The sequence below is a fragment of the Pseudarthrobacter oxydans genome (genome assembly GCF_013314975.1).
GTDB lineage: Bacteria > Actinomycetota > Actinomycetes > Actinomycetales > Micrococcaceae > Arthrobacter > Arthrobacter oxydans.
This window is the reverse complement of sequence record NZ_JABTYH010000038.1, coordinates 1-43299: the sequence shown is the minus strand read 5'-3', so window position 1 is coordinate 43299 and position 43299 is coordinate 1. Positions and strand designations below refer to the sequence as shown.

Sequence of the window (43299 nt, the reverse complement as noted above, 5' to 3'; positions counted from 1 at the left end):
ACCACCGGGATCAGCAACCTCGGACAGCCCTGCCCGAAACACCACAAACTCCGGCACACCAGCAGGTGGAAACCAACACCAGCCACCAAAAACCAACCACCCGGCTGGACCTCACCCACCGGACGCCACTACACAAGCGAACACCAGGACTGGGAACCACCCCACTGGCCCCATTCTGTCCTGTCGGCCTCCGTGGCAGAGCTCAGGATCCCTGATGATCTTTCCGAGGCCGTGCCTCCGCCTGATGAACTCCCGCAGCGGCGCCAGTTTCCGGGCTACCTCTCCGAAGTCAGGGCTTCTGCCGACGATCTTGCCTTCGAGAGCCTGTTTCCCCACGACGAGTTTCCCGAGGACACCTTTGCTGACTGGTTCCTGCCCGGATACCGGCAGCCGAAGGACCCGCTGTCCGAAGAGGCCTGGTGGGTGTTGGCTGGCGAAGGAGTTCCTGCCGCCCCCTGATGGAGGGCGCGGCGGGGTGATGACCATCTGCTGGCGGCCACGGAAGAGCATTACGGTTCTGTTCCGAAAGGGCAGTACGGTTCCCTTTCGGAACAGCAAGACGATTCCCGTTCTGGCGGCAATTGCGCAGGCCTTCACCCACAAGGGGACCATCCAACTTTCGCGGTATACGCCAGGAGGGCTAGATTCATCAGCAAGATGACTCATCAAACCAGTCCCACGCACGCAACCGCCTACTGGACAACGGCCAAGGAACACGGCGAGCTGCGGACTGAGGACCTTCCCGCGCCCGGCCCAGGCGAAGCCCTGGTGCGTACCCTCTACTCCGGGATCAGCAAAGGCACCGAGATGGTGGTCCACGCCGGCGCAGTCCCGCCCCGGGTGGCCCAGGAGATGCGGGCTCCCCACCAGGAGGGTGAGTTCCCGGGGCCGGTGAAGTTCGGATACCTGTCCGTGGGTGTCGTCGAGGAAGGGCCGGAAGGTTGGCCGGGGCAGCGCGTCTTCTGCCTAAACCCCCATCAGGACCGCTACGTGGCAGCCGTCAGTTCACTCACCAGGATCCCCGACGACGTCCCCTCCTCCCGCGCAGTGCTCACCGGAACGGTGGAAACTGCGGTCAACGCACTGTGGGAGGCCGGCCCGCGCCTGGGAGACCGGGTCGCGGTGGTGGGCGCAGGCCTTGTGGGCGGCATGGTGGCCACCCTTCTGAGGACCTTTCCCCTGGAACGCCTGCAACTCGTGGACCTCGACCCGGGACGGAAAAAACTGGCGGACATCCTTGGCGTCGACTTTGCCCATCCGGATGACGCCCTCGCCGACTGCGACATCGTATTTCACTGCTCGGCCTCGCAGGAGGGATTGGAGCGGAGCCTGCAGCTTGCCGGTGATGAAGCGGACGTCATCGAAATGTCCTGGTACGCCAACCGCGGGGTCACCCTGCCGCTGGGGGAGGACTTCCACGCCCGGCGCCTGTCCATCAGGGCAAGCCAGGTGGGAGTGGTGGCACGGGCGCGCAGGCACCGCAGGACCAACGCCGGCCGCCTGAACCTCGCCGTCTCCCTGCTGAAGGATCCAGTCTTCGACGTGTTCCTCACCGGCACGTCGCCGTTCGCCGAACTGCCGGGCGTGGTGCAGGACCTCGCTGACGGCAACCTCGACGCCTTGTGCCACGTCATTGAGTACCCCGGCGACGAAACCCCCGAAACCCCCGAAAATCCCAGGAACCCCGCCCGAGAAGACCAGAGGTAAACCATGTTCAGCCTGACTGTCCGACGCCACTTCATGATCGCCCACAGCCTTCCGCGCAAGGTTTTCGGGCCGGCCCAGGCCCTGCACGGGGCAACGTTCGTCGCGGAGGTGAGCTTCCGCCGTCGGACGCTCAACGACGACGCGATCGTGCTGGACATCGGCGCGGCCGGGACCATGATCGAGGAGGTTCTGGCAGGCCTGAACTACCGGAACCTGGACGAGCACCCCGATTTCGCGGGCAAGCTCAGCACCACGGAAGCGCTGGCGGAATACGTTGCCACGTCCGTGGCGGAAAAGCTGAAGGATGACGACGACGGCGGCCAGCTCGCCGGGATTGACGTCACCCTGCGCGAGAACCCGGACGCCTGGGCCACCTACTCGCTGGACCTTCCAGCCGCCTGATCCCATGGACCGCATCCGCCTGCTGGTTCCGGGCAACATCCACCATCATTCCGGGGGAAACATCTACAACGCCCGGCTGGTGCAGGGGCTGAAGGCGCTGGGAGTGGACGTCGAGGTGCTCCCCGTCGAAGGCTCCTGGCCTTACGCCGGCTCTCACGCCCGACGCCGCCTGGGCAGCCTCCTCGGGGCGTGGGAAACCGGGAGCGAAGCGGAACAACCGGATACCGTGACCCTTGTCGACGGGCTCATCGCCATGGGCACGCCGGATGAGCTCGAATTCGCGGCCAAGGCCGGACGACAAACATGGGTGCTGGTACATATGCCTGCCCCGGCACATCAGGAGCGTGAAGCACGGTCCCTCCGGGCTGCCACCGGTGTGGTGTGCACCAGCACCTGGGCCCGCAAAGTCCTGGAAGAACGCCACGGACTCCATGGGCTCAAGGTCGCACTCCCAGGCACCGACCCTGCGCCGCTGGCCGAGGGGTCCGCGCCGCCCCACATGGTCATAGTGGCCGCCCTCCTCCCCAACAAGGACCAGCTGCTCACGGTCTCCGCGCTGGCACTGCTCCAGGACCTTGAGTGGACAGCGTCGTTTGTCGGGTCAGACCAGGCAGACGGGGATTACGCACAAAAGGTTAAAGCCGCAGTAGAAATGCACGGAATGGACGGGCGGATCCAGTTCACCGGTGAGCTGGCCGGTGAAGCACTGGAAAACGAATGGCGTGGGGCGGACCTCAGCCTCCTGGTGTCCCGTGCCGAGGCGTTCGGCATGGTGGTCACCGAATCACTCGCCCGGGGGATCCCCGTGGTGGTGCGCGATGGCACGGGCGCCGTCGAGGCCTTGCGCCGGGGAATGGCGGGGAAGGACGACGACGGCGGCGCGGTTCCGGGAGCGAAGGTAGCCTTCCCGGCGGATGATGATCCTGCAAATCCCGCCCTGCTGGCCCAGGCACTTCGGCGCTGGCTGGAAGATGCCGGGACCCGGGATGCCTGGCGGGCACGGGCCCTGGAGGCACGAGGCGTCCTGCCGGGCTGGGAACAGCCAGCGGCCCACGTGCTGGCCGCAATCAGCGGGTGACGCTGACAGCCTGGGGCATGAATCAGAGCCGCGAGCGGTGCCCGGCGAAGAACTCACGCAGCAAGGCGGCGCACTCGGCCTCGCGCACGCCCGGATACACCTCAACCCAATGGTTCAGGCGCCGCTCACGGAGCACATCGAACACCGACCCCGCAGCTCCTGCCTTCTCGTCCCAGGCGCCGAAGACCACCCGGGGGATTCGTGCCAGGACAATCGCGCCGGCGCACATGGCACAGGGTTCAAGGGTCACCACCAGCGTGCAGTCGGCGAGCCGCCAGCCGTCTCCGCTGCCGCCGTCGAGCAGGGAAACCTGGCGCAGCCGTTCCGCCGCCTCGCGGATGGCAACCACCTCGGCGTGCGCGGTGGGGTCGCCCAGCTCCTCCCGCTGGTTCCGCCCGGAACCCAGCACGGAGCCGTCGGGCCCAATCACCACCGCTCCGATGGGCACGTCCTCGGTATCGAGGGCGCGCCGGGCCTCGGCGAGGGCAAGGCCCATCCACGCGTGGTGTTTCTTATCTGCGGAGACCATGGCTCAATGATAGTTTCGAAGGATACCCAGAGCCCGTGACGCACATCCGCCGGGAGGCACAGTGAGCACAGTCCGAGACCGCGTGGACAAGTGGATCAAGCCGTACGCCGCCTTGTGGCTGACCATGATCATCGGCGGGACGCTGGTGATCGCCATGGCACTCCTGGGTGCCGAGGTCTACTCGGATGTCGTGGACGAGGAAGGCCTGGCCAGCCTTGATATTCCTGCGCTGGAATACTCACAGTCCTTGCGGAACCCGGAGATGGACGCCTTCGCCACAGGATTCACCAACGTCGGCGGCGGGATCGGCATGCCCATCCTGGCGAGCATCCTCACAGCCTGGCTGACCTTCCTGAGCAGGACATGGCGGCCCATTGTCCTGGTGGGCGGGGCAGCCCTGGTCTCCACCCTGGCCACCACCCTGGGCAAGCGGCTTGTCGGCAGGACCCGTCCTGACCACTCCGAGGCCGTCCCGCCCTTCGAGACCTCGCCGTCGTTTCCCAGCGGCCACACCCTGAACACCACCGTGGTGATCGGGGTCCTGATCTACCTCATGTGCCTGCAGTTCCAGGTGCTCTGGGCCAGGATTGCGGCCATCACCGTGGGGACGATCTTCATTATCGCCATGGGCCTGAGCCGGGTCTTCCTGGGGCACCACTGGATGACGGACGTGATGGCGGGCTGGTTCCTGGGGCTGGCGTGGGTGGGCATCGTGATCCTGGCCCACAGGCTGTTCCATGTGATGCGGCGGCGCGAACACGCGGGCCCGGCACCCACCTTCGAACATCCGGTCCTGCGCGAGGACCACTCCGGAGACGCGGAAAGCACCACCGGTACCGCCCCGACGGCGAACGGCGGCGGTGCCCCGCCAAGGGTCGACGACGGCGCTTCCCAGTCGGGCACGGGCGGCGGACGGCAGGGGAGCGGCCCGGCGGCCGGGTGATAGTTTTGACCCATGCGCACTCTCGTTGTGGACCACCCGCTGGTCGCCCATAAGCTCACCGTCCTGCGGGACAAGAACACTCCGTCCCCGGTTTTCCGGCAGCTGACGGAGGAACTGGTGACCCTCCTTGCCTATGAGGCCACGCGAGAAGTCCGCACCGAGCCCGTCACCATCGAAACCCCCGTCAGCACGACCGTGGGCACCGCGTTCACCAAGCCCACCCCGCTGGTGGTTCCCATCCTTCGGGCAGGCCTGGGCATGCTGGAGGGCATGACCAAGTTGGTCCCAACCGCTGAAGTGGGCTTCCTGGGCATGGCCCGTGACGAGGAAACCCTGGACATCATCACCTACGCCGAGCGCCTCCCCGAGGATCTCACCGACCGGCAGATCTTCGTGCTGGATCCCATGCTTGCCACCGGCGGAACACTGCGCGAAGCCATCAAGTTCCTGTTCAAGCGCGGCGCCTCGGATGTCACGTGCATCTGCCTGCTCGCCGCGCCGGAGGGCCTGGCCAAGCTGGAGGAAGAACTCTCCGGTGCAAACGTCACCATTGTCCTGGCGTCCATCGACGAGAAGCTCAACGAAAAGTCCTACATCGTTCCGGGCCTGGGCGACGCAGGCGACCGCCTGTACGGCATCGCAGGCTAGGACTCAAGCCTTTCCCGCTTCCCAACACAAGGCTTAGCCTGTGCGCATGGACTGGAAACTGGAACTCGTTTTTGTGCCCGTGTCCGATGTGGACCGCGCCAAAGACTTCTACGTCAACAAAGTGGGCTTCAACGCCGATTTCGACGAGCGGCCCAGCGACTCCATCAGGTTCGTGCAGCTGACCCCGCCAGGGTCTGCCTGCTCCATCTGCATTGGGGAAGGGCTCACGGACGCGCCTCCAGGCACAGGGTCAAACCTGCAACTCGTGGTCAATGACATCCAGGCCGCCCACGCTCAGCTGAAGGCCAACGGGGTGGAGGTCAGCGATGTGGACGTGCAGGACTGGGGCCATTTTGTGTACTTCGCCGATCCTGACGGGAACCGGTGGGCAGTCCAGTACATCCCGGGCCGGGACGCACTGGACCGCGAGGGGCAAGCTGCTTCGGTTTAGTACCAGTTGTTGGCGTAGTGGAAGTTCAGTGCTCCACACGGGGACTGGTAGCGCTCCTGGATGTAGTTCAGGCCCCAGTTGATCTGCGTACGGTAATTGGTGAGGTAGTCGGCGCCCGCGCTGGCCATCTTCTCGGCAGGCAGGGACTGCACAATGCCGTAAGCGCCGCTGCTCGGGTTGGTGGCCGTGGTGGTCCAGTCTGATTCCTTGGTCCACAGGGTCTGCAGGCACTGCATCTGGTCGGCGGCCCAGCCGTAGGAGGCCAGCTGGCCGGCAGCGTAAGCCTGTGCCCCTGCGGGGTCGTTGACCGCGACGACGGGCGCAGGCTCCGGAGCGGGCGCCGGTGCCGGTGCGGGTTCAGGCGCCGGGGCCGGCGCGGGTGCGGGCTCGGGAGCGGGAGCGGGAGCAGGGGCCGGTTCGGCTGCCTGCGGTACCACGTTGATCGGCTCAGCTGCAGGAGCGGGAGCCGGGTTCGCCTGGATTTCGCTCTTTTCGATGCTCAGTTTCGACTGTGCCTCAGCCGCCTGAGTCTGCGTGGCTGCCACCTGCACTGCGGTGTCGGTAGCCTGGCCCGCAGCTCCAACGCCTATAAGGAGGGCGCCGGACACTGCGAGGATGGCAGCGCGCTGGCCGAAGGACGGGCTTTTGCCTGACGTGCGCGGGGCGCGGGCTTCAGGGCCTGGTTTCGGGCGTGCTTTACTAAAGAACTTAGACATGATGGATCGCCTCTCACACCTGCGGAGTTAGCTGTCGGGTTCGGATGAGGGCATCCGGCCACACGGAAGAATCACGTGCTGGCTTAACCCCAAGGGCAGTTGAATGCCCGGGACTGTTGGGTCCCCCGCCTCTGCCTATGCTCAAGCGGAATCCGGGAAGCGGCAGAGCTTGGCGTCATCCGGATATGCGGCCCGAACGGGAACCGCACCCAATCGACGGTACAGGAGTGTAGCGCTTAAGTCACATTTTGGTAACAGGGATCACGCTAGCGGCGCGCCGTCTTGCGCCTGAACTTGCGGCAGTGGGAGCTGGAGCACGAACCGGGTGCGGCCGGGCTGTGATGTCACCGTGACCTTGCCCCCGTGGGCCTCAACAATGGACTCCACGATGGAAAGCCCCAGGCCGCTTGTTCCTTCCGTGCCGGATGCGCCAGGCCCTTCGCTCTTGCCTGTCCGGGCCGCGTCTGCGCGGGCGAACCGTGCGAAGACCTGGTCCACGAACTCCGGCGGAATGCCCCCGCCGTCGTCCGTCACCGTTACCACCGCGGCACCCTCCGGCGTCTTCCCCACCCCGGTGACCACGGTGGTCCCCGGCGGCGTGTGCTTGCGCGCGTTGGACAGCAGGTTCATCAGCACCTGCCGCAGCTGGGACGGATCCCCGTTCACCACAACGGGCTCGTCGGGGAGCTCCAGCCGCCAGGTGTGCCCGGGCGCCATGACCTTTTCGTCGCTGACGCCTTCCACCACCAGCTGGTTCAGGTCCACCTCGCTGAGCTTCAAAGGCTGACCCTCATCAAGCCGCGCCAGCAGCAGCAGGTCCTCCACCAGGGCAGTCATCCGCTGGGACTGGCTTTGCACCCTGGCCAGCGACTTTTCCCCGTCAGGAGTGAAGTGTTCCGTCATCCGCATCAGTTCCGTATAGCCGCGGATGGCCGTCAGCGGCGTGCGGAGCTCATGGGAAGCGTCCGCCACGAACTGCCGGACCTTGGTTTCGCTCTTCTGCCGCGCCTGCAGCGCGTTGGCCACGTTGTCCAGCATCAGGTTCAGCGCGTGGCCCACGCTGCCCACCTCCGTTGCGGGATTGGAGTTCGACGGCGGCACGCGCACCGCCAGCGCCACCTCGCCGGCATCCAGCGGCAGCTGTGAAACGCGGGTGGCAACTTCGGAAAGCTGCTCCAGGGGCTTCATGGTGCGGCGGATCAGGACCGTTCCCACCAGGCCGATCAGGAGAAGTCCGCCCAGGGAGACAAAAACGAACGTCCACACCAGGGACGCGAGCGTGCTTTCCTTGGCGGCCAGGGGAAGTCCTGTCACCAGGACGTCACCGAAGCTGGTCTGGATGGCCAGCAGCCGGTAATCGCCGGTGGACAGTGTCCTGTCCACCGGCTGCATGTTGGCGGGCAGGGCCAGCAGGACCTGTTTGTCCTCCGTGGACAAGGGGGAGCGCGTGGTATTCGAGGTGAGGAAACCGCCGCTGTTGACCTGGCCGTTGAGGATCCGGGCGTTGAGGGTTCCGACGCTTTGGCCGCGGGCGTCCAGGGGATCCCTGCCGTTGAAGCCGCCCGAGGGAGGGCGGCCGGGATCGTTGGAACGGTCTGCGGCCTGGCTTAGCTGGTCATCGAGTTGCCGGGTGAGGAACGCGTCCATCGAGGCATAGCTCGCCACGCCCACCGCCCCGCAAATGGCGATCAGCAGGGTCATGGCCAGGAGGACAAGGCGGGTCCGCAGGTGCCAGGTGCCGGGCTTCAGCCAGCTCGGGGGCTGCGGCTCCGTACTGTGCGCTGACGCCATCGCTTTCCTACTCCGCCGGCTTGATGACGTACCCGGCGCCCCGCACGGTGTGGATCATCGGCGGGTGGACGGCGTCCACCTTCTTGCGCAGGTAGGAAATGTAGAGCTCCACGATGTTGGCCTGGCCGCCGAAGTCGTAGTTCCAGACCCGGTCCAGGATCTGCGCTTTGCTGATGACGCGTTTGGGGTTTTCCATAAGGTAGCGGAGCAGCTCGAACTGGGTGGCCGTCAGCTGGAGCTCTTCCCCGGCGCGGGTCACCTCACGGGTGTCAACGTTGAGGACCAGGTCTCCCACCACCAGCTCGGCGGTGTCCATCGCGGCCACGCCCGACCGCTGGACCAGGCGGTGCAGGCGAAGCAGTACCTCCTCCATGCTGAACGGCTTGGTGACGTAGTCGTCCCCGCCGGCCGCGAGGCCAACGATCCGGTCCTGGACGGCGTCCTTTGCGGTGAGGAACAGGGCGGGAACCTCGGGCGCGAAGGCGCGGATCCTGCCCAGGACCTCGACGCCGTCGAAACCGGGGATCATGACGTCAAGGACCAGGACATCCGGCCGGAAGTCTTTGGCCATTTTCACTGCCCCGGGACCGTCGGCGGCAACTGCCACGGACCAGCCGGCCATGCGGAGGCCCATGCTCATGAGCTCGGAGAGGCTCGGCTCGTCATCCACCACCAGGGCCCTGATGGGGGAGCCGTCCGGATGAGTGAGCGTGGGGAGGTTGTTTGTCATGGAGTGGGAGGTGGCCATGGAACAACTCTCCGATCATTGGTTTAAGCCCGGCTATGGCTTTCCTGTGCGCAAGCTGTGAATCCCAGCCTAGCGAGCTGGATGCGTGGAGGGTCCCAAGCGTGTAATCCCCGCGTCCGCGGCCGCCCGGACGCGGACGTTCAAACGGCGGCATATCGGGCTTCGGTATGCCCAACCATCAGCTCCGAACACAATTTTTTCTGTCCAAAAGCGGGGGCGGCTGGACACGCCACCATGGTGAAGAGCGAGATTCCGCTATCAGACGCTCTGGTGAACGGATCAATCGCAGGACGCTCTTTGGTCGAACAAAATTCTGTAGACCACGTGGAGAAAGGCAGAACGCCGGATAACAAGCGTTATTTTTTACAGCGTCCAGAATTGTGATTTGGAACACTATCGCGGAATTTGTCTCATTATGCGGACGATCGCGTCCATTGTTACTTGCAAGTTGCCATTGTTACGCTGCACACTTCCAATGTGAACAAGAACTCAACAGCACCTGCAGCCGCAGAATATTGGCCCAGCACATCCGCTGCTGCCGACATGCGCTGTTGTCGAATGCACGCCTGACCTTCCCACCCTCCGAAGTTCTTAGGCATTCGCCCCCAGCCCAGCGTCGGGCGCCCCTCCCCAGTTCGCATTGCGGGGATTCCCAGCATTCGGGCCGCGATGACGGCCATTCACATTGAGGTAAGCATTCCATGTCAGTTGCATCCGGATACGTCCACATTTCTGTCCGTAACGCCGCCAAGGCCGGCCAGCCCTCGGGCCTCCGCCCCGGGTTTGGACCGCGCCCCGCCCTGGCGCCATCATCATCTGGAAGCAGCTTCCCCTCCCAGGGCTACGCGCCGCAGGGCTTCAACCCCAGCTCCTACGGGCAGCTCCGGGCGGTCCAGCCCGCAGAGGCGGCACCCATGACCGTCCCCACTCCCGTGGTGGCCGGTCCGAATACCGTCCGGCCCGTAGCCAACGACAACGTTGCCCGTGGTTTTGTCCTCTACATGGGCATTGACGAGGAGACGGCGGCAGCGGCCGGAACCTCCATCGCCAAGCTGGCCCAGGAGATCCGCGCCTACGCCCAGTCCCTCGTGTCCGGTGCCGAAAGCTACGCAGCAGTTGCCGTTGCCCCCGCCGGCACACCCGGTTCCGCGCTCGACGTCGTCCGTTCCACCTTCGGTGACCCCACCGTCAACGCCCGCCAGCGCACGGAGGCCCCGCGTCCGTCGCAGGCACAGGAGCCGCGTCCGTCCGGCGTCCTGATCGACCTGGCCCGCCGCGAAGTCCATCTGGACGGCGAGTCGCTCAACCTGACGTTCAAGGAGTTCGAGCTCCTGAACTACCTCGTGGAGAACGGCACCCGCACCGTGGGGCGCGACGAACTCCTTGAGGGGCTGTGGCGCAACGCCGAAGAGGTGCCCAACGAGCGCACCATCGACGTCCACATCCGCCGGCTCCGCTCCAAGCTGGGCCGCCTGGCCAACACCGTGCGCACAGTCCGCGGCCAGGGGTACCGGTTCTACGAGCACCCCGAAGTTGTTGTCTGGGCCGCTCCCGAATACTCGATCTAGCACTACCTTTGCCGCCCTCCCGGGGGCATGTGCCCCCGCGGCTTGTGGCATGTTCGCTAGGCTTGGGCCATGAGTGAGCACCATCTTCGACGGCTTGTGATCATGCGGCATGCCAAGGCCGACTGGCCGGGCGGGGTGGCTGACCACGAGCGTCCGCTGGAGGAACGGGGCCACCGCGAGGCGCCGCTTGCCGGCCGGTGGCTGCTCAAGCACAACATTGTGCCGGACTTCATCCTCTGCTCCAGTGCCCTTCGCACCCGGCAGACCTGCACGTGGGTGTGCTCAGAGCTGGGGGACAAGGCCCCCACGCCCAAGCTTGAGGACGGGCTGTACGCTGCGTCAGCGCTCCGGATGCTGACGGTCATCAACCATGTCCCGGATACAGTCACCACGCTGATGCTGATCTCGCACCTGCCCGGAGTGCAGGACCTTGCCATGCACCTGGCCTCACGCGATTCCGACCACGACGCCTACATGGATGCCGCCACCAGGTACCCCACCAACGCCCTCACAGTCCTTGAGACTGAAAAGTCATGGGCGGAGCTGGACGGACAGGACGCGCGCATCACAAGGTTCAAGGTCCCCCGCGCGCACTGACTCGAGCACCAACCAAGGCTTTGGCGGCGATCCTGCCGCCCGGGGTCAGCGCCGGGGCGCGGACTTGGCTCTTGGGGTCAGCGCCGGGGCGCGGACTTCGCGCCCCCTGCCGACGACGGGTTCCTGGCCGGAGGGGCCGACGACGACGGCCGCCTGGCAGGGACGGAAGGCACCCGCGCGGGTGCGCGGAGGCCGCCTTCGCCCTTGATGCCTGTGCCTGCTCCGCTTGTGCGTGCTGCCGGCCTGCGCTGGGCCGTTCCCTTGGCAGCCGGGCGGGCCGCCGTCGTCGTGCGTCTGTTCCCCGCTGCGCCCCTGCCGGGCCTGCCCTGCGTTTGCCTGCCCTTGCTGGCCGCGGTGCGCAGCCGCCGCCCCCGCGGCCAGGCCGCGCCGAGGAACAGGACGCAGAGTGTCGCCAGAGCTGCAGCGGCAGCGCCGAAAAAGTAGTTGTCCGGGTCGCCGGTGGGGAGCGGCGTGCCGAAGACCGAGGGCTCTCCGGCAAAGGCCAGCTCCCACGTGCTGACAAACGCGAGGGAGAAGGCCACGGTAAAGCCGGTACCGGCACCGGCAGCCAGCAGGGCGATGCGGCGCCCCCGGTTCAGGATTTCGATAAGGCACGCCAGGCACGCCAGCGCCAGGGCACCGAGGAACGCCACGAACACCGGCTCGGCGAGCGTCATCCCGGTCAGCACCAGCAGGCCGGCCGCAACAATGCCGGCAATGACCGCGAACTTTCCGCTTTTCCCCATACGCTCCATCATCCCCGAGGACCGGGCTGCTGCAGCACGTAGCCGCGCATGAAGGCCATGATTGCCGCAACGCTTTGGTCACGGGTGCGTTCAGGGTGGTACGTCTGGCGGTCGAGCCCCACAACAAAGCAGGCACCGAAGATTGCTGTTTCAAGGCTGCCCCGCGGAACGGTGCTGTCCACGGGGTAGGCCTGAGCCACCCTTTCCACTGCCTCCCCAATCACGGCCAGCAGCTCGCCCCGCAGGACAGCGAACGTGCCCTGCCACTCGCTGGGCGTCCGCCAGTTCTCGCTGACCCAGAGCCGGGCAAAGGACGGGTACTCGGACATGAAGTCCAGGGCCTGCCCGATCATTGCCTCCATCGCGAGCAGGGGGTCCCCGGACACGGCGGTGGCTGCCCCCTGGGCCGCGGCCTCCTGGCCCGGCGCCTCCTGCAGGCGTGCCTTCAGGATGTCCACCCCGTGGCGGAGCAGCTGCGCAATGAGCTCCGATTTGCTGCCGAAGTTGTAGTAGACGGTCCCCTTGGAGACGCCCGCGGCAGCTGCGATCTCGTCAACGGTGACCCCCGCTGCGCCCCGCTCGCCGATGAGTTCCATGGAGGCGTCGAAGAGTTTCTGGCGGGTGGCGGTGGTCCTGGCGGGTCGAAGGGTCCTCACTGGCCCCGGCGGTCCGGCGTTCATACCGCGATCTCGGGCTTCAGCGTCTTCAGTGTCCAGTACTTGTTCCTTCGAACGGCCAGCGTGGACATGGCCACACCCAGAGCGGTGTAGCCCGCCAGGCCCAGGACGGTGGGAGCGATCATGGACAGGTCAGCGCCATAGATGAGGTGCCTCATGCCGGTCACTACGTAGCCCATGGGGAGGATTTCATGCGCCGCGTGGAGCGGCTGCGGCGTGGTCTGCCAAGGGAACGTGCCGCCCGAGGACACCAGTTGCAGGACCAGCAGAATGAGCACCACGAGTTTGCCCGGCGATCCAAGCAGCGCAACAACGCCCTGGATGATCGCGCTGAAGGCCATGGCGGCCGCAAGCATGAACAGCCACATCAGCACCGGATGCGCGGGGTTGAGGCCCAGGGCAAGGTTTACCACCAGGGTGAGGAGGCTCGCCTGCACCACAGAAACCGCCAGGAAGGGCAGCCAGCCGCCAACCGCGATCTTCCAGGACGGGGCATTGGAGGCCAGCGCCCGCTGGGTAATGGGACGCATGGCCTGGACCAGCATGAAGATGCCGATCCACAAGGCGAGGGTGAGGAAGAACGGCGCCAGCCCGGCACCGTAGGATTCCGCCTTGGCCTGCGAGACGTTGCTGACCGCAACGGGGTCGGCCATGACGCGGGACAGGTTGCTCTTCTGGGCATCATCCGGGTTGGGCACCTGCCCGGCGCCCTTGCCGATCTCATCCGCCAAGGTCCGCGAACCGTCCGCCGCCGTGACGGTGCCGTCCGCCAGCCGGGCCGCCCCGTCGTCTACCTGGCGGGCTCCGTCCGCCAGCCGGCCTGCGCCGTCGAGGGCCGCCTGCCCTCCGGTGGCCAGCGCGGCCGCGCCGGTGTGGAGCTGGTCGGCGCCGGAGGAAGCCTGGGAAACGGCGTCCCTCAGGGCGGGCGTGCCCGCAGCAAGCTGGGCAGCGCCGGTACTCACGGCTTCGGCTCCGGAGGCCAGCTGCTGGATCTGTGCCGCATCTGCCTGGATCTTCGTCCTGGCGGCTGCCACCGGGCTCGAACCGGCCGCGGCGTCAAGATCCGCCACGATCCTGTCCGCCTGCTCCTGGGTCAGGACGCCTTCGGCCATGAGCCTGCTGTTCGATTCCACCACCCGTGCCCGGAGGCCCTGGTCAGCGGCATCCAGCTGGGCTGCGACATCCTGCACTTTGGCGTTCAGCTGTGCGTTTCCGGCAGCCACCTGTGCCGCCCCCGCAGCCAGCGTCTGGGAGTCCGTGGGCAGGGTGGCGGTCTTTTCCTTGAGCGTGGACAGGCCGCTGCTGAGCTGGCCCGCGCCGTCGGTCAGCTGGCTGGCTCCATCCCGGAGTTTCACCTGGCCCGCGTACAGCTCGCCGGCTCCGCTGCTCAGGGCTGAGGTGCCGTCGTGGAGGGTGGCAGCCCCGTCCCGAAGGTCGGCCACACCGTCGGCCAGGTGGCCGGCGCCGTCCGCTGCCTTGACCATTTGGGAGTGGATGGTCCCGAAGCCCGTCAGCAGCTGGTTTGCCGTTTCCTCGCCCACCTCGGTGGCCACAGTGCTGTGCACAGCGGTGGTGAGTTTATCCACGATGGTGCTCAGCAGGTAGTTGTTGGCATCGTTGGTGGTGACGTTGAGCATGGCCTGGCTGGCGGAATCAAAGCTGCCGGGGGATACCAGGTTCGCCGAAAAGTCCTCCGGAATCTTCAGGGCGAAGGCGTAGTCCCCGCTGCTGACCCCCTGGTCCGCCTCCTGTGTTGTGGCCACCGGGATCCAGTGGAAAACATTGCCATCCACCAGGCTCTCTGCCACCTTTGCCCCGGCTTCAAGGCGTGTGCCCTCGCTGGTTGTGGCACCTGCATCCTCCACCACCAGGGCCGCATCGAGGTTGTCCAGGTTGCCATACGGGTCCCAGTTTGCGTACAGGTACACCGCCCCGTACAGCAGCGGGACCATGGTCAGCGCAAGGATGGTGAGTTTGGGCATCAGCCCGGCGGTCATGCGCTTAAGTTCGGAGCGGGCCAGCCGCAGTACCGTCACGTGGCAACCTCGGTTTCGAGTTCAGTGGTGTTTACGGCATCCGGTTCCCTGCCATCCCCATGCGCGGGCAATTCACCCGTGGGGCTTTCAAGGGGGACCGCATTGCCAATAGCGGCGGCGGGTCCGTCCCACGAGGGCGGGAGGGCGCCGACGGTGGCGACGACGGCGAGCGGCCGTCCGGCGTCGAACGCCAGACGCTGCAGCCTTGGCAGCCATTCAGCGGCGTCGGCGGTGTGCCGGTCAGGGGAGTCGACCACCAGCATGTCCGTGTGCGGGTTAGCCAAGGCAAGCGCAGTCAGGAGTTCGAGCCGCCGGGCAGGGTCCAGCTGTTCCGTCCAAGAGTCCGCGATGTCCTCGAAGCTGTTCACCTTCAGCCAGGGGCCGCTCACCAGGGCGCCCCGGTAGCGGCGCGGGATCAGGGCCAGGTCTTCGGTAACCAGGTCGCGCACGCTGAGGTGTTGTTCGGGCTCGTTGACGCCGGGGGAGTCCACCAGGGCGCTCGCCAGCCGGCGCGCCTTGAGCCGCTCGCTGCCGTCCCAGCTGACGAGCCCTTCGGACGGCTTCATTCTCCCGCTGAGGAGCAGGGCGAGCGCCGTCCGGTGGTCCTGCCGCCCGCCGGTCACCAGCAGGAGTTCGCCGCGCCGGACGTGGAGTGAGGTTGCCGGAAGGAGGGGATCCCTGCGGCCATGGGCAGAGAGCCGTTGTGCTGAGAGCAAGGGTGGCCTTTCGCGGAATGCATCTGCTCTCAGCCTAACCAAACTGACCAGTCAGTTCAAATAAGCCCTCTAGGCCGGTATTTAGAGGCCGTACTTCTCAAGAAGGCGAAGCCACACCTCGCTGATGGTCGGATAGGACGGCACCGCATGCCATAGGCGGTTCAACGGCACCTGGCCCACCACGGCAATGGTTGCGGCGTGCAGGAGTTCGGAGACATCCGGTCCGGCGAACGTGGCCCCCAGAAGCACCTGCCGGTCTTCGTCAATCACCAGTTGGGCCCAGCCCTCGTAGTTCTCCGAATGCAGCGAGGACCCTGCCACCTGGATGGGCAGCTCCACTGAAGAGGCGTTGAAGCCGTCCTGGCGGGCGGTTTCCAGCGTGCGGCCCACAGTAGCCAGTTCAGGATCGGTGAAAACTACATTCGGCACCGCGTGCTGGTTGGCTGTGTGGGAGTACCGGCTCCAGTCCTCCGGTGCTCCGTTCAGTTCACCCCTGGCGCGGGCTGCGATGGCGTCGCCCGTGGCCCGCGCCTCGTACTTTCCCTGGTGCGTCAGGAGGTTCCTGCCGGCCGCGTCACCCACCGCATACAGCCAGGGCCCTTCGCCGGGTACGCCCTGCACCAGGCCGGAGTTGTCCGTGCTGATGGCCAACTGGCCCCGGTCATCCGGTTCAACGCCGATACTCTCCAGGCCCAGGCCCTCCAGTGCGGGGTGCCGGCCGGTGGATACGAGTACTTTGTCCGCCGTGACGGTGGTGCCGTCGCCCAACCGCAGGCTTAACGTGCCGTCGTCGTTGGTGCTGATTCGCTGCGTCTCGGTGTGAAGGCGGAGTTCCACGCCGTCCGCGCGCAGCCCCGCGGCCACAAGGCTGGCGGCCTCCTCCGGGTACTTTCCCAGCAACCTGCCGCGGGTAACAAGGGTCACCGCCGAGCCGAGGCGGGCGAACGCCTGGGCAAGTTCGGTTCCGGCAACGCCGCCGCCAAGGACCGCCAGACGCTCGGGGACCTCGCTGGCGGACGTGGCCTCCCGCGTACCCCAGACCTGCACGTCTTCGAGCCCCTCAATGGGAGGAGTATTGGGCATGGAGCCGGTGGCCAGCACCACTGCGTGGCGGGCACGCAGCCGGTGAGAGGTACCGTCCAGGCCCGCGACCTGGACGCCCTGCGGGGCGGTGAGCCAGGCGTGGCCCCTGATGAGGTCGATCCCGGAATCCTTGACCCAGGCGACCTGGCTGTCATCCTGCCAGTTGGACGTGAAGTAGTCCCTGCGCTTGAGGACGGCTGCAGCGTCAAGGGTCCGCGTGACGGCTTCCTTGGCGCCCGGGGTTGTCTGGGCCGCATGCAGTGCAGTCCCGGGCCGAAGCAGCGCCTTGGACGGCATGCACGCCCAGTAGGAGCACTCTCCGCCCACCAGTTCCGCTTCCACCAACACCACCGAGAGGCCGCCCTGCGCCACGCGGTCCGCAACGTTTTCTCCGACGGCGCCGGCGCCGATAACAACAACGTCAAATTCCTGCTCAACAGGCTCGGGCATCATGGGGAAAGCCTACGCCCGGGTGCGGCGGGGTGGTCCGCGTGCGCCGGGGAAGTCGGGTCGGAAAGTCGCGCTCCCCAACGTAACTTGCGCGGATGACGTAACCCACCGCCCAGCGAAAGCCGCGCTCCCCAAACTAAGTTGCGCTGCTTAACGCAAAAGGTCCGCCCCGGCGAACCGGAGCGGACCTAATTGGTGCGCCCAAAGGGATTCGAACCCCTGACCTTCTGTTCCGTAGACAGACGCTCTATCCAGCTGAGCTATGGGCGCATCTCGTGTTCCTGGAGAAGAACCGCTCTCCCTGAACCTCGAATTACTTTACGCGAGGGGTGGCTGCCATGACAAATCGGGAGGCATGTAATCTCCGCAACTAGACCGGTATAGGTGACCTTCGTCACTTAAATCCCAATTTTGACATCGAAATTCCTTGATTTCCCGCGGAATTCCATTTTTGTGGCCTCAAAAGATCAGCCTACGTCCCAAAAACGGCAGTGGTCCGGACCATAGCATTTAGCTCACACCGATGTACCCCAAGAAAGGGAACCGAAATGGGCGATCTGGCGCAGAAGCCGTTGCTTGAGAAAGCACCCACCACACATGCCGGCCTGCTGGCGTGGGTCGAAGAGGTTGCAGAGCTAACGCAGCCGGACCGCATCTACTGGGTGGACGGGTCCGAAGAGGAAAACACCCGGCTGACTGACGAGCTCGTGGCAGCAGGGACACTGACCCGGCTGAACCCCGAACTGTTCCCCAACTCTTTTGCGGCCTTCTCCGATCCCGCCGATGTGGCCCGCGTTGAAGAGCAGACCTTCATCTGCTCGGAGAACAAGCGCGACGCCGGGTTCACCAACAACTGGATGGCGCCCGCCGAAATGAAGGAAAAGCTGCGCGGCCTGTTCTCCGGGTCCATGCGCGGCCGCACCATGTACGTCATCCCGTTCGTCATGGGCCACCTGGACGCCGAGGATCCCAAGTACGGCGTGGAGATCACGGACAGCGCCTACGTTGTGGCCTCCATGCGGATCATGGCCAACATCGGCACCGCCGTGCTGGACAAGATGACCGAGACCAACGCGTTCTTCGTCCCCGCGCTGCACTCCCTGGGTGCGCCGCTCGAAGCCGGCCAGGCGGATGTTCCGTGGCCGTGCAACCCGGACAAGTGGATTGTCCATTTCCCCGAGGAACGCTCCATCTGGTCCTTCGGCTCCGGTTACGGCGGCAACGCCCTGCTGGGCAAGAAGTGCTACGCCCTGCGCATCGCCTCGGTCATGGCCCGCGACGAAGGCTGGCTGGCCGAGCACATGCTCATCCTCAAGCTGACCTCGCCGGAGAAGAAGAAGTACTACATCTCCGCTGCCTTCCCGTCAGCCTGCGGCAAGACCAACCTGGCCCTGCTGGATCCCACCATTAAGGGCTGGGAGGTCGAGACCCTCGGTGACGACATCACCTGGATGCGGATCGGCAAGGAAGGCGAACTGCGTGCCACCAACCCGGAGGCCGGCCTGTTCGGCGTGGCCCCCGGCACCGGCTGGGGCACCAACCCGAACGCCATGCGTGCCATCGCCAAGGGCCACAGCATCTTCACCAACGTGGCACTGACCGACGACGGCGGCGTGTGGTGGGAGGGCATGACGGACGAGGTGCCCGCGCACCTGACCGACTGGCAGGGCAATTCCTGGACGCCCGACTCCGACAAGCCGGCAGCCCACCCGAACTCCCGGTTCTGCACGCCGATCTCGCAGATCGACATGCTGGCCGAGGAATACTACAGCCCAGAGGGTGTTGAGCTCTCCGCGATCCTCTTCGGCGGCCGCCGCAAGACCACGGTTCCCCTGGTCACCCAGGCCCGCAGCTGGACCAACGGCATCTTCATGGGTTCCACGCTCTCCTCGGAAACCACGGCCGCCGCTGCAGGCCAGGTTGGCGTGCTCCGGCGCGACCCCATGGCCATGCTGCCGTTCATCGGCTACGACGCGGGTGACTACCTCAAGCACTGGATCAGCGTCTCGGGCAAGGCCAACCCGGAGCGGCTGCCGCACATCTTCCTGGTGAACTGGTTCCGCCGCACTGCCGACGGCGGGTTCGCCTGGCCGGGCTTCGGCGACAACGCACGCGTCCTGAAGTGGGCCATCGAGCGCATCGAGGGCAAGGCTGACGCTATCGAGACCCCCATCGGCTTCGTACCGGCGGGCCACTCGCTGGACCTCACAGGCCTGGACCTCACCCACGCCCACGTGGAAGACGCCGTCCGCGTCGACCGCGAGGAATGGGATGCCGAGCTGGCCTCCATCGAGGAATGGTACGCAAAGTTCGGCGACTCGCTCCCGGAGGCCCTGCGCTCCGAACTTGACGCCCTCAAGGAGCGGATGGCTGACCACAGCTGACCCTCCGGGGACAAACATAACGACGGCGGCGCCGCACCTTTCAAGTAAAAGGTGCGGCGCCGCCGTCGTTTCCCCATCGACTGCAATGGATCAGCTGGCCAGCCAGATGTCCGGGCCGAAGACCTCATAGTGGATCCGCGTGGCTGGGATGCCCGCGTTGATGGCCTCGTTGCGGATGTTCTTCATGAACGGCAGCGGTCCGCACAGGTACAGCGACGCGTCGGCGGGAAGGTCCACCTCGCGCAGGGACATGAAGCCTTCCTTTGCGCCGGCCACCGGCTGCTCGAGCCACAGCTGCAGCTCGGCACCACCAAGCCGTTCGACGTCGTCCGTCATCTGGCTGCGCAGCGCCCAGCTGTCCAGGGTGCTTTCCGCGTGGAGCACCAGCACCTGCCGCTCGGACCCGGCCTCCGCCAGTGAACGAAGGATGGACGCGGTGGGGGTGCAGCCAATCCCTGCGGACGCCAGGACCACCGGGCCGTCGCCGTCCTTGAGGGTGATCTCACCGTAGGGGTTGGAGATCTCCAGGACGTCGCCCACCTGCACGCTGTTGTGGAGCACGGGGGAGACCTCGCCGCCGTCGTCGAGTTTGGTGGTGAAGCTGCGGCTGGTGCCGGCCTCGCCGGACAGTGAGTACTGGCGGACCTGGCGGAGGCCGTCCGGCAGGGTTACCTTGACGCTGATGTACTGGCCGGGCAGCGCGTCGGTGACGGGGGTGTCATCCGCCGGCTCAAGGGTGAAAGTCATGGAGCCCGCACCGGCGGGGGTCTTGGCTGCCACCCGCCACGGCATCCACATCCTGTCATTGGCCTGCGCGGCGTAGAGGCCCTTCTCGAGCTTGATCAGGGCGTCGGCCATCAGCCAATACACCTCTGTCCAGGCGTCGGCGATCTCCGGCGTGATGACCTCGGCCAGGTCCTCTGCTATGGCGGCGAACAGGTGCTCGTAGACCACCTGATACTGCGGCTCGGTGATTCCCAGGGACGCGTGCCGGTGGGCGATACGGGACAGGACGGTTTCGGGAAGGGTGCCCGGGTTGTTCACAAGGTGGGTGGCGAAGGCGGCAATGCTGCCCGCCAGCGCCTGCTGCTGGTTGCCGGAGCGCTGGTTGGAACGGCTGAAGAGGCCGTCCAGGAGTTCGGGGTGGGCAGCGAAGAGTCGGGCGTAGAACTTGGGCGTGATGGCACCAATCCGTGAACCCACAAGCGGCAGGGTTGCTTCAATGACGGGGCGGGATTTTTCCGAGAGCATGGGAACTCCTGAGGGTAGTGACCGGGGCCTTCGTCCGGCCTTAGCGAATACCCGCATTCAAAATGCAAGTTTTCATACCCAAGTTCTACAGCTTGTAGAAAATTGACGCAAATCGGGTAGTAACAGAGTCTTCTGAAGGGGCGCCGCAGGGGCAGTCCGCGCAGCTGCGGGCGGGTTCAGAGCCCCGGGCGCAGTCCGATCATGTTGAAGACCGGAGCCATCTGGCGGGAACCCGGGAGGTCCGCAATCACCACGGAATCGAGTTCCCGGTAAAAGGCTTCGCGGGCCCGGGCCAGCGCGGCGCGGAGCCTGCACTCAGTGATCAGCGGGCAGTTGCCTCCGGGGGCAACGCAGTCCGCTGCGTCGGTCCTGGTGTCGAGCTGGCGCAGGACCTGCCCCACAGTGGCGGTGCGGCCGGCATGGCTGAGCCGGGAGCCGCCTGTCCGGCCGCGGACCACCTCAATCAGCCCCAGGCCGCGGAGCTTCGTCATCGCTTTGCTGACGTGGTTGTAGGGGGTCCCCACCGAGTCGGCAACGTTCTGTGTTGTCAGCAACGCGCCGCCTGGAGCCGCCGCAAGCACCATCAAAGCCCGGAGGCTCACGTCCGCGAAGGCATTGATCTTCATGGTGGCCTGGCCGGTCTAGTCCACCCAGATGGCGGGCTCGCTGGCATCGGCGGCCAGTTCGCCGAATTCCCACGTCTGCGTTCCGGCATTGGCCGCGTAGGGCAGCACGGCTGCGAAGACAGATCCGTCGCGGTGCTCGGCTGCCACGTGGATGGCGTCGGAGTCCTCCTCAACCAGCAGGATGTCGCACACGATGGCGGCAGCCCGGAAGTCCTCCCGGTTCTGCTGCAGCAGGGCGGTGAGGTCGCTGATCATGGCCTCGGCGTCGAAGTCCCCGTCCGAACCTTCGCCGGCATCTGCCGGGGAGACCGCCACCAGCCGCACCTCGCCGTCGTTCTGTACGGTCAGCGCGAAGGGGAGGAAGCCGCCGTTGCGCTGGAGTTGTTCCTGGGCAGCGCTGACACCCGTCCCCAGAAGGTTCTCCAGGTCCGTTGCCGTGCCCTCGGGTACTGAGTCCCGCCAGGATTCCCGGTGGCCGGAACCCTGTTCTTCAGTGGCGGGCCCCGTGCTTTCCGTCATGCTGCCCTATGCCCGGACAAGCGCCAGGACACGGTCCCGGATGCGTTCCATGGTGGCCTGGTCCGTGGCTTCCGCGTTGAGCCGGAGGAAGGGTTCGGTGTTGGACGGCCGCAGGTTGAACCAGTAGCTGCCGTCGTTGGCCGTGAACGTGCTGCCGTCCAGGGTGTCGATGGTGACGTCCTCGCCGGCGAAATCCGCGCGGACGCGCTCCACGGCGGCAGGCTTGTCATCCACTTCGGAGTTGATTTCACCGGAGCTGACGTAGGGCTCGTATTCCCGGCCCAGCTCGGACAGGGGGCCGTCCTGTTCGCCCAGGGCTGCCAGGACGTGCATGGCGGCCAGCATGCCCGTGTCAGCGTTCCAGAAGTCGCGGAAGTAGAAGTGGGCCGAGTGTTCGCCGCCGAAGACCGCCCCTTCCTCCGCCATGACGGCCTTGATGAAGGAATGGCCCACGCGTGTACGGACGGCTCGGCCGCCGTCGTGCTCTACGAGCTCTGATACGGCGCGTGAGGTGAGCAGGTTGTGGATGATCGTGGGTGTCGCTTCACCCTGTGCCTTCGCACGGGCGATTTCGCGGCGCGCCACCATTCCGGTGATGGCCGACGGCGACACAGGGTTGCCCTTTTCGTCCACCACGAAGCAGCGGTCGGCGTCGCCGTCGAAAGCGAGTCCGATGTCGGCGCCGTGCTCAACCACTGCCGCCTGCAGGTCGCGGAGGTTTTCCGGCTCCAGCGGGTTTGCGGGGTGGTTGGGGAAGGATCCGTCCAGCTCGAAGTACAAGGGAACGATGTCAAGGGGAAGCTTGGGGAGCAGGGTGTCGCCCAGCACGGCGGGGGTGGTGAGGCCGGCCATGCCGTTGCCCGCGTCCACGACCACCTTCAGCGGCCGGGAACCGGAAAGGTCCACCAGCTTGCGGAGGTACTCGGAGTAGTCCTTGAGCACGTCCCTGACGCCGATCTGCCCGCGCTTTTCGGCAGCCGGCATGGACCCTGCGTTGAGGTACTGCTCGGCCAGCGCCTGGATGTCCTTGAGCCCGGACTCGGAGGAGATGGGCACTGCGCCGGCCTTGGACATCTTGATGCCGTTGTAGCCGGCGGGGTTGTGGCTGGCGGTGAAGGTGGCGCCGGCACGGTTCAGGTAACCGCAGGCAAAGTAGAGCTCATCAGTGGAGATCAGGTCCAGCAGCTCAACGTTGGCGCCACGGGTGGCCGCGCCGTTGGCGAAAGCCTTGCTGAAGTCCGGGGAGGACGGGCGCATGTCGCCGCCCACCAGGATGGTCTGGCCTTCGAGCTTGAGGACATCCACGAAAGCGGCCCCCACGGCTTCGACGATTTCGGCGGTGATGGACTCGCCTACGATGCCCCGGACGTCGTACGCCTTGAAGGATGCCGAAAGGTCAAAAGCCGTTGTCTGTTCGCTAGTCACGGGCTTTATCTTACGGTGCAGCCGGTGCTCGGCAATTGAGGGAGGGCTATGTTTGTGGATAAACACATCTGGAGTAATGGGCCTTCCGCCCCCTGTCGTCGCATATCCACATAGCAGCGGCCGTGCTCCTGGGTGTCGGACGTGGCTGGGATACTGAATCAATGGTCGATAACCAGCACGCCAGATTTCCTGAACCAGCTCTTAGCGAAACCGCACATTCCGAACCGGCATTTCCTGGGACCGGGCTTTCTGGACCTGCAACCACAGATGTCCCTTCTTCGACAGCTACGCACGCACAGGCCCTCGAGGTCCTCCGCGAGCTGGTCGGCAACCCGACGGCAGGCTTCCACGAGGGCCAGTTCGAAGCAATCGAGGCGTTGGTCGACGGCGGCCGGAGAGCCCTGGTGGTCCAGCGCACCGGCTGGGGAAAATCGGCAGTGTACTTCGTGGCTTCCCTGCTGTTGCGGCGCAGGGGCGCCGGGCCCACCCTGATCGTATCGCCCCTCCTGGCCTTGATGCGGGACCAGGTGGCTGCCGCGGCCCGCGCCGGGGTGCGCGCTGTGGCCATCAACTCCGCCAACCAGCTGGAATGGGACACCGTCCGCGAACAGCTCGCCGCTGACCAGGTGGACGTCCTGCTGGTGTCGCCGGAAAGGCTGACCAACCCCTCCTTCCGCGAAAACCAGCTACCGGAACTGATCCGCCGGACCGGCCTGCTGGTGATTGACGAGGCCCACTGCATTTCCGACTGGGGCCACGATTTCCGCCCCGACTACCGCCGGATCGCGGACCTGATCACCCAGTTGCCGGACACCGTCCCGGTGCTCGCTACCACCGCCACGGCCAACTCGCGGGTGGTGCATGACATCGAAGAGCAGCTCGGGGCCGGCGTCCTGACTATCCGCGGCGCCCTTGGCCGGGACTCCCTGCGGCTGGGTGTCCTGTCCCTTCCCGACGCCAAACAGCGCCTTGGCTGGCTGCTGACGCATCTGGCGGACCTGCCGGGCAGCGGAATCATCTATACCCTGACGGTGTCCGCAGCGGAGGACACGGCCCGGCTGCTGGCCGAGGCCGGCCATGAAGTGCTCGCCTATACGGGCCGCACCGACCCCGCCGACAGGGAGCGGGCGGAACGGCTCCTCAAGGACAACCAGGTCAAGGCCCTCGTGGCCACCTCAGCCCTGGGGATGGGCTTCGACAAACCAGACCTGGGCTTCGTGGTCCACCTCGGCGCGCCTTCTTCCCCCGTTGCGTACTACCAGCAGGTGGGGCGTGCCGGCCGTGGAGCGGCGAACGCCGACGTCCTGTTGCTTCCGGGCGCGGAGGACCGCGACATTTGGCAGTACTTTGCCACCGCCTCCATGCCCTCTGAAGAGAAGGCGGCGGCCGTCCTTACCGCCCTGGCAGAAGCGGGCACCGCACTTTCCACAGTTGCACTGGAAGCACGGGTAGACCTTCGCCGAACTCCGCTGGAACTGCTGCTCAAGGTGCTGTCAGTAGACGGGGCCGTGGAACGGGTGGGCGGCGGGTGGCGGTCCACCGGCCAGCCCTGGATATACGACGCCGAGCGGTACCAGCGCATTTCTGAAGCCCGCGTGGACGAGCAGGACTCCATGGTGATCTACCAGGACACGGCCGGATGCCGGATGGAGTACATCACCTCAGTCCTGGACGACGAGACCGCGCACGCCTGTGGCCGGTGCGACAACTGCGCCGGTCAGTGGTTCCGGGCAGACATCGCTGAACAGGCCACGGCGGCGGCCAGCCAGACCCTCAGCAGGGCGGGCGGCGTGCTGGAGGCGCGGCTGCAGTGGCCCAGCGGAATGGACCGCCTCGGAGTTCCGGTGAAGGGAAAGCTCAAGCCCGGTGAGGGGCTCGCCGAGGGGCGCGTCCTGGCAAGGCTTACCGATCTTGGCTGGGGCGGTGCACTGCGGGAGCTGTTCGCGGCCGGTGCCGCAGACCGGCAGGTCGATCAGGGCATGCTGCAAGCCTGCGTCCAGGTTCTGCGCGAGTGGGGCGCCGGAGACTCACGCAATCCCGGCTGGAGCGGGGCGGGACGGCCTGCAGCCATCGTCAGCGTCCCCTCGCGAGGAAAACCGGAACTGGTGGGCTCCCTTGCCAGGGGCATTTCCGAGATCGGGCGCATCCCGTACCTGGGAGAGCTGCAGCTGGCCCACGGTGGTCCCACCGGGAGCCGCGGCGGCAACAGTGCCTACCGCCTGGCAGGGGTATGGGACCGCCTGGTGGTGGGGCCCGAACTTGAGGCGGCGCTGGGCTCCGTGCAGGGCGGCAGCGTGATGCTGATAGACGACATCGTGGACAGCCGGTGGACGCTCACGGTTGCCGGCCGGGCGCTTCGCGAGGCAGGTGCGGGAGCTGTCCTTCCGCTGGTGCTGGCGCAGGCCGGCTGACGCGGGGGATGCCTGGTCCAGCGGGCTGACGCCGGACCGGACCACCCGTGGGCCGCTGTGACGCACACCGGCCAAGGCAGGGCTGGTTCAAACCTGTTGGGCTCTGCGCTGGCTGACTTCTGCGCCGGCGTGCCGCGGCAGGAACAGGCTGTCCGCGGTGCTCGCCAGCATCAGCACCGCCATCGCGAGGAATGCTCCGCGGAAGGGGCCGGCGGCGTCGGACGGGAAAGTGCCGAGTCCGTCGAACAGCCGGATGAGCAGGGCTCCAACGGCGATGCCGGCGGTAGCGGCGAGCTGCACCAGTGTTGCTGAGACGACGTTCGCCGAGGTGAGCTGCGCAGGGGCGATGTCCGCGTACTGGACCGAGGCGTAGGCGGAGAAACCGATGGAGCGGAAGGCCCCGCTGCAGACCAGCAGCGCAAAGGTCAACGGCTCAGGGGTGTCCGCCGTCAGCAGGGCGCAGAGGGCGAAGGTCGCTGCAGAAGCCAACGAGGCAAACACGAGCATGGCCTTGAAGCCAAAACGCCGGATCAGGGGAGTCGTGGCCGGCTTGATGCCGATGTTGCCGATAAAGACCGCAGCCACCATGGCACCGGCGTGCAGGGGGGACCAGCCGAACCCGGCCTGGAACATCAGCGGCAGCAGGAAGGGAACGGAACTGATGGTCAGCCGGTAGGCGAACCCACCGGTGGCCATCGCCCTGAATGTTCGGGTGCTGAAAACCCCCAGGTCAAAGAGCGGATTGCGGGCCCTGCGCATCCAGAGCACGGCGCACGCCAGGGCAGCCGCTCCTGATCCGGCACTCAAGGCAGCCCAGGGAGCGTCCGGATGCGTGCTCGCCAGTTCAAGGCCCACTACCAGTGCCCCCACGCCGAGCGTGGTGAGGGCCAGCCCCAGCCAGTCCAGCCGCCGCCCGCCATCGCCCGCTCCTGCGGGCACCAGCCGGAGAGCCGCCAGGAATGCGGCCGCACCCAGGGGAAGGTTGATCAGGAAAATCCAGTGCCAGGACAGGTATGTCGTCAGCGCCCCGCCAACCAGCGGAGCCAGGACGGGCGCCAGCAGTCCGGGCCACACCAGGAATGCGGTGGCGCGCAGCAGTTCGGCCTTGGGCGTCCCGCGAAGGACCACGAGGGTTCCGACGGGAACCATCATGGCGCCCCCGAAACCTTGGGCGATCCTGCTGAGGGTGAGGGCGGCGAGGTCCTGGCTCAGCGAACACGCCAGTGATGCGATGGTGAAGATGGCAATGGCAAGGCAAAAGATCCGGCGGGCACCGAACCGTTCCGCCAGCCAGCCGCTGAGCGGAATGCCCATGGCCACGGTCAGCAGGTACGCCGTCATGGTGATGTTGACGTCCGGAGCCGGCACCCGGAAGTCGGCAGCGATATTGGGGATGGCCGTTGTGAGGACGGTGCCGTCGAGGAATTCCATAAAGAAGGTGGCGGCCACCAGGAGGGCCAGGCGGGGACTCCATGCCTGGGCGGTCCCGGGTGTCCCATCCACCGCGTTGCTTGCTGCCATCCGTTCATCCTGCCACCGGCAGAACGTGCCGGGCCCCCGGTGTCCGCACCCCGGACGCAGGAACCGGACATTAAATCCCGGGTCCAAAGGCCCGGGTGCCCAAAGGCCCGGGATCCCAAAGAGCCCGGAAACGCAAAAAGGCCCCGGTCCAGGACCGGGGCCAAAACGCGGAGACGGGGGGATTTGAACCCCCGGTGGAGTTGTGCCCCACACTTCATTAGCAGTGAAGCCCATTCGGCCGCTCTGGCACGTCTCCAATTGCTATTCCTAGCCCACCAAGGATACGCAGAACGGGCCATGCAGTGCAAAACGGATCACCTGCCCGCCCGCAGCACTCCTCAAAGCACCCCGCAGCTGCCTGGGGCCCGCGTCACTGCCGGGGCTGCCCGGCCCGGACCATCCTGATTTCGCGGAGGTGTTCCCAGTCCGGAATCGTGTCCGCGGCCCCGTCCGGTTCGAAGCCGAAGTGCCGGTAGAAGCCGATGGCGCGCCCGTTGTCCGCGGCCACCCACAGGCTCGCCGCGCTGGTGCCCAGGGCGGCCTCGAGGAGGCGGCGTCCCAGGCCAAGCCCCTGGTGGGACGCCAACAGGTACAGTCCCCAAAGTTCCAGGTCCCCTGACGACGGCGGCGCGGCAGCATGCGTCGTATCCCCGGCAGGCACGTGGTGGACGCCCGCAAACCCAACCAAAGTTCCGCCGTCGGACGCCACCCACACGACTCCCGGTTCTGCTGACTCCAGCAGGTGCCGCCAGAGAGGCAGCCGGTCGGCCGGGACCCGGGAGTCGAGAAACCCGTCGGACAGCATCCCGCGGTAGGTCTCCTGCCAGCAGCGGACGTGGACCGCCGCCAGCCGTTCAACGTTGGCAGGCTCCGCCCGCCGCAGGTCCAGGCCCACCGCTACGCCAGTCCGCCTGCCAGGGCCTTCCACAGGAAGTGCTGGCTCCGTGCCTGCAGTGCCGCCGCCTGCCGGTTGTCTGATGCTCCGGCATGCCCGCCCTCCAGCGCCTCATGGAACCAGACATTCGGAATGCCCATGGCCAGCATCCGGGCGGCCATCTTGCGCGCCTGGACCGGACCAACCCGGTCATCGGAGGTTGCGGTCCAGATGAACGTTTCCGGGTATTCCACCCCGTCCTTGAGCAGGTGGTAGGGGGAGAAAGTCCTGATGTATTCCCACTGTTCGGGGACGTCCGGGTCGCCGTACTCGGCAATCCATGAGTGGCCGGCGGAAAGCCTGGTGTAGCGGCGCATGTCCAGCAGCGGCACCCCGCAGGACACGGCGCCGAACAGTTCCGGGTAAAGGGTGAGCATGTTGCCCACCAGCAGCCCGCCGTTGGAGCCGCCCACGCAGCCCAGCCGTTCGCGGGAGGTGACCCCGCGGGAGATGAGGTCCCGGGCGACGGCGGCGAAGTCCTGGTAGGCCTTGTGCCGGTTCTCCTGGAGGGCTGCGCGGTGCCACGCCGGCCCGTACTCGCCGCCGCCGCGGATGTTCGCCACCACGTAGACGCCGCCGCGGGAGTGGGGAGCATCCCCGTCAGCACCGGCAGACAGCGAGGTGCGGCGCTCCAGCCACGCCCTGCCCACCGTGCCGCTGTAAGCCGGCGTGCGGGACACCTCAAACCCGCCGTAGCCGGAAAGCTGCGTGGGATTCTGCCCGTCCAGCGCCAGGTTCCGCGGGGCCACCTGGAAATAGGGAACGCGGGTGCCGTCCTCGGACACGGCAAAATGCTGCTGCACTTCGTAATCGGCGTCTGCAAAGAACGACGGCGACGCCTTCACCACGGCGTGCCGGCTCACCACGCCGGGCGTTCCGTCTGAGGTCCGCTCCAGGGTGCCGCGCATCAGCGTGGTGGGAGTGGTGAACCCGGTGGCGACGAGCCAGAAGTCGTCACCCGCACCGCCGTCGGACGCTTCCGCGTCTTCATCGTCGACAGCGTAGGCGTTGACATCGTGCAGGGGCGGGCAGGCGTCGAGGAGCGTGGCGGCCCAGGCGCCACCCGGACCGTCAGACGGGCGGGAAGGATCAAGGACCCGGATTTCGGACGAAACATCCTTGAGGAGGTTGAGCAGCAGGAAGTTCCGGGTCCAGCTCCAGGACTGCAGCGACGTGCGGGCGTCGGGCGCGAACAGCACCGCCAGCTCCCGTGCGCCGGCGAGGTAGTCCTCGAACCCGCAGGCAAGCAGTGAACCGGCCGGGTAGGTGGTTCCGTCGATTGCCCAGTCCTGCTGGGGCCGGAACAGGAGCCATTCCCGGTGCGCGCTGACGTTTACGTCGGTGGGCACGTCGATCTGCATCCATTCACCGTCCCGCAGCACCAGGTTCCTGCGGTTGAAGAAGTCGATGTAGTCAACGGCGAAGGTCCGCTCGAATCCGGGCGTGGAGTCGTGCGCCACCACTGCCATCATGTGGTGCTCGGGGACCTCGAACAGCAGGGGCGCGCCGGCCAGCTCAGCGCCGCGCTTCAGGGTGACCGCCGTGCGGGCGTAGGACGAAGCAGTCTTCGGCAGCCCGTCCGCGGTGGAGGCGACCAGCAGCGTGTCCGCGTCCAGCCACGAAACGTTGCCCTTCGCCGTCGGCAGGTCAAAACCGCCCCGGGCCGGATCCACGAAGGACCGGCTCTCCACGTCGAACTCCCGGTACCTGTTCGCGTCGCCGCCATCCGGTGAGAGCGCCAGCAGCGCCAGCCGGTAGGGCTCCCCGGCACCGGGGCGCAGGAATGTAGCGCCGTGGAAAACCCACTCCTGGCCCTCCGCCGCAGCCAGCTCATCGACGTCGAGCAGCACGTCCCATTCCGGGGAATCCGTGCAGTAGCTCTCCCACGTTGTGCGCCGCCACAGGCCCTTGGGGTTGTGGCGGTCCTTCCAGAAGTTGTAGTACCAGTCCCCGCGCTTGCCCACCATGGCGATCCGGTCCGTGGAGTCCAGCACCTCCAGGATGCTTCCTTCCAGGCCGGCGTAGTCCGCGTCCTCCAGGAGGTCTTCGGTGCGCGAGTTCTGTTCCTTGACCCAGGCAAGCTGCTCTTCGCCGTAGATCTCCTCCAGCCAGACGTTCTCGTCGACGGGCTCGGGCGCTGAGTCAGCTGCAGTGGTGGTCATTGGGCCATCCAAACAACTTAGCTGCCGGCGGGCAAGTCACGCGTTCAGCCCGTACGCTGGATGCCGTGGAAAAAACGCAGAGCATCCGGACCTCCATCATCGGTGCAGGTCCCCGGGGCACCAGCGTTCTGGAACGCCTGCTCGCGCACGCGGCTGCCCTTGCCACGGACGGTACCGGCGCCGTGCAGCTCCACATCGACGTCATCGACCCCTACCCGGCAGGGCCCGGGCACGTGTGGCAGCCGCAGCAGTCACGGCTGTACCTGATGAACACGCAGTCCTTCTATCCCACGCTGGTTCCGCAGGACCCTGCCCTGGCAGCGCCCGTCGCCGGGACCACCTTTGACCAGTGGCGGGCGGAGCAGCAGGCACATTCGTCGCCGTCCCTCACCCCGGATGAGCGGGCGGAGCTGGCGGTGCTTGGATCCAGTGACTTTCCCAGCCGGGCCCTGTACGGCCGGTACCTCCGCTGCACACTGGACGAGCTGACGGAAAAGGCTCCCGACGGCGTCACCATCCAGTTCCATGAAACGTCCGCTGAGTCGGTGCGTCCGGCCGCGGACGGAACGTTCGACGTCGGCCTGGCAGGGGGATCGACGCTTCGCACCGGCGCCGTGGTGCTGGCCCTGGGGCACGTCCCTTCCCGGCTGAACCCGGAACAACGGGAACTGCAGGGCGCGGCGGAGCAGCTGGGCCTGCGGTACCTGCCGCCCGCGGTGCCTGCAGACGTCGACTGGGCGGCCATTCCCGCCGGCCAGCCCGTCCTGGTCCGCGGCATGGGCCTGAACTTCTTTGACGCCATGGGCCAGCTCACCGAGGGCCGCGGCGGGAAGTTCGTCAGCAACGGCGGGAAGCTGGACTACGAACCGTCCGGCCAGGAGCCGCTGATCATCGCCGCCTCACGCCGGGGGACGCCCTACCGGGCCAAAGCGGCGCTCGCCGGCTACTACCCTGCTTCGGTCACCCTGCGGTACCTCACTGACGCCGCCCTGGAACGCTTCCGCACCGCCGGGATCCGGCCGGGTTTCGACCACGACCTTTGGCCGCTGCTGCACCGCGACACGCTTTGGGCGTACTACTCAACCCTGGTGCGCTCGCAGCCCGGCGCGGTTCCCGATACCGCCGCTTTCCTTACCGCGCTTGAAGAGGCGCTGCACCCGCATGCCCACAGCGCTGCCAAGTGGGAGGACAGTGTCGAGAGCGTCCTGGCCGTGCACGTGGGCCCGCGGCACCGGCTCGACCTTCCCGGGCTGGCCGCGCCGCTGGCGGGGCGTTCCTTCGCGTCGCGCACCCAGCTTGACGCCGCCGTCGTCGAATACCTGCTCGACGACGCCCGCCGCTCGGCCCTTGGCGAGGATGATCCGGTGAAGATGGCCATCGGCGCCCTGCACCGCGGCCGGGCGGTCCTGAAAACAGCAGTGGCCGACGGCGGCATCACCGACGAATCATGGGTCGCCGGGCTGCGGGGCTGGTTCGAGTCCTTTGTGGAAGGGCTGGCCAGCGGGCCGCCGGCGCTCCGTTCGGAGCAGCTGGCTGCGCTGGCAAGGGCCGGGATTGTCAGCTTCGTCGGGCCCGACCCGAAGTTCGGCGTGGACCGCAGGAACGCTGTGTTCACCGCCTCGTCCCCCTGGGTGGACGGACCGCCCGTGACGGCAAGGACCATGGTGGAGGCGCTCGCTCCGGGCAACAGGGTGTCCGCAAACGATTCGCCGGTGCTTGAGCAGCTGCTCGCGGACGGGCTGGTCAGGCCGAGGCTGATGATGACGGCGGAGGGCGCGCCCGTGCAGTCCACGGGCCTGGATGTTGTGCCCCACCCCTACCGGCCGCTGGCAGCGAACGGGTCCGTGACGGAGAACCTCTACGTGCTGGGCCTGCAGCTTTCGTCCTCGCAATGGGGGACAGCCATCGCCGCGGAGGCCGTGCAGCCCGGCCAGCCCGCCTACCGGAGCGGCCAGCGGACGCTCCGGGACGCCGACGAAATCGCGCGAGCCATCCTGGGGCTGTAAACCCCCGGGACGCTCTCTCACTTAATGCGCTTAAAACCCACATGCTCTCTCACGAGTGAGAGAGCATGTGGGGAAATGGCGCTTTAGGTGAGAGAGCGTCAGTGGTTTTCCGGACCTTTCACGCTTCCAGACGGGGCGTCAGCCGCGCAGACAGGCCCGGTAGGCAGCCATGGCCTGGCCGTAGTTCAGCTGGCCGGTCAGGTCCGCAGGCCGTGCGGGCTTGACCGGGGCCGTGCACACCGGCCCGGCAGGATCGGCTGCCGCCACCTTGACCCCCACCGTGACCCTCGTGCCCGATTCCGCGGCGGTGAGGACCAGGGTTCCCGGCCCGGCCGCGGCACCGGACGGGACCGGCAGGTTGACCGTTGCGGAACCGGCCGTGACCGGCACGGACCCGAGCTCGGCCACAACCCCGGCGGTGTCCGTAAACACTGCCGTGAGGGTCTTGTTGACCGGGCTGCCCAGTGAGGTCAGGTCCAGTTTGGAGACCGTGAGGCTGACCTGTTCGCCGGGCTTGACCTCCGTGGCGGTGGTGTTGGTAACGGCCACTGAGCGGCGCGCGAAATCGGGCGAAACCGGGCTGCTGTCCTGCAGGTAGCCGATCCAGGCGTCACGGTCCACCAGCCCCGAGTCCTTGGTGTTGGATCCTTCCGTGAAGACGCGGAAGTTGTCGCCCCCGGTTGCCAGGAAGCTGAACGTACCCACCCGGTAGGACCTTGCCGGATCGAGCGCAGCCCCGTTCACCCGGACCGAGGTGATGCGGTCACCGGCCGGCCGTGCGGCGTCGTACGTGTAGTTCACGTTCTTGGACAGACCCAGCTGGATGTAGGCGCGGCTGGGAACCGTGCCGTCCGGGTTGGTCTGCCACTGCTGCTCCAGCAGCGTCTTGAACTGCGCACCCGTCAGGGACGTGGTCCACAGGTTGTTGACGAACGGAAGTACCGCGTTGGCCTCGGCATAGGTGATGGTGCCGTCCGGGGCGTAGTAGAGCTCGTTCCGCAAACCGCCGGCATTGACCACACCGATCTCGGCGCCGCCCAGCTCGGCGGGCTGCAGCGAGTTGAGCAGGGAATCTGCCACCAGGTTGCCCAGGGTGGACTCGCTGCCGCGGTCATCGCGTTTGGCCACACCGGCGGCATCCGTGGTGAAGGCCGTGGTGATGTCCGCCGTGACGGTACCAACGGGCTGGTTGCCGACGACGGCGGCGTCCGCGAGTGCCTTCCTGACGATCGCGTCGACGGCGGCCACGCGCGGGTAGGCTGCGATGAGATCCGCGGCAGGATCCGTGGTGCGCTTCACGTTTCCGGCCTTGTACGCGGTCACCTGCCGGGTGGCGGTGTCCACGGTGAGCTGGATCTGCCCCACGTTCTCGCCGTAATTGCCCGTCTGGACGATCGGGCGGGTCTTGCCCTCGGCGCCCGGGACGGGCGCGTCCCAGGCGTACTCCTTGTGCGTGTGGCCGGTGAAGATGGCATCAACATCCGCGGAGGTTTCGGTGACCAGCTTCGCGAACGGACCGCCGGCAGCCACCTCCTCTTCCAAGGTGGAGCCTTCCACCGTTCCCGAACCGGCGCCGTCGTGGTTTTCCACGATGATGACGTCGGCCAGCTTCTCCGCGGTGATCCGTGCAGCTGCACGGTTGATGGCGTCCACAGGATCGCCGAACTCAAGGTCGGCGATGCCGGCGGGGGTCACCAGGGCGGGTACTTCCTGGGTGACCGTGCCGATGACGGCAACCTTGATGCCGTTCATGTCCAGGACGGTGAACTCGGGCAGGGCCGGCTCGGTGGTGCCCTTCCTGTAGACGTTCGCACCCAGGTAGGGGAACCGGGCGTTGGTGCCGCCGGCGATGACGCGGTCCTGCAGGTCGGCCCAACCGCCGTCGAACTCGTGGTTGCCGACGGCAGAGGCCCTCAGGTCCAGGGCGTTCATGATGTCGATGGTGGGCTGGTCCTTGGCGACGGCGGAGGCAAACAGCGACGCGCCGATGTTGTCGCCGGCTGAGAGGAAGGCGGTGGCGCCGGGGGCGGCCGCCGCACGGAGTTTCTCGATGGTGCCGGCGAACAGGACCGTGTTGGTGTCGATCCTGCCGTGGAAGTCGTTGATGCCCAGGAAGTTCAGGTCAACGGCGGCGGGAGCGGACTGCAGGTCCAGGCCCACCACCACGGGATCGTGGTCGCTGGCGCGGAACTGGTCCGGTGCGTAGTAGTTGGTGACGTTGTTGTTGTAGCGGCTGTACTCCAGGGCAACGGACTCAACCGAGTTGATGTTCCAGATGTCAGCCCCGGTGACCACCGCATTGGCGGCAGGGGAAGCCAGGATGTGGTCCAGCGAGCCCACCATGCCGCCGAAGAGGTAGGAGTGCTTGGCGGAGCCGTCGGCGTTGCGGGCCTTCTCGTCCTGGTTGACGTAGCCCTCAGCCGTGAAGACATTGATGGGGTCTTCCTTGGCATAAGCGTTGAAGTCGCCGATCAGGAACACCTTGTCCGTGCCCTTGGACTGCTGCAGGGACTTGGTGAACTCCAGCAGGGACTTCGCCTGGGCTGTGCGCGCCAGGTTTGATGCGCCCTGCCCCTGGTCCGTGTCCTCGGGCGTGGCAGCGGAGCCTTTGGACTTGAAGTGGTTTGCGATGGCGATGAACTCTGTCCCCGCACCGCCACCCACGGGCTTGAACACCTGGGCCAGCGGCTTGCGGGCGTTGGAGAACGCCACGGTGTCGTTGTGGATGATGGATTCACCCACGGGCTCCGCCACGGCTTTTTTGTAGATGAACGCGGTGCGGATCATGTCCTCGTCGCTCAGCGGCGGCGCGTTGGCAGGTGAGCGGACGTAGTCCCAGATGCCCGGCGTCTCGATGTTCAGGGCGTCCACCAGCTTGGCCAGGGCGTCGTCCCGGTTCTTGCCGAACTGTGCCGAGTTTTCGATCTCCATCAGCGTGACAACATCCGCGCCGGCCTTGGAGATGGCGGAAACGATCTTGTCCTGCTGCCGGTTGAAGTTCTCCGCGTTGGCAGCCCCGCGGGCATCGCACCCGCCGCGGACCGTGATCGGGTTGCCGGCCCTGTCCTCGTAGTAGGTGCAGCCGGTCAGGGTGTCCCCTGTGGTGGGGAAGTAGTTGAGCACGTTGAAGGAGGCGATCTTGAGGTTGCCGCCCACCGCTGCGGGAGCTTCCGTCCTGGTGGCCCCAAAGGTTGCGGGCTGGACAGAGGCCTTGTTCGTATCCGTGAGGTGGGTCAGCGGCTGGAGTTTCCAGGCATTGTTGCCGTAGCCCAGCACCACATTGGTGGTGAAGGTGGCAGGGGAGCCTACCCGTACCGGGTCGGCCGTGGTCAGGTAGGGAAGGACCTGCGCCTTCGTGGTGGGGTCCTTGAGGAAGTTGGTGCTGGAGCCGTCGTCGAGCTTGATTCCGCGGGCGGCGTTGTCCGCCACCGTCGCGGTGTACCCGGCGGAGCCGTAGGGAGCGACGGCGGTGGGCTGGACCAGCGGCGTTGTTCCGCCGGCGAGGCCGATCTCGCCGTACTGGTTCAGGGAGTAGTTGTCCGTGACGGTCAGCGGCCCCTGGGGTGCCAGGAGCATGCCTTCCAGGGATTCGCGGAAGGCCTCGCCGGCGGGCAGTGTGAAGGGCGTGGCCTTGACCTCCGGCGCGGCCTCGGCCAGCTTGGTGAGTCCGGCGGCCGCGGTGACGTTCAGCTGGGTCATCCCGTAGTACTCCGCCACGGCACCTGTCACCTGCACGTGGTCTCCGGCCTGGACCGATGCCACCGTGGCGGGGGAGTAGACGAAGATTCCGTCCGACGCGGCATGGTTGGTTGCCGTCAGGTCGCCGCCGGTTCCCGGTGTCTGCAGGTAGTAGCCGTTAAGGCCGCCGGTGGGGAAGACTGCGGTGACCTTTCCGGTGGTGGTCACTGTTGAGCCGGTGAGGGGGCTTTGCGCACCCGTGCCCTGGATCTCGGCAATCGACGTGCTGGACGGCACGGGGGCCGGATCCGGGGTGGGGTCCGGACTGGGATCGGGCCCGGGGGCAGTGGAGCCGCTTGGGGTTGGACTGATTGTGGTGCTGAGGCTGAAGTCGGCGGCGTTGCTGTTGCTGTCCGCACCTCCGCTGCGGTTCAGGCTCCTGGCGTCGCCCGTACCCGCAGGGCCTGCAGCTGCTGCGGTCTCGAAGGTGTTGGAGGAGCCGTAGCCCAGCAGGTCCGCAACGCCTGCGGGCTCCACCTGGGAACCTGTGGAAAGCGCGACGGCGGTGGGCTGCTTGGCGAGCACGATGGTGCCGGATGTGCCGCTGAAGTTCAGGCCGCCCGCCACGAGGTCCGGGGTGGGGAGGGCGGCGCCGTTGGTTCCGTTGCTGGCACCCTGGATCAGGTAATGACCCTTTGCCGCGATGGTGCCGGTGAGGGGTGCCACGGTGGTGGGGGCTGCGAGCCCGGTTGCGGAACGGTACTGGACTGACCAGCCGTCCAGCCGCACCGGGGCGTCCGAGGAGTTGTAAAGCTCCAGGAACCGGTTCTTGTAGGCGGCGCCCGTGCTGCCGCCGCTGAGGTAGGCCTCGTTGATGACAACGGGGGATGTGCCTGCCGCGGGTGAGACCTCCGCGGCTGTAGTGTCCGCAACTGCGGGAAATGCTGCCAGGGGAGCCAGCAGCCCCGCCGACAACGCTGTCCCCAGCGCTAGTTTCCAAGGTGTGTGATGCATCCGCTCTTACTTTCATAGGGGTGTCCCGGTGGGGACCCAATGGAAGATGTCCGGGTTGTACCGACGGACAGGGGCCCGGATCCTGCTCCTGGTCAAGTGGTATCCGGCACATCACAACAGCGCTGAATGAACGCAGGGTTGATAGCGCGTGCATTCGGCGGGACGCTCCCCAGCGGAACGGGCCACCTTCCGGCCGGGAGCCCCAGTAGCCCCGGTTCCGGTGATGCTGTTGGCGGTATGTGGTGGCCGGCATCTGCCCCAGTGTGCCGACTATCACAAAGGATACCGGCCAGTAGCTTTGCTGGAAGGGGACGGCGGAAATTTGCCAGGACGATTTACGTGGCGGCACCGGTTCCCGTCATGGCGGCCACGTCAGGGCCGGCGGTGCCCGCCGCAGGTTAAACGAAGGACCCCTGTCTGCCAGGCGTGCTGGCGGACAGGGGTCCTTTTTCGCGGAAGGTAAGAGATTCGAACTCTTGGTACGGGGTTACCGCACACTAGTTTTCAAGACTAGCTCCTTCGGCCGCTCGGACAACCTTCCTCAACAAGTAGTGTTTCATAGGCACTTGCCTGCAACAAAACAGAGTCCGGAAGGTGTCCGGTGCACACTGGTTGCACGCAGTATTCAGTCAGAAACGGGAGTGTTCCATGAAAGCCGTCTACATTTCGGAGCCGGGCGGCCCGGAAGTGCTGGAGGTCCGCGAGGTCGAGGCCCCGGTACCCGGTAACGGAGAGGTGCTGATCGATGTCGTCGCGGCCGGCCTCAACCGGGCGGACGTGCAGCAGCGCAGGGGTTTCTACCCGCCCCCGCCCGGCGCATCGGACATCCCCGGCCTTGAGGTATCCGGCCGGATCGCCGGGTTCGGTCCCGGTGTCACGAAGGCGTTTTCCCTCGGGGACAAAGTGGTGGCGCTGCTGGCCGGGGGCGGCTACGCCCAGCAGGTGGCCGTCCGTGCCGAACAGGTCCTGCGGGTGCCCGACGGCGTGGACCTGGTGACCGCAGCAGCCCTTCCCGAAGTTGCCGCCACCGTCTACTCCAACCTGGTCATGACCGCCCAGCTTCAGGAGGGTGAAACTGTCCTGATCCACGGAGCCACCGGCGGGATCGGCACCATGGCCATCCAGCTGGCCAAGGCGCTCGGCGCCAGGGTTGCCACTACCGCGGGCTCTGATGAAAAAGTGAGCACGGCGAAGGCCTTCCTGGGTGCGGACATTGCCATCAACTACGCCGAAGAGGATTTTCCCGAGAGCCTCCGCCGCCAGAACGGAGGCAAAGGCGCAGACGTCATCCTCGACGTCGTCGGAGCCAAATACCTCAAACAGAACGTGGACGCGCTCGCTGACTATGGACGCCTGGTGGTGATCGGACTGCAGGGCGGCACCAAGGGGGAGCTCGATCTGGGGCAGCTGCTGCAAAAGCGGGCCGCCGTGGTGGCTACGGCCCTGCGCCCGCGGCCCGTGGAGGAAAAGGGTGCCATTATGAACGCCGTCCGCGAGGCCGTCTGGCCGCTGGTCAGTGACGGTCGGGTGCGGCCGCTGGTGGCAAAGACCTTTCCGCTCGACCAGGTTCGTGCGGCCCACCGGTACTTCGACACGGGTGACCACGTAGGAAAGATCCTGCTGCTCATGTGAGTGCTCCGCCCCGCAGACCGTTGCCCGCCGAGCACAAGGAACAGCATGTCCATCCGCCATAGCCTCCTCGCCCTGCTGCAGGACCAGCCGCGCTACGGCTACCAGCTGCGGGCCGAGTTCGAGAACCGCACCGGCAACACCTGGCCGTTGAACATTGGACAGGTGTACACCACCCTGGACCGCCTGGAACGCGACGCTTTGGTGGCCAGGGACGGCGACGACGGGAACGGGCACGTGGTGTACAGCATTACGGCGGCCGGAAGGGCGGAGATCCGGGAGTGGTTCGCGGCCCCCGTGGAGCGGAACAACCCGCCGCGCAATGAGCTGGCCATCAAGCTGGCCCTCGCTGTCACCGTGCCCGGCGTCGATATCCAGGCCATCATCCAGGGCCAGCGGATGGCCTCCGTCCGGGCGCTGCAGGACTACACCAAAGCCCGCCGGGAGACGGCTTCGAGCCAGCGGAGCGTTGATACGGCGTGGCTTCTGGTCTTGGACTCCCTGATTTTCCAGACCGAGGCGGAGGTCCGCTGGCTGGATCTGTGCGAGGCGAGGATGATCCAGCAGGCGCAGGGGAAATAGGCAACACAATTGGGTCTTTTTGATTGCAGTGGACAGGTTTAGCGTGGGGCTCAGGAGCCGCCCGGCCGGGCGGTGGAACTTGGAGGAAGCTCATGGCAACCCACGTGGCCGACTGCAGCGTAACGAACTGTTCCTTTAACGATCACACCAACTGCAATGCTGCCGCCATCACGGTCGGCGGCGCCGAAAACCACGCGCACTGCGCCACCTTTATCGACACGGGCATGCACGGCGGACTGCCCAAAGTCCTTGCCGACGTCGGAGCCTGCCAGCGCTCTGAATGTGTCCACAACGACCACCTGATGTGCAAGGCCGCAGAGGTGCATGTCGGCCCCGGGGCGGACAACGCTGACTGCCTCACCTACTCACACGCCTGAGGAGCAGCTTTACGCTTTTCCCACGAGCCAAGGCCTCCGCCCGAAGTGTTCGGACGGGGGCCTTCGCTGCGTTGGTCCGGCTGCGACCCCAAGCTGATCCGTCGTTCGTCGCCGCTTCCCCTCCGCTCAGCGCAGGTTTCTGCGCCATCTGGCAGAACGCCCCTGGAATGGGGCTGCGGGTTGGTAGGGTGCGTCACAGCAGAAGCGAAACAATCTCAAGGAGGAGACATGGCCGAAACGCCTGATCAACGGAGGAACGCATCCGGGGAAAGGGGCGTGGTGGCCACTGACCCGGCCCTGCCCCCGACAGCCATCGATGAGGAGGTCCGCGAGGCAGAAGACCGGAAATGGACGCCGGGGAAGATCGCGCTGTGGGCAGGCATCGCCCTGCTGGGCGGTTTGGCCTGGTTCATGCTGGCCATCATCCGCGGAGAGACCGTCAACGCCATCTGGTTCGTCTTTGCCTCGGTGTGCACCTACCTCATCGGCTACCGCTTCTACTCCAAGGTTATTGAGCGCTACATCACCCGGCCTGACGACCGCCGTGCGACGCCGGCCGAGTACAAGGCCGATGGCAAGGACTACGTCCGGACTGACCGCAATGTCCTGTTCGGCCACCACTTCGCCGCCATCGCCGGCGCCGGACCGCTGGTGGGTCCTGTCATTGCAGCCCAGATGGGCTACCTGCCCGGCACTATCTGGATCATTATCGGCGTCGTCCTTGCCGGCGCTGTCCAGGACTACCTGGTGATGTTCTTCTCCATGCGGCGCGGTGGAAGGTCCCTGGGCCAGATGGCACGCGAGGAGCTTGGCGTGATCGGCGGCACGGCGGCCCTCATTGCCACCCTGCTGATCATGGTGATCATCGTGGCCATCCTCGCGCTCGTCGTTGTCAATGCCCTGGGCGAAAGCCCGTGGGGTGTCTTCTCCGTGGGTTTGACCATCCCCATCGCCCTGTTCATGGGCGTCTACCTCCGCTACCTCCGGCCCGGCAAGGTCATGGAAGTGTCGCTGATCGGCTTCGTCCTGCTGATGGCGGCTATTGTCGGCGGCGGCATCGTGGCCGAAACCCCGTGGGGCGCTGACATCTTCAGCCTGGACAAGGTCACCATCGCGTGGGGGCTCATCGTCTACGGCTTCATTGCCGCCATCCTGCCCGTGTGGCTGCTCCTGGCACCCCGGGACTACCTCTCAACGTTCATGAAGATCGGCGTCATCGTGATGCTCGCGCTGGCCATCATCGTGGTCCGCCCGGAGATCACCGTCCCCGCCTTCAGTGAATTTGCCAGCAGGGACAACGGACCCGTGTTCCCGGGGGCCCTGTTCCCGTTCCTGTTCGTCACCATCGCCTGCGGTGCCCTGTCCGGCTTCCACGCCCTGATCTCGTCCGGCACCACCCCGAAGCTCGTCGAAAAGGAACGCCAGACCCGGTTCATTGGCTACGGCGGCATGCTGATGGAGTCATTCGTGGCCATCATGGCCCTGGTGGCCGCGATTTCCATCGACCGCGGACTCTACTTCGCCATGAACTCACCGGCCGCGCTGACCGGCGGGACGGTGGAAACAGCAGCCACCTGGGTCAACAGCCTGGGCCTCGCCGGGGTAAACATCACCCCGGAGTTCCTGTCCCAGACAGCAGCCAATGTGGGTGAGGAAAGCATCGTGTCCCGCACCGGCGGTGCTCCCACCCTGGCTGTGGGCCTCGCGCACATCATGCAGCAGTTCGTTGGCGGTACCGCCATGATGGCCTTCTGGTACCACTTCGCCATCATGTTCGAAGCCCTCTTCATCCTCACCGCCGTGGACGCCGGCACCCGCGTTGCCCGCTTCATGCTGCAGGACTCGATCGGAAACTTTGTCCCCAAGTTCAAGGAGCACTCCTGGCGGCCCGGCGCCTGGCTCTGCACCGCCATCATGGTGGGGGCCTGGGGCGCGGTGCTGCTGATGGGCGTCACCGACCCGCTGGGCGGCATCAACACGCTGTTCCCGCTGTTCGGCATTGCCAACCAACTGCTCGCGGCAATCGCGTTGTCCGTGTGCCTTGCCATCGTGGCGAAGCGCGGCACGTTCAAGTACCTGTGGATCGTTGCCCTGCCGCTCAGCTTCGCTGCCGTGGTGACCATCACCGCGAGCTACCAGAAGATCTTCTCGTCCACGCCCGCGGTGGGCTACTTCGCCAACAACGCGGCGTTCAGCAAGGCCCTCGCAGAAGGGAAGACGGAGTTTGGGACGGCGAAATCCGTGGCGGCCATGGAGGCCGTCGTGCGGAACACGGCCATCCAGGGCTGGCTCTCCGTGATCTTCGTGGTGCTCAGCATTATCGTGATCGCGACGGCGTTGCTCGCCACGGCCAGGGCCTTCCGCAACCGCGCGGACGGCACCGCCGTCCAGGACAACGAGGACCCTGCCCTCCCGTCGCGGGTCTTCGCCCCTGCCGGAATTATCCCCACACCCGCCGAGCGCGAGCTGATGGCGGAGTGGGACAAGGTGCCGGCTGAGCTGAGGTTCGAAAGGGGTGGCCACCACTGATGGCAGCGGGACTGGCTGTGCTGACGCGGGGAGTCCGGGGCGTTGCCCGGTATTTCGGCGGCGTCCTGGGCGCGGATGCGTACGCCAAGTATCTGGAGCACCACAGGGCGGCCGGCCACGTGGATGCGCCACTCACGGAGAGGGAGTTTTGGCGTGACCGGACAGACCGCCAGGACAGCAATCCGCAGGGCCGGTGCTGCTGATTGAGCTTGCAGCGGACAAACCGTCAGGTGGGTTCGTCCGGTGGGTCGCGGGTGGATCGCTCATGAGAGTATGAACGCATGAGCGATCCACAAGACACTCAGCCAGCTGAGGACCTCCCGGTAGAAGGCACTCCCATTGACGACCGGCAGCCGCCGGTGCACGCCCACCCCGGCCCTCCTGAGGGCATGAGGCCCAAGGGGAGCAACCTTCAGGACCTGGTGGATGAGCCGGCCAAAGTGATGCGGATCGGAACCATGATCAGGCAGCTCCTGGAGGAAGTGAAGTCCGCACCCCTGGATGAGGCTGCCCGGGGCAGGCTGGCCGAAATCCACGAGCGCTCGATCAAAGAGCTGGAAGACGGACTTGCGCCGGAGCTGGTGGAAGAGCTGGACAGGATCAGCCTTCCCTTCTCCGACGACGGCACTCCCTCGGACGCTGAACTGCGCATAGCCCAGGCCCAGCTCGTGGGGTGGCTTGAGGGGTTGTTCCACGGGATCCAGACGGCCATTGCCGCCCAGCACGCGGCCCGTGAGCACGCGGCCGCGCAGATGCAGCTGCGCCAGCTGCCGCCGGGAACCATGATTGCCCCCGGCGTGGTGATTGGGGAAAACGGTGAGCCTCAAAGGGCCGCCGCAGGTTCGCGCTCCGGCAATTCCGCGCGGCCAGGCCAGCGGGAAGACCCGGACCACGGTCCCGGACAATACCTGTAAGGGTGCGCTTGGGCTTTTTCAGCGCCGCCAGGCAGGGGCGCAAGGATGATGCGGAACTGGGGAAGGGACTGTGGCGCCGGGCCCACGACCGCTTCCAGCGGGGACTGGACCGCTTCCACCAGGTCCTCGAAGGCGTCGAGGACGACCAGCTCTACGGCGAGCTGCTTGAGATCGCCAACGAGCTTGCTGCCCTCCTCGAAAGGGTACGGCTGGTCTGCATGGAAGCGCAGCGGCGTTCACCGAATGAAGGCCTGGATATTCCCGTTGGCCTGGCCGGCGTGCACCGTGCCCTGTCCAAAGCCGGCAACTCGCTGGCCACCACGGCCGAGGCGGCCGCCATGCTCCGGCTCGCCGTGGGCCCGGTCCCGGTAGGTGCGGCGTCCGTCCGCAGGCGCGCCGAGTCCGTCTTCCAGCAAGTGGCCGACGCCGAGCGCCACCTGAGCGAGGAGGG

General features: G+C 66.4%; 35 protein-coding genes, 3 tRNA genes, 1 pseudogene and 1 riboswitch. Of the genes and pseudogenes, 19 read left to right on the top strand and 20 right to left on the bottom strand.

All coding sequences use genetic code 11. The annotated features are described in order from the left end of the window. The 4 genes and pseudogenes from HTS88_RS22270 to HTS88_RS19195 all read left to right on the top strand — a co-directional run. Positions 1-459: pseudogene (locus HTS88_RS22270) on the top strand (hypothetical protein); the annotation flags it as partial. A 198-nt stretch (positions 460-657) separates the two neighbouring features. Then, positions 658-1707 (top strand): zinc-dependent alcohol dehydrogenase, encoded by a 1050-nt coding sequence (locus tag HTS88_RS19205; RefSeq protein WP_174181261.1) that lies wholly within the window; start codon positions 658-660, stop codon positions 1705-1707. Between the two features lie 3 nt (positions 1708-1710). Next, the gene (locus HTS88_RS19200; protein WP_174181259.1) at positions 1711-2109 is read left to right on the top strand and encodes a 6-pyruvoyl trahydropterin synthase family protein; all 399 of its coding nucleotides are present in this window, start codon (positions 1711-1713) and stop codon (positions 2107-2109) included. 4 nt (positions 2110-2113) lie between these two features. Then, a complete protein-coding gene (locus tag HTS88_RS19195) occupies positions 2114-3187 on the top strand; it encodes a glycosyltransferase family 4 protein (protein ID WP_174181257.1) in 1074 nt (357 codons plus the stop codon). 22 nt (positions 3188-3209) lie between these two features. Here HTS88_RS19195 and tadA read toward each other — a convergent pair whose 3' ends face one another. Further along, the gene (gene tadA / locus HTS88_RS19190; RefSeq protein WP_174181255.1) at positions 3210-3716 is read right to left on the bottom strand and encodes a tRNA adenosine(34) deaminase TadA; all 507 of its coding nucleotides are present in this window, start codon (positions 3714-3716) and stop codon (positions 3210-3212) included. Between the two features lie 61 nt (positions 3717-3777). Between tadA and HTS88_RS19185 the strand changes: the two genes are divergently transcribed. From HTS88_RS19185 to HTS88_RS19175, 3 genes are read left to right on the top strand one after another with little or no spacing between them, the layout of a single operon-like run. Next, complete coding sequence (locus HTS88_RS19185) at positions 3778-4659, top strand: phosphatase PAP2 family protein (RefSeq protein ID WP_310111529.1); 882 nt, start codon at positions 3778-3780, stop codon at positions 4657-4659. A gap of 12 nt (positions 4660-4671) precedes the next feature. After that, positions 4672-5307: a uracil phosphoribosyltransferase gene (upp, locus tag HTS88_RS19180; RefSeq protein ID WP_013599856.1), complete on the top strand. Its 636-nt coding sequence runs from the start codon at positions 4672-4674 to the stop codon at positions 5305-5307. 46 nt (positions 5308-5353) lie between these two features. Beyond that, positions 5354-5758 carry a glyoxalase superfamily protein gene (locus HTS88_RS19175; RefSeq protein ID WP_174181253.1) on the top strand — a complete coding sequence of 135 codons (405 nt, stop codon included), beginning with the start codon at positions 5354-5356 and terminating at the stop codon, positions 5756-5758. Here HTS88_RS19175 and HTS88_RS19170 read toward each other — a convergent pair. From HTS88_RS19170 to HTS88_RS19160, 3 genes are all read right to left on the bottom strand, one after another. Further along, positions 5755-6474: an aggregation-promoting factor C-terminal-like domain-containing protein gene (locus HTS88_RS19170; RefSeq protein ID WP_174181251.1), complete on the bottom strand. Its 720-nt coding sequence runs from the start codon at positions 6472-6474 to the stop codon at positions 5755-5757. The genes HTS88_RS19175 and HTS88_RS19170 overlap by 4 nt on opposite strands. A gap of 5 nt (positions 6475-6479) precedes the next feature. Then, positions 6480-6642, bottom strand: a riboswitch (cyclic di-AMP (ydaO/yuaA leader). A 93-nt stretch (positions 6643-6735) separates the two neighbouring features. Next, positions 6736-8265 (bottom strand): sensor histidine kinase, encoded by a 1530-nt coding sequence (locus HTS88_RS19165; protein WP_174181249.1) that lies wholly within the window; start codon positions 8263-8265, stop codon positions 6736-6738. 7 nt (positions 8266-8272) lie between these two features. Further along, positions 8273-9013 carry a response regulator transcription factor gene (locus HTS88_RS19160; RefSeq protein WP_174181247.1) on the bottom strand — a complete coding sequence of 247 codons (741 nt, stop codon included), beginning with the start codon at positions 9011-9013 and terminating at the stop codon, positions 8273-8275. Positions 9014-9714: 701 nt separating this feature from the next. Between HTS88_RS19160 and HTS88_RS19155 the strand changes: the two genes are divergently transcribed. After that, entirely contained in the window at positions 9715-10581 is an 867-nt protein-coding gene (locus HTS88_RS19155) for a winged helix-turn-helix domain-containing protein (protein ID WP_104189022.1), read from the top strand. 69 nt (positions 10582-10650) lie between these two features. Next, positions 10651-11178, top strand: a complete 528-nt coding sequence (locus HTS88_RS19150) for a SixA phosphatase family protein (protein WP_066273784.1) — start codon at positions 10651-10653, stop codon at positions 11176-11178. Positions 11179-11255: 77 nt separating this feature from the next. Here HTS88_RS19150 and HTS88_RS19145 read toward each other — a convergent pair whose 3' ends face one another. From HTS88_RS19145 to HTS88_RS19120, 6 genes are all read right to left on the bottom strand, one after another. Continuing rightward, entirely contained in the window at positions 11256-11924 is a 669-nt protein-coding gene (locus tag HTS88_RS19145) for a hypothetical protein (protein ID WP_174181245.1), read from the bottom strand. 8 nt (positions 11925-11932) lie between these two features. After that, complete coding sequence (locus tag HTS88_RS19140) at positions 11933-12604, bottom strand: TetR/AcrR family transcriptional regulator (RefSeq protein ID WP_174181243.1); 672 nt, start codon at positions 12602-12604, stop codon at positions 11933-11935. After that, positions 12601-14637, bottom strand: a complete 2037-nt coding sequence (locus HTS88_RS19135) for a YhgE/Pip family protein (RefSeq protein ID WP_174181241.1) — start codon at positions 14635-14637, stop codon at positions 12601-12603. The genes HTS88_RS19140 and HTS88_RS19135 overlap by 4 nt, the downstream gene beginning before the upstream one ends. After that, positions 14634-15353 carry a P-loop NTPase family protein gene (locus HTS88_RS19130; RefSeq protein ID WP_246256477.1) on the bottom strand — a complete coding sequence of 240 codons (720 nt, stop codon included), beginning with the start codon at positions 15351-15353 and terminating at the stop codon, positions 14634-14636. The genes HTS88_RS19135 and HTS88_RS19130 overlap by 4 nt, the downstream gene beginning before the upstream one ends. A gap of 81 nt (positions 15354-15434) precedes the next feature. Next, positions 15435-16889: a dihydrolipoyl dehydrogenase family protein gene (locus HTS88_RS19125; protein ID WP_174181239.1), complete on the bottom strand. Its 1455-nt coding sequence runs from the start codon at positions 16887-16889 to the stop codon at positions 15435-15437. Positions 16890-17079: 190 nt separating this feature from the next. Then, a tRNA-Arg gene (locus HTS88_RS19120) sits at positions 17080-17156 on the bottom strand. 278 nt (positions 17157-17434) lie between these two features. Here HTS88_RS19120 and HTS88_RS19115 point away from each other — a divergent pair. After that, positions 17435-19270, top strand: a complete 1836-nt coding sequence (locus tag HTS88_RS19115; RefSeq protein WP_174181237.1) for a phosphoenolpyruvate carboxykinase (GTP) — start codon at positions 17435-17437, stop codon at positions 19268-19270. 90 nt (positions 19271-19360) lie between these two features. On the opposite strand, the gene HTS88_RS19110 is transcribed toward HTS88_RS19115, so the two are convergent. From HTS88_RS19110 to HTS88_RS19095, 4 genes are all read right to left on the bottom strand, one after another. Then, positions 19361-20521: a globin domain-containing protein gene (locus HTS88_RS19110; RefSeq protein ID WP_174181235.1), complete on the bottom strand. Its 1161-nt coding sequence runs from the start codon at positions 20519-20521 to the stop codon at positions 19361-19363. A 176-nt stretch (positions 20522-20697) separates the two neighbouring features. After that, entirely contained in the window at positions 20698-21147 is a 450-nt protein-coding gene (locus HTS88_RS19105) for an RrF2 family transcriptional regulator (protein WP_174181233.1), read from the bottom strand. A 15-nt stretch (positions 21148-21162) separates the two neighbouring features. Further along, entirely contained in the window at positions 21163-21666 is a 504-nt protein-coding gene (locus HTS88_RS19100; protein WP_174181231.1) for a hypothetical protein, read from the bottom strand. A gap of 6 nt (positions 21667-21672) precedes the next feature. Beyond that, on the bottom strand, positions 21673-23091 hold the full coding sequence (locus tag HTS88_RS19095; RefSeq protein WP_174181228.1) for a phosphomannomutase/phosphoglucomutase: 1419 nt from the start codon (positions 23089-23091) through the stop codon (positions 21673-21675). 161 nt (positions 23092-23252) lie between these two features. Between HTS88_RS19095 and HTS88_RS19090 the strand changes: the two genes are divergently transcribed. Continuing rightward, positions 23253-25502: a RecQ family ATP-dependent DNA helicase gene (locus HTS88_RS19090; protein ID WP_174181226.1), complete on the top strand. Its 2250-nt coding sequence runs from the start codon at positions 23253-23255 to the stop codon at positions 25500-25502. 87 nt (positions 25503-25589) lie between these two features. On the opposite strand, the gene HTS88_RS19085 is transcribed toward HTS88_RS19090, so the two are convergent. From HTS88_RS19085 to HTS88_RS19070, 4 genes are all read right to left on the bottom strand, one after another. Further along, entirely contained in the window at positions 25590-27023 is a 1434-nt protein-coding gene (locus HTS88_RS19085) for an MFS transporter (RefSeq protein ID WP_174181223.1), read from the bottom strand. A gap of 168 nt (positions 27024-27191) precedes the next feature. Further along, positions 27192-27279 (bottom strand) — tRNA-Ser (locus tag HTS88_RS19080). Between the two features lie 114 nt (positions 27280-27393). Then, complete coding sequence (locus tag HTS88_RS19075) at positions 27394-27918, bottom strand: GNAT family N-acetyltransferase (protein WP_343045022.1); 525 nt, start codon at positions 27916-27918, stop codon at positions 27394-27396. 2 nt (positions 27919-27920) lie between these two features. Continuing rightward, the gene (locus tag HTS88_RS19070; protein WP_174181221.1) at positions 27921-30119 is read right to left on the bottom strand and encodes a prolyl oligopeptidase family serine peptidase; all 2199 of its coding nucleotides are present in this window, start codon (positions 30117-30119) and stop codon (positions 27921-27923) included. 65 nt (positions 30120-30184) lie between these two features. On the opposite strand from HTS88_RS19070, the gene HTS88_RS19065 reads away from it, so the two are divergent. Further along, positions 30185-32125, top strand: a complete 1941-nt coding sequence (locus HTS88_RS19065) for an FAD/NAD(P)-binding protein (RefSeq protein WP_174181219.1) — start codon at positions 30185-30187, stop codon at positions 32123-32125. A gap of 138 nt (positions 32126-32263) precedes the next feature. Here the strand turns inward: HTS88_RS19065 and HTS88_RS19060 are convergent, their stop codons facing one another. Together HTS88_RS19060 and HTS88_RS19055 are read right to left on the bottom strand one after the other, a co-directional pair. Continuing rightward, entirely contained in the window at positions 32264-36817 is a 4554-nt protein-coding gene (locus HTS88_RS19060) for an ExeM/NucH family extracellular endonuclease (protein WP_174181217.1), read from the bottom strand. A gap of 453 nt (positions 36818-37270) precedes the next feature. Beyond that, a tRNA-Ser gene (locus tag HTS88_RS19055) sits at positions 37271-37358 on the bottom strand. A gap of 107 nt (positions 37359-37465) precedes the next feature. Between HTS88_RS19055 and HTS88_RS19050 the strand changes: the two genes are divergently transcribed. The 7 genes from HTS88_RS19050 to HTS88_RS19020 all read left to right on the top strand — a co-directional run. Next, positions 37466-38449, top strand: a complete 984-nt coding sequence (locus HTS88_RS19050) for an NAD(P)H-quinone oxidoreductase (protein ID WP_174181207.1) — start codon at positions 37466-37468, stop codon at positions 38447-38449. A 45-nt stretch (positions 38450-38494) separates the two neighbouring features. Beyond that, positions 38495-39028: a PadR family transcriptional regulator gene (locus tag HTS88_RS19045; RefSeq protein ID WP_174181205.1), complete on the top strand. Its 534-nt coding sequence runs from the start codon at positions 38495-38497 to the stop codon at positions 39026-39028. 92 nt (positions 39029-39120) lie between these two features. Beyond that, complete coding sequence (locus HTS88_RS19040; protein WP_104189059.1) at positions 39121-39405, top strand: DUF1540 domain-containing protein; 285 nt, start codon at positions 39121-39123, stop codon at positions 39403-39405. A 228-nt stretch (positions 39406-39633) separates the two neighbouring features. Next, positions 39634-41934, top strand: a complete 2301-nt coding sequence (locus HTS88_RS19035) for a carbon starvation CstA family protein (protein ID WP_174181203.1) — start codon at positions 39634-39636, stop codon at positions 41932-41934. Then, positions 41934-42137, top strand: a complete 204-nt coding sequence (locus HTS88_RS19030; RefSeq protein ID WP_174181201.1) for a YbdD/YjiX family protein — start codon at positions 41934-41936, stop codon at positions 42135-42137. Before HTS88_RS19035 ends, HTS88_RS19030 begins: the two co-directional genes overlap by 1 nt. Before the next feature lie 78 nt (positions 42138-42215). Further along, the gene (locus HTS88_RS19025) at positions 42216-42848 is read left to right on the top strand and encodes a bacterial proteasome activator family protein (protein ID WP_174181199.1); all 633 of its coding nucleotides are present in this window, start codon (positions 42216-42218) and stop codon (positions 42846-42848) included. A gap of 8 nt (positions 42849-42856) precedes the next feature. After that, positions 42857-43299: hypothetical protein (locus tag HTS88_RS19020; RefSeq protein WP_174181197.1), on the top strand; the 443-nt coding region annotated here is incomplete at its 3' end.

Excerpts from the sequence above, each read along its gene's own strand:
- HTS88_RS19100 (WP_174181231.1), bottom strand. The coding sequence starts at position 21,666 with ATGACGGAAAGCACGGGGCCCGCCACTGAAGAACAGGGTTCCGGCCAC.
- HTS88_RS19050 (WP_174181207.1), top strand. The coding sequence starts at position 37,466 with ATGAAAGCCGTCTACATTTCGGAGCCGGGCGGCCCGGAAGTGCTGGAG.
- HTS88_RS19070 (WP_174181221.1), bottom strand. The coding sequence starts at position 30,119 with ATGACCACCACTGCAGCTGACTCAGCGCCCGAGCCCGTCGACGAGAAC.
- HTS88_RS19090 (WP_174181226.1), top strand. The coding sequence starts at position 23,253 with ATGGTCGATAACCAGCACGCCAGATTTCCTGAACCAGCTCTTAGCGAA.
- HTS88_RS19145 (WP_174181245.1), bottom strand. The coding sequence starts at position 11,924 with ATGGGGAAAAGCGGAAAGTTCGCGGTCATTGCCGGCATTGTTGCGGCC.
- HTS88_RS19115 (WP_174181237.1), top strand. The coding sequence starts at position 17,435 with ATGGGCGATCTGGCGCAGAAGCCGTTGCTTGAGAAAGCACCCACCACA.
- HTS88_RS19035 (WP_174181203.1), top strand. The coding sequence starts at position 39,634 with ATGGCCGAAACGCCTGATCAACGGAGGAACGCATCCGGGGAAAGGGGC.
- HTS88_RS19195 (WP_174181257.1), top strand. The coding sequence starts at position 2,114 with ATGGACCGCATCCGCCTGCTGGTTCCGGGCAACATCCACCATCATTCC.
- HTS88_RS19150 (WP_066273784.1), top strand. The coding sequence starts at position 10,651 with ATGAGTGAGCACCATCTTCGACGGCTTGTGATCATGCGGCATGCCAAG.
- HTS88_RS19105 (WP_174181233.1), bottom strand. The coding sequence starts at position 21,147 with ATGAAGATCAATGCCTTCGCGGACGTGAGCCTCCGGGCTTTGATGGTG.
- HTS88_RS19205 (WP_174181261.1), top strand. The coding sequence starts at position 658 with ATGACTCATCAAACCAGTCCCACGCACGCAACCGCCTACTGGACAACG.
- HTS88_RS19030 (WP_174181201.1), top strand. The coding sequence starts at position 41,934 with ATGGCAGCGGGACTGGCTGTGCTGACGCGGGGAGTCCGGGGCGTTGCC.
- HTS88_RS19200 (WP_174181259.1), top strand. The coding sequence starts at position 1,711 with ATGTTCAGCCTGACTGTCCGACGCCACTTCATGATCGCCCACAGCCTT.
- HTS88_RS19160 (WP_174181247.1), bottom strand. The coding sequence starts at position 9,013 with ATGGCCACCTCCCACTCCATGACAAACAACCTCCCCACGCTCACTCAT.
- HTS88_RS19170 (WP_174181251.1), bottom strand. The coding sequence starts at position 6,474 with ATGTCTAAGTTCTTTAGTAAAGCACGCCCGAAACCAGGCCCTGAAGCC.
- upp (WP_013599856.1), top strand. The coding sequence starts at position 4,672 with ATGCGCACTCTCGTTGTGGACCACCCGCTGGTCGCCCATAAGCTCACC.
- HTS88_RS19060 (WP_174181217.1), bottom strand. The coding sequence starts at position 36,817 with ATGCATCACACACCTTGGAAACTAGCGCTGGGGACAGCGTTGTCGGCG.
- HTS88_RS19110 (WP_174181235.1), bottom strand. The coding sequence starts at position 20,521 with ATGCTCTCGGAAAAATCCCGCCCCGTCATTGAAGCAACCCTGCCGCTT.
- HTS88_RS19155 (WP_104189022.1), top strand. The coding sequence starts at position 9,715 with ATGTCAGTTGCATCCGGATACGTCCACATTTCTGTCCGTAACGCCGCC.
- HTS88_RS19140 (WP_174181243.1), bottom strand. The coding sequence starts at position 12,604 with ATGAACGCCGGACCGCCGGGGCCAGTGAGGACCCTTCGACCCGCCAGG.
- HTS88_RS19040 (WP_104189059.1), top strand. The coding sequence starts at position 39,121 with ATGGCAACCCACGTGGCCGACTGCAGCGTAACGAACTGTTCCTTTAAC.
- HTS88_RS19165 (WP_174181249.1), bottom strand. The coding sequence starts at position 8,265 with ATGGCGTCAGCGCACAGTACGGAGCCGCAGCCCCCGAGCTGGCTGAAG.
- HTS88_RS19045 (WP_174181205.1), top strand. The coding sequence starts at position 38,495 with ATGTCCATCCGCCATAGCCTCCTCGCCCTGCTGCAGGACCAGCCGCGC.
- HTS88_RS19025 (WP_174181199.1), top strand. The coding sequence starts at position 42,216 with ATGAGCGATCCACAAGACACTCAGCCAGCTGAGGACCTCCCGGTAGAA.
- HTS88_RS19175 (WP_174181253.1), top strand. The coding sequence starts at position 5,354 with ATGGACTGGAAACTGGAACTCGTTTTTGTGCCCGTGTCCGATGTGGAC.
- HTS88_RS19125 (WP_174181239.1), bottom strand. The coding sequence starts at position 16,889 with ATGATGCCCGAGCCTGTTGAGCAGGAATTTGACGTTGTTGTTATCGGC.
- tadA (WP_174181255.1), bottom strand. The coding sequence starts at position 3,716 with ATGGTCTCCGCAGATAAGAAACACCACGCGTGGATGGGCCTTGCCCTC.
- HTS88_RS19085 (WP_174181223.1), bottom strand. The coding sequence starts at position 27,023 with ATGGCAGCAAGCAACGCGGTGGATGGGACACCCGGGACCGCCCAGGCA.